The organism is Mycobacterium leprae TN, from assembly GCF_000195855.1.
GTDB lineage: Bacteria > Actinomycetota > Actinomycetes > Mycobacteriales > Mycobacteriaceae > Mycobacterium > Mycobacterium leprae.
This window is the reverse complement of the sequence record NC_002677.1, coordinates 2249191-2306861: the sequence shown is the minus strand read 5'-3', so window position 1 is coordinate 2306861 and position 57671 is coordinate 2249191. Positions and strand designations below refer to the sequence as shown.

The following is a 57671-nucleotide window of genomic DNA, read 5'->3' as shown; positions in this document are numbered from 1 at the left end:
TGTTATCGTGGTGCAAACAGTGCGAACACCTGTTTGGCGAGCTGGAGCATCCAGCTGGTCACGGTCGGTCCATGGTCGCGTGGCCAGTTCAGCTGAAAGCTGACTACCCAAGATTGTTGTGTCTTGTCGACGGCGTACCAGCTAAAGGTTAGGTCACCCGGTAGGCCGCCGGCTTTCGCCCCGATATACGGCCATTTGCTGCGATCTAGCTGGATACCCGCGACGGCGGATAGGATCTGTCTGACAGGTGCGGCTTGGCCGATGGCGTCTGCTTGCAGCGCCGCGTGGATTCGACAGATGTCTTCGGCGCTTCCGTACCATTCAGCACCGTAATTGGAAGCCGGGGTGTGAGCGCGGGTTGGATCCGGTTGGTAAGGAGTGGAATTCGCCTGCTGCAGCAGTTGGGCGCGCAGTTGCTGGGATGCCTGTTTCCATTGGCTGCGTAGATCTGGTTGACCCCAGCCCACTGAGAATAACTCGTACATTGTGGGGAACGGAGTCATGCTCGCTGGATCGTGATGGCCGGCTGTGACGAGCGCTTCCTCGACGGCATGCGTACCCATCTTCCCAATGAGCAGGTCGGTGGCCATGTTGTCGCTAGTTGCGATCATTTTCTCGGCGGCAGTACGAACCGAAACATGTTCTCCAATAGGCAATTCCAAACCGGAAGAGCCCACAGCTCTGCTCTTGTCGGTAACGGTTAGCTGATCATCCCAGGACACCGTACCATTGCGGACCGCATACGCCAGGGCGTGCAGCACATATAACTTGAAAATCGATGCCAAAGGTAGGGATTCGGCGGTATTGGTGCCCTGCACCGGATCGCATCGACCGTTATCGACCTTGGCAACCTGATACGAGTAGCGGGCGCCAGTTTTGCTTAACGCGGCATCGATGTCGTACCACGAGGTAATCGACGGTGGCTGTGTATTGAGGTCGAACCGGTCAACCCAGCTATTGCCGTCGGTGTGAATTCGGATGTCCTGTTGTGCGCCGTAGGAGGAAATGAGGTGCAGCGTTGCGACGCTAGCGCCGATGTCTACACCTTCGAGGGTGAAGGGACGATCCCACCACAGCTCTTCCAAGGTGGTTTTAACTATTTCCACCATGTCATGCGACGCGAAGGTGCGAACTCCGACCAGGCCGATAGGCCAGTCCGAGTTAAGCATGTCGATGATCTGCTGGGCACGCACACCGGGAGGAGTCCTGGTGTCGATCCGCAGCCCTGGATCCGCGGTGTTCGCATACGGGGAAGCGGAATGGGCGCAACCTGGCGCCATAGTAACGACCAGAGCGGCGGTGGCGGCCAACGCCACTGTGCGGTGCCGTGGGGGGCGCTGGTTAGTTCGTCTGGCTGGTTGTGGCAACGTCCAGTACAACCTCGAATTCCAGCAGCGACGAACCAGCCGCCACCGGGTTGGCGCTGTGACCAGCATGGGCTTCGATAGCGGGACCGTTCGCCCACGCCTGGAATGCTTCATCGGACTCCCAGTGTGTCACCACGAAGTAGCGGTTTTCGCCTTTGATTGGGCGGAGCAGCTGAAAGCCGAGAAAGCCGGGAGAGTTCTCGACCGCATGCGCGCGGTGGGCGAACCGCCTTTCCAGTTCGAGGCCAACATCGGTGGATACCTCGATTGCATTGATCTTCACCACTGGCATTCAGCTAGGCTACCGCGGCCTGCGCTGGGTGGACGATGCGGGCTGACTCGGCGGCCCTCGGTAGCAGGCGAGCAATCCGGGACAAGCCTGTTTTGCTCGAGGACTAGTCCCGGCAAGATTGTTGTGTGTCCACCAATCTATTGACCCTCCGCGGCGGACGCGGCAAACCACTGATCTTGGTCCACGGTCTGATGGGCCGGGGCAACACCTGGTCGCGTCAGCTGCCGTGGCTCAGCCAGCTGGGCACCGTTTACACCTACGACGCGCCGTGGCACCGGGGCCGTAACGTTGTCGATCCATACCCGATCAGTACCGAACGTTTCGTGACCGATCTGGCAGATGCTGTGAGCACGTTGGGAGTGCCGGCCAGGCTGGTCGGACATTCGATGGGTGCTATGCACTCATGGTGTCTGGCCGCTGAGCGCCCGGATTTAGTTTCGGCCCTGGTGGTCGAGGATATGGCGCCAGATTTTCGTGGCTGCAGCACCGGTCCTTGGGAGCCTTGGTTGCGTGGGATTCCGGTTGAATTTGACTCTGTTGAAAAGGTATTCGATGAATTCGGGCCGGTAGCCGGTCAGTACTTTCTGGATGCCTTTGACCGTACCTCCACCGGTTGGCAGCTGCACGGTCACACCTCACGATGGATCGAAATCGCCGCTGAATGGGGTACCCGCGACTACTGGGAACACTGGCTTGCCGTGCGGTCGCCAGTGTTGCTGATCGAGGCGGGTACCTCAGTAACGCCGCACGGCCAGATGCTCGCCATGACCAAAACAGCTTGTCGAACAACCTACTTGTATGTCCCCGAAGCCGGTCATCTGATTCACGATGAAGCGACGCAGGTATATCGGCAGGCTGTCGTGTCTTTCTTAGCGGGCTGCGCTGGGCGTGATTGATAAAGTATTCACCCCTCGCCAGTCAAAGCGAACCGGCCATCAGTTGTTCGGGTCACCAGGCCGTCGGCAAGCAACGAATCGAGCGCCCGGTCAAGTTGGATGGAGTTGGTTAACCAGGTCACGTTAAGCTCTGTGCCGGTAACTGGAGAATCCTTGGCGCGCAACACATCCAGCAACAGACCGCGAACCTGGCGGTCAGTTCCTGCGTATTGTTGCGCGCGCCGCGCTGGCCCTTGTGCGGGCGGATAGCCGGCATGCCGCCATGCGCATTCGTTGAGTGGGCACAACCCGCATCGCGGCGACCGGGCCGTGCACACGATCGCGCCTAACTCCATCAGCGCCATAGAAAATTGCGGCGCAGCTTTCTTGCCCGGCAGCAGTGACGAGACGTCGGCATGGTCGCGCGTTGCAGATGGCGGGCCGGCGTCCGCTCGGCCATGCACGGCACGGGCCACCACGCGACGTACATTGGTGTCCACCACTGGAACCGGCTGATGGTAAGCGAAGCACGCGACGGCTCGTGCAGTGTAGCTGCCGATGCCTGGCATGGTCAGCAAGACATCGACGTCATCAGGAACCACATCATCGTGTTCACGTGCGATGATGGTAGCGGACTCGTGTAAGCGCTTTGCCCGCCTCGGGTAGCCCAGCTTGCCCCAGGCACGTAGTACGTCTGCTGCGCTAGCTGCGGCGGTAGTCGACGGTGTGGGCCAGCGCTGCACCCAATCCGGCCAGATCGACAACACCCGGGCCACTGGTGTCTGCTGCAACATGAACTCGCTGACCAGGATCTGCCATGCGGTGACGCCGGGCTGTCGCCAGGGCAAATCACGGCACGATTGTCGGTACCAGTCGAGCAACCCGCCGGTCGAAATTTTTATCTGAGGCACAATGTGTGCCATGTTTAACACCAACCCCATAGCAGCTTGGAAAGCACTCAAAGAGGGTAACGAGCGATTTGTCGCCGGCCAACCGGCACATCCCAGCCAGAGCGTCGAGCATCGGGCCAGCCTGGCCGATACTCAGAAACCCCTCGCGGTGATATTCGGCTGCGCGGACAGTCGAGTTGCCGCCGAGCTCGTCTTTGACCAGGGCCTGGGCGACATGTTCGTGGTGCGCACCGTCGGTCATGTCATCGACTCGGCGGTGCTCGGCTCCATCGAATACGCGGTAACAGTGCTCGACGTGCCACTTGTCGTGGTCCTTGGGCATGACAGCTGCGGCGCCGTAACGGCTGCTTTGGCAGCCATCAACGAGGGCAATTTGCCAAGTGGTTATGTCCGGGATGTGGTGGAACGGGTAGCGCCGTCGGTCCTGCTGGGCCGCCGCGACGGTTTGACTCGTGTCGACGAGTTTGAAGAACGGCACGTTCATGAGACGGTGGCGCAGGCCATGGCCCGTTCCACGGCCATCGCGCAGCGGGTAGCTGCGGGCACCTTGGCGATCGTCGGCGTGACCTATCACCTCGCTGACGGACGGGCGGTGTTGCGCACTCACATCGGCAACCTCGGTGAGGAAGTTCAACTTTCACACTGCTCCTAGGGTTCGTATTAGTGGTGAACCGTTGCACTCGCCTGTGCTGAGTTTGCGGTCGTCACTAAACAGACAGTTGGCGGCTAACCGCGCGACACGCCGAGCCAGGTCGACCACGTCGACGTGACCTGGCCCTACCGTGGGACTGTGCTGGATCTGGAACCGCGTGGCCCACTACCTACCGAGATCTACTGGCGACGCAGGGGACTTGCTGTGGGAATTACAGTGATCGTGATCGTGATCGCAGCGATCGTTGCTGTCGTGGGCAACGGTGCCGCTGCTCAACCTGCCAATGTTGACAAACCGGGATCCTCACAGAACCACCCGGGTTCGGCAACGCCTAAGGTGCTTCCCCCGAATGGTCACGAAGGTAACCTCGCACCCGCACCGCCGCAAGGTCGCAACCCGGAGTCTTCCACGTCCACCGCCGCGGTGCAACCGCCGCCGGTGCTGAGAGAAGGCGATGACTGCCCCGATTCGACACTGGCCGTCAAAGGTCTGACCAACGTGCCCCAATACTTCCTTGGCGACCAGCCGAAATTCACCATGGTCGTCACTAACATCGGGCTGGTGTCCTGTAAACGTGACGTTGGCGCCGCAGTGCTGGCCGCCTACGTTTATTCACTAGACAACAAGCGGCTATGGTCCAACCTGGACTGCGCGCCGTCCAACGAAACCCTGGTTAAAACCTTCACGCCGGGCGAACAGGTAACAACTGCGGTGACCTGGACCGGGATGGGGTCGTCGCCGCACTGTCCGCTACCTCGTCCAGCGATCGGTCCGGGTACTTACAACCTCGTCGTACAGCTGGGTAACCTGCATTCTATGCCGGTCCCGTTCATCCTCAACCAGCCGCCACCGCCGCCGGGATCTAGCGGGCCAGCGCTCGCGCCGTCGCCTGAAGCTCCGCCGGCCAATGTCCCCGTTTCCGGCGGATAACCACGCTCAGTCGAGTGGGTTCGCGATTGTCTACCTCTGCTGCCAGCTGTGTTGTGTAGAGCCCTTCTCGGATGTAACGGGCCCGCATCGCGCCTATGCCGTTCACCGATTGCAGGTCTTAGAGCTGGCTGTCAGTAGGTCCTGCAGCGTTCCAAACGCCAGGGTCAGGAGATCGACGTGGGCGAACTGCAGACTTGAGAGTAAGTGGCCACCACGTGGTAGACACACGGACTCAGCGCTGAGTCCTGTGCCTCTGCTGTCGTCGGATTCCTAAGACTTTCACCAGCGCGGTGAGTTCGAGTAGTTCGGTCTCCGAAAGAGAATAACAGGTCTAGAGTGGCGTCAATTGTTTTGGATTGTGGCTCGAGGCTGGCGTGGTAGTCGCACACAATCAGTTCCCGCGCCGCGTCGTTGCCGCCTATACAGCTTTTCATTCTGCCGTCCCGACGCTGCCGAATATTAACATGTCGTAGTCGATGAACTAGCCGATGTACCAAACCAAAATCACATCCCGAAATGCGACGAAGTCCTCAATCCCGGCCCGGGACAGTTACCTACTGAACTCATCGAACCAGGTTTTATAGTGGTCAAGGGTTGCGGGGTTTTTGTTGGTGGGTGGCTGACTGCCTGCTTTTGATGAGGCTTCGTGTGCTTTGCCGCAGTGGACACGATTAGCGCGGCGCACGTAAGCATGTCGGTGGTGGGTGCTGCTTGGTCTACATGTTGATGATGCCAGGGGCTGGGCACCTGGGCTGTGCTGAAGGCGATATCGATGCAGGCGTGGGTGTGAGGATAGTTGTTAGCGCCGCGGGGTAGGGGCGTTTTAGTGTGCATGTCATGGCCTTGAGGTGTCGGCGTGGTCAATGTGGCCGCACCTGAACAGGCACGTCCCCGTGCACGGTATAACTATTCGCACCTGATGTTATCCCTTGCACCATTTCTGCCGCTGGTATCGGTGTCGGCGGCTTGTTGACCGGCCCTCAGCCAGCAAGCAGGCATGCCGCCGGGTGCAGCAGTATCGTGTTAGTGAACAGTGCATCGATGATCCGGCCGTCGGCGGCACATACGGCAACCTTCTAGCGCAGATCAACCACCCACACCCCACCACAACACCACCACCCAAACCAAACCAGCAAAAAATAACCACCAAATGACCATCACGACGACACCTTGAAGTCTAAACGGACAAGTTACTGGTTACTGGCCGGGCGGGACAACGGAGGTTGCACTGGCCGGTCGCTAAATATGAGGTGATTAACCAACTCGAGCCGCTGACCCGACGGTACTATCAACGAGTTCAGCCGCTGCCAAGTAGGTGATCGGATCTACTGGGCAGGGGTCGTATCAGGCTAAGGTTGGTCCGACTAGTCGAACGACTGCGCGACCAATTGACTGACGTCTCACCGCTCCCGTCGTCTACCGGGCTCGCTGGGGATCGCTTACCCGCTGGTGTCAACCGGATGGACGCCAGTTGCATCCGGTCCACTGCCTCGCTGAATTCTTCGAGTAGTCGGATGTACTGTGCACGGAATTTTAGTCCCATCGTCAGCTGTGCGCTTGATACCGTAGTTCTGGGTGTACCGCAGGTAAAGATCAGAGACCACCGTACGGTCTCGGAGCAGTTGGCCCCGAATAGCGGTTGTCTTTCCAGTATAGACTACCTTAGCGGCAGTGTCGCCACGGAAGTTCTGCTTCCAAAGTATGCCGGTCAACGCATAGAGGCCGTTGCCGATCAGGTGGGTGCTCGCCGGAATTGAGAACTGCTGCGATGTCTTTTGCCCAGTGAAGTTTCATACCATCGACTATTTGCTGGCGGGGCCCACGAGCGGAGTGCTCAGCAGAGCGTCTAAGATCGGGTTGACGACACACAATAACCCCGCCCTCGGCGGGTGTCCGACATCTATGGCATCCGAACTGTTCTGTCATGTCAACACCGTAAGACCAATCGGGGGTGTCGTTGCACGCCGTTAAAATAACCGCGATTCTCGAAGTTAGCCGAGTTTGGAACGTCAGTCCGAGTAGCGTCGTGGTCGCAGTTGGGGGTCGATCGCGATGGCCTAGTGAGAACTTGGCGAAGGAAATGTGCGGGGTTACTGAGTCAAGGGAGCAGAATGTTGGCGCTTTTGGATGTGGGTCAAATAGAGAATATGCAAGGCCGGCGTCTCCTGCTCCGTTGACATCGGTTTGGCGGTAGCCAGTGAAGAATTTCCGGACAAATAACCTGATCACCGGATCTGCTGTCAGGTCTTCGACAAGGTCGTCGGGAGGGGTAGCTTTTATCTCGACGTGAGCTCCGATCGCATCGTTACTGACTGTGACGCAACGATTGTGGGTTCCCTCCTCCATTGAAATCGGCGTTGTATACGTCGGGTCGGCGACGAACTGGTAGCACAGTGGCCAGCACTACCACCAGGATACCTGCTGGGTCCGCATTTCCAGGAAGGAGTCGACGCATCGCCTTCTCTTATTGGTTTTCGAGGCTGATAGGGCTAGCTATTAGGTCGATTATCACGTAGAGCAGATACGTTGTGCCGGAGGTTACTGTTGTCAAGTATTGACAAGACAAGTTGGTGCAAGTGGGTAAGTTCGACGCCCAACGCAGTGCCCAAGTTGGTTCCGAGAGCTTTGACCCAGCCGCGGTATTGTCGAATGGACTTGCACTCGAAGAGGAGCCAAATCATCTGTGGCATTTGGGCGGTGATCTCGTCGACGCAAATCGCATCGTAGGTCAGTGTGCCGTGTAAGTTCTGCTAACAGCCCAACTTGGCTGCAGGCATGAAATTGTTTTCTGCGAACCAGATTGGTCGTTATCTTCGATGTACTAGTCGCGAACGTTCTGTCTATGACAGGATCGTTATGCAGTGGTTTTAGTAACCCCGGCCCGGGTCGATAACTGGGCCAGGCTGGCTGCCAGCAAAGGTTGTGGGAGAGGTTTCCCGGAATCGCTTGCGTGGTCGGGGAGTCCCAATACGTTTCCCGTGGACACAGTGGGTTGAATGATGACGCATCCCGGTCGTAGCTACTGGGGTCCGGCGGATGTCAGGGTGAATTGCCTTCCGGTCAAAAGGATTGCGTTGACGTCGTCCACAACGGCCTTCACGGGACCCGCGCCGTAGAGCGGATGGCAGCGCGGAAATTGTTGGTAGACCCGAGACATGAACTCGAAAACCGAAGCCGCCATGGCTTCGGCGATGCGCGTCAGGGCGTCGTCCTGTTCGTCCGTGTGGCCACTATGCTCGGTGATGATGAAATGACATTCGACTTCGGCCAGTATCCGGGCAACCTGGTCAGTTTGTTGCGGGGTGGCGACGCCGGCCGCGAGCGCTCCGTAACTCGTAAACCAATTTTGGATGGGGTTCAGCACCTGCTTGGAACAGTTTTATCACGGCTTCCGTGTTGTGGGCTGGCCTGACCAAGTTGACCATCAGCGAGAGCCATTCGGGGCCAGAGGCGATGACGGTATTTCGCTGTAGATGGGCGTGTCGGGACGACAGTACGGTCATCAGGGTCTGTTTTTGCAATGTAATGTGGTGGCAGCTTCATAGAGCCGTTTTTAATTCCTGGCGACGACGGCAGAAAGACGATTTGGCTGCGGCCGGTGGCCTTGTAATATTCGGAGCCGGGCTGACCGTTAAAAATTGTGACGGTAACGGAAGTAACGTGGCTTAGTTTTATCAATGCGGCCAGGCTAGCACCTCCCAGATTGGTGCCATGACGGTGAGTGTAGAGGTAAAAACACAGTACACGTCTGTGTGTGTTCAACTGATTCGACAGGACTGGGGCGCTGTTCTGGATTGTATGCGTATGTAGGTTCAGTCTAGTCTGACTCGACGTAGACAGTCCCGATGCCTGAACGACGGTAGGGGGGTTGACGTCTTGCTGCGAGAGTCAGGGGGGTGATGGCCGTTTGTTCGTCGATGTCGACGGGTATCGTCCATCAGCGGTCCTGAATCGATGTCTAGGGCGTTGGTATTGAGTTGCAACACGAACTCCGCACCTTATTTAGCCGGGTATCATCACGGTCTTCTGCGTGACTTCCTGTTTCTTGCCATCTTTCTCATGTATGAACTAGTTATAGCTGCCCCGCTTGAAAAGCGCCGAGCCTGGACGCTTTCTGTCTCCAGAGTCCTGGTATCCAGGCAAGTTCTGCAACTCGTCTGGGGTGTATTGAAGAAACTTCGTTTGGTCGACGTCACTGGTGAGTTTGGAGACGAGCGCCACGATGGTGAGCGGATCCGAGAGATCAGCAGTACGGGCCAAAACGATGCCTCGATGGCTCGTCGGTGCTTTCGTTGAGCAGTTGCCAGCCTTGAGGGTACTGGCAGATCGATTGTGGGGGAACCATGATCGCCTTGGTGGATCGGGGTTTCGGTAATGCGAAGCGATCCAGGTGTACGGCGGCGTTGTCAAAAAACTGATCAATGAGCAGTGCGGCGACGGCGTCATGCGCGTCATCAACTTCAATCTCAACCTGAAAAAGAAGTCACATCCATCGGGCTATCGCATAGTATTGACCTTTGACAGTCAATTCCCTATATACCAATGTGTTTTGGCGTAACGCTAGAAAAAATTTAGCAATAGGTGGTCTCTACTGGCTCATTTTTGAAGGTATCGGTACAAAATGACGTTACGACGCCGACGTATCACACTTACGAGTGGAGGAGAGTGGGAAGCGATTGCCCAGTAAGCCTTGAATAAAGCCGTTGAATTACAATCCGAACTCGGCTTATATCTTGCCGATGCCGGCGTGGATGGCTGTGAGCGCGTCGGTGTGGGTGCGTAACTTGGTTGCAAGGTTGAGCCGGCTGGTTGAGGTCGGCGAATGCCTGTTCCGCTTTTTCGGCGCGGACATCGCGCCATCTCAGGAAGTATGATCGTTGTCGATGAATTCTGCCCGTTAGGTATGGAAGTTTCATCAAATAACGTCTTGGCCGGAACAGCGGCTTGCTGTTCCGGTAACGGTGCTTTAGTCGTAGCTTTGTGAGCGCTAGTGCCGATTAGGTGATGGACATGCCGATAGTGACTTCGTTGGCCTGAATGTTGTATGTGTGGTCTGCCGCCCGGTGGTCGCCCAACGGATAACAGGAAAGGTCTCATGGCGATCGTGTGGCCGATGCAGGCCATCACTACCGGCTTGGGCTAGGACAAGAGTCGGTATGGCTTAGCATCGAAGTCACCGCTGAACATGTCGGTCGCGCGTTGATCCTGTCCGGACGTCAGCCCTTTAAGGTCGAAGTCACCACTGGAAACTCGGTCGTTCCCAGTGATCACTAGTACACAAACGTTGTTTTTGTCGGCTTGGTCGATCGCTTCGTTGAGAGCTTGTTGCATGGTCGGGCCTAGCGCGTTGACTTTGCTGTTATCCATCTTGATGATCGCGCTGGAATCTTTATGGCTATAGATAACAAGGAAATAAAGGGAAATAACAGGGTGGCTCATAGGTGTTCCTTCGATACGAACAGCCCGTCGATTGAATAAGATTTGACGTTACGCTGCTGTAAGGGGCTGGATCTCGATCCCGGCGCGTAATATGTCGGACGCATTTCCCTTGTGGTCCGTAGTTCTGGTAGGTCAGTGCATTGCACAGCAATTCCTCAGCTGTCCATCAACATTCGCCACTGATTGAGATCCGCGGCACGGTACACGTAGTTGGAGCACTTGACCATCGATAGCGTGGCACTGGGAGCGGTTGAATACCAGTGCCCTGGGAACACTGTAGGGTTACCCGGAAGTTGCGCGAGCTGCTGCAGGCTGCGGTACATCTCGTCGGAATTGCCACCCGGAAAGTCGGTACGGCCGCAACCCTCCAGAAACAACGTGTCTCCGGCGACCAGCAGGCCATCGAGCAGAAAACACTGGCTGCCCGGCGTATGACCCGGTGTGTGCAGCAGCTCAATTTCGATATCGCCAACGCTGAGCTTGTCGCGGTGCTCATGAGTGGTCAGATGACCGATGTCAATTCCTGTGACTCGTGAAATCCATAGCGCCTCATGGGTATTAACGTGCACGGGCACAGTTACTCGCTCGAGCAGCTCGGTCAATCCCTTTAGCTGAAAGCCCATCATCACCCCGCCCACATGGTCGGGGTGATGGTGAGTCACCAGCACTCCAGACAACCGCATACCGTCCGCTTCGAGTGCGTCCACCAGATCACCAGCGGCGTACGCCGGGTCGACCACGACGCAGTCCCCAGTCTGGCGGTCGCCGATCAGGTAGGCAAAATTGCGCATCTGCGTTGCGACAACATCGTCAACGGCGAAATCGCGTCCGGAGAGCAGTTGCCGAAAGTACAGCCGGTCCGAATCTGACACCTCACTAGACTAGGTCTCGTCTAAATACTCGTCCAAGACTGTCTAGAGCACCATTGCATAAATTGTCGGCAGGCTACCGATTGGTGGCGTATATTAAGTGTTGCCGATATTAGGCGGGCTGCGGGCTGAGCGCATTGGTTTATTGTTGGCCCATGCTGAAGAAGGTCGAGATAGAGGTTGACGACGACCTAGTCCAAGAGGTCATACGCCGGTACGGGTTATTGGGCAGGCGAGAGGCCGTCCATCTGGCGCTCAAGGCTCTCCTTGGCGAACCCGGTGTCGGGGGCCTCTCAGAACAGGACCCAGAATATGACGAGTTCAGCAACCCTGATGCGTGGCGTACACGCCGAAGCAGCGACACCGGGTGATCCTCGGCATAGTCCACTGCCTGTTCATCCTGTTAACGCCTCACTGACTGTTCTAAGCTACCCGCCGCCGCACCTTTGTGGTTTGGTGCCGTTGTGCACCAGGCTGTATCCTCTGTTAGGCCCACGGCGCGACTGGTCGCTTCGGATGGAACGGCCCCCTTAGCTCAGTCGGTAGAGCGTTTCCATGGTAAGGAAAAGGTCAACGGTTCGATTCCGTTAGGGGGCTCGGCGGACGCCGAATAGTAGGCGGCCCTGAATCCGAGGATGAGGTTGGCCAGAGGCGATGTAGCTCAGTCGGTTAGAGCGAACGACTCATAATCGTTAGGTCGCCGGTTCGAGTCCGGCCATCGCTACAACACAAAACGACATGTTTGACACCAGACTTGAGAGAGAACCGTCATGGCTTCCAGTACCGATGTGCGGCCGAAAATAACAATGGCATGCGAGGTGTGCAAGCACCGTAACTATATCACCAAGAAGAACCGGCGTAACGACCCCGACCGGATGGAGCTGAAGAAGTTCTGCCGAAATTGTGGTAAGCACCAGTCCCATCGTGAGACACGGTAGCCGCTCGTAAGTGGTTACCAAGAGTGACTAGGTAGGTTTTACAGCCGTGGGGTTGACCACAAACATCGTCGGGATGCACTACCGGTACCCTGACCACTACGAAGTAGAGCGCGAAAAGATTCGCGAGTACGCGGTAGCCGTGCAAAATGAGGATACCTCATACTTCGAGGAGGACGCGGCAGCCGAACTCGGCTACAAGGGGCTGCTGGCGCCTTTGACGTTCATCTGTTTATTCGGCTACAAGGCGCAGTCGGCGTTTTTCAAGCACGCAAACATCGCGGTAACCGACCAGCAGATCGTACAAATCGATCAAGTGCTGAAATTCGTCAAGCCGATTGTGGCGGGCGACAAGCTGTATTGCGACGTCTACGTCGATTCGATGCGTGAGGCGCACGGCACCCAGATAATCGTGACCAAGAACGTCGTCACCAATGAGGTCGGTGACATCGTCCAGGAGACCTACACGACCCTGGCGGGTCGTGTAGGTGAGGGTGGAGAAGAGGGATTTTCTGATGGCGCGGCGTGAGTTTAGTTCAGTCAAGGTTGGTGACCTGCTGCCGGAAAAGACCTATCCACTTACTCGCCAGGATTTGGTGAATTACGCAGGGGTTTCGGGTGACTTGAATCCGATACACTGGGACGACGAAATCGCCAAGGTGGTGGGGCTAGACACCGCGATCGCTCATGGAATGCTGACGATGGGTATTGGCGGCGGATACGTCACCTCGTGGGTCGGTGACCCAGGTGCGGTCATCGAATACAACGTGCGGTTTACTGCGGTAGTGCCGGTACCCAACGACGGCCAAGGTGCCGTGCTGGTGTTCAGCGGTAAGGTGAAGTCGGTTGATCCGGACACCAAGTCGGTGACCATCGCTCTCTCGGCCACAACCGGTGGCAAGAAGATCTTCGGCCGGGCTATCGCTTCAGCGAAACTGGCGTAGCTTGTGGCGCTGAAAACCGATATCCGCGGGATGGTCTGGCGGTATTCAGACTACTTCATTGTGGGCCGCGAGCAATGTCGCGAGTTCGCCCGAGCTATCAAGTGCGATCACCCCGCCTACTTCAGCGAGGATGCGGCCGCTGAACTCGGCTACGATGCGATCGTTGCTCCGCTGACGTTTGTGACGATCTTCGCTAAGTACGTTCAGTTGGATTTCTTCCGTAATGTCGATGTAGGAATGGAGACCATGCAGATCGTGCAGGTCGACCAACGCTTTGTCTTCCACAAGCCGGTACTTGTCGGGGACAAGCTGTGGGCTCGAATGGATATCCATTCGGTGAGCGAACGTTTTGGTGCCGATATCGTGGTAACCAAGAACAGCTGTACCAGTGATGATGGCGAGTTGGTGATGGAGGCCTACACCACGTTGATGGGCCAGCAAGGCGACAACTCCAGTCAGCTAAAATGGGACAAGGAATCCGGACAGGTCATCAGAAGCGCGTAATTGGTATCAGGTTTTCTGCGCTTGAGTGGAATCGAGTACACTCATGCCTAGGGGTTTCCCAATATCAGCGCGCTTTCCGTGAGTTGTAACGAGCGGGGGGCGCGCGTTTCATGTAAGCCCCGGTGTATGTGGGTTGGCTGGATAGGTCTGGCTGGCCAGACCAGCCGCGAAGGGGCGTAGCTCAACTGGCAGAGCAGCGGTCTCCAAAACCGCAGGTTGCAGGTTCAAATCCTGTCGCCCCTGCTGAAGGCGAAGACGTGACATGGTGGACACTAGGGGTATCCAATCAGAGCGGGAAAGCTCGCGAGAATAGTTAGCGAACAAAGGAGCACGCGGTGAGCGACGAGAGGTACGCTGCCAGCGACGGCGGGGGAACCGAAGTCGGTAGTGGGACCCGCGGCCGGACGACCGTGGTCACGAAACCGGCAACTCGACCGCAACGCCCTACCGGCAAGCGGTCTCGGCAGCGAGCAGCGAATGCCTCGAATACTGGGGCCAACGTCGAGGTCGAAGAGTCGTCGACTCAGGCTGCGATTGCCAAGGAAGGCAAGGTCAAAAAGCCGAAGAAATCGGCGGATCGCTCGGCTAACCCGATCGTATTCATTTACAATTACCTCAAGCAGGTCGTTGGAGAGATGCGGAAGGTTATCTGGCCTAACCGCAAACAAATGCTCACTTACACCTCAGTCGTGTTGGCGTTTCTTGCCTTTATGGTGGCACTGGTTGGCCTTGCTGATTTTGGCCTGGCCAAGCTGGTGTTGTTGGTGTTCGGCTGAGGCTCGAAAGTGATTAGAGAGGACTGAAAACCGTGACTACCTTCGACGGTGATGCGTCTTCAGGTGAGGCGGTTGACGTGCAAGAGGCCGGTATCGACGAGTTCGCCGCGGGTGGCGGTCACGTGGAGCCGGCTGCAGAGGTCGACCCGGCCGCCGCGCTCAAGGCAGAGCTGCGTAGCAAGCCGGGCGACTGGTATGTCATCCACTCCTACGCGGGGTATGAGAACAAGGTGAAAGCCAACCTCGAAACCCGTGTGCAGAACCTAGACGTCGGCGACTGCATCTTCCAGGTGGAGGTGCCCACCGAGGAGGTCACCGAGATCAAGAATGGCCAGCGCAGGCTGGTTAACCGCAAGGTGCTACCTGGCTACATCCTGGTGCGGATGGATTTGACCGACGATTCGTGGGCGGCGGTGCGCAACACTCCGGGGGTCACCGGATTCGTCGGTGCAACGTCGCGTCCGTCGGCGCTTGCGCTTGACGACGTGGTGAAGTTCTTGTTGCCGTCGGGGTCGGCAAAGAAGGACGCCAAGGGTGCAGTCAGTACCGCCGCTGCCGCCGAGGCGGGTGGGTTGGAACGTTCGATTATCGAGGTCGATTACGAGGTGGGCGAATCGGTAACGGTCATGGACGGACCGTTTGCGACGTTGCCAGCTACGATTAGCGAAGTCAACGCCGAGCAGCAAAAGCTCAAGGTGCTGGTTTCGATCTTCGGTCGCGAAACCCCGGTGGAGCTGACCTTCAGCCAAGTCTCGAAGATTTAACCCCCGAGGAAGGAAGAACGAAACCCAATGGCCACGAAAAAGAAAGTCGCCGGGCTGATCAAGCTTCAGATTCAGGCGGGGCAGGCCAACCCTGCTCCGCCGGTCGGGCCCGCGCTCGGCCAGCACGGCGTCAACATCATGGAGTTCTGCAAGGCGTACAATGCTGCCACTGAGAACCAGCGTGGCCAGGTCATACCGGTGGAGATCACGGTCTACGAGGACCGCAGCTTCACTTTTGCGCTCAAGACGCCGCCTGCCGCCAAGTTGCTCCTCGATGCTGCCGGGGTGGGCAAGGGGGTGGCCGAGCCGCACAAGACTAAGGTCGTTAAGGTCAGCTGGGATCAAGTTCGGGAGATTGCTGAAACCAAGAAGGCTGACCTCAACGCCAACGACATCGACGCAGCCGCCAAGATCATCGCCGGTACCGCCAGGTCGATGGGCATCACCGTCGAGTAATAACTCACCCCTGTCGGGCAACGATGCGTGGCTGTTCGCTGCCTGAGTGAGAGTTCGACGAAACATTAAGTGGGAGGGCCAGCGTCGGCCCGCTTACCAACCACGACCCATCACCAAGATTGGATAGTTCAATGAGCAAAAGCAGCAAGGCTTATCGCGCTGCCGCCGTGAAGGTGGACCGCACCAACCTTTACACTCCACTTCAGGCGGCCAAGCTCGCCAAAGAGACGTCGTCGACCAGGCAGGATGCGACCGTCGAGGTGGCGATACGGCTGGGTGTCGACTCGCGTAAAGCAGACCAAATGGTCCGTGGCACGGTTAACCTGCCACACGGTACCGGTAAGACCGCTCGGGTCGCAGTGTTCGCCGTCGGCGAAAAAGCGGATGTTGCCGTAGCCGCGGGAGCTGATGTGGTTGGTAGCGACGATCTGATCGAGAAGATTCAGGGCGGCTGGCTGGAGTTCGACGCCGCGGTCGCGACACCCGATCAGATGGCCAAGGTTGGTCGTATCGCTCGGGTGTTGGGTCCACGTGGCTTGATGCCGAACCCCAAGACCGGCACCGTCACCCCCGATGTCGCCAAGGCCGTTGCTGACATCAAGGGCGGCAAGATCAACTTCCGGGTGGACAAACAGGCTAATTTGCACTTTGTGATCGGCAAGGCATCGTTCGATGAGAAGCGGCTGGCGGAGAACTACGGCGCCGCGCTTGAGGAGGTGCTTCGGCTCAAGCCGTCGTCGTCGAAGGGCCGTTACCTGAAGAAGGTCACCGTGTCGACGACTATGGGCCCTGGCATTCCGGTCGACCCGTCGATAACCCGGAATTTCACCGAGGAGTAGCCGCGCATCGATGCGATGAGATTCGAGCGGGCAAGACCGCCCGGGGATCATGTGTCACCTGTTTCAGCGTGGCTAGGCCAGTGTCGGTGCCGTAATGTGCAGTGCGGTGATCGCTGCCGGCGGCAGATGTTGGCCCGTCGACCCTTGCTTGAGCCTGTTGCAAGCGGTCCAGGCCACCGGTGATGTGGCCGTGGATACCACTGACGGGTGGTCTTGATTCTCGAGCGAGCCCAGTGTGTCGGCGTCATTCACCCGCGTTAGTCGTCGTGAATCATGCCGCAGCATCAGGGCTGTTAAAGTAAAGCATGCGCCTCCAGCTCGTTGGGTATCAGCGCGCACAGCTCTCCGGCTATCAGGATCTCTTCGTCGTGCAATTTGTCACGAATCGCTGGACGATTCCGCCGTCGATCTCAATAACCTTCTGCGAACACTGAGTAGATGCAACTGAGCGCGTTAGGCATGCGCTGAGGCAGCAGCTCGACGGGCGGCACCTGCAATGGGATGTTGGTGTGCCGAATCTTGTTTCTTGACGCCGGTGATTCGTTGTCCGACCACGGTATCCGTCTGCAGTAGCGCACTGCGATCTCGGCGAAGGCCAACCCCGGACACCAACCGCAGTGTGAGTGCGAGTAGTGACTGACGATCCAGTGCCGGGTGCGCGCAAGCGAACATTATCCACCACTCCTTATCGCGGCCCGTATGCAGGTTGCAGCGACCGGTAAATACCCGGATGTCTTCTACTACATGGCTTTTCACGGCCGCCAATTTCTTCCCGGGACTTGTTGATTCGCGACGTAGAGCCGTCCTGCCGGGGTGATCGGGAACGCCATAGCGGGGCCAGCTGCGGAACTCTTCGTCTCGACGCAAGTTTATTATACGGCGTTCTACGTGATGGTGAGGTCCCTGGACTACCGCGTGAGCACGGCGAAGGCCAGTCTCACACTCCCGACGAAAGACGCTGGCCAGTTTGGTCATTCGGCTGGGTATACAGGACCGAGACACCCGCTAGCTGCTGCAGGGTGGAGGCGGGGATCATGGACGTGACCTTGACTGCCTCGTTGCGGTAATTTGCGCTAAACACATAGAAGCCGTTGGCGACTTCGGTGCCCCCTCCACGTAAGGTTCGTTCGTGATGAGAAGCTCGGCTGTCACATGCCAGCAGGGTGGTCGTGGTGGATAGCTTATTTAGGCTGGTGCTGGGCCTTTATGTGACGTACGCCGATGGTGGCCTCGGACTTCTGGCGTTCATTACCACCATCGCCTCCCAGTGCGGCGAGCTGGGATCCACCGGCCAGTCTGGCGGCTCCAACAGAGTGTGATCCAGTTGATGCCCTCCAGCAGTTGCGTCGGGCTCCTCCAGCCCGCCATTAGCCAGCCGCACCTCCACGGCGCCATACGAGGTGACCCGGATGCAGAGCGCCAACGTCAGTGTCTCGTCGAAGTTTTTGGCTTCGAAAACGTAGTTAGCCGCAGGGGCCCACCTCGGCGAAGGGACTGTTGGTGATCTGCACTCTGACAGCCGTGGGTGGTAAAGACAGCACCGGACTGGATTACTGCGGCAGCTTTGAAATGGAAGCTCTCAAACGCGGCCCGTCATGAGGCCCGTTCGTCGGGCGTGAGATTTTGTTCCTTGCTGATCAAAGAGGGCGAAGTACTGCATGTTCGTCACCGAACGTTAGTGAGTGAAGTCTTGTGCTGCACTCTAAACTAAGTTAGTAACTACTTATTCGACGAACGGCGCAGCCGGTAATCCAACCACTTGCCCGAAGTGTAGGGCGGCACTAGTCTAAGGCGCCCGGCTTGAGGTAGGTCACTAGGCTACAGTCCAGCATCTCGTCGGAGAAGTAGTGCGCGCAGCCGCGCAGGTACTTCATGTACCGGTTGTAGACCGCTTCAGAGGTGACTTCGATGGCCTTTGCCCGGTTGGATTCTAGGGTGTCGCCCCAGATTCGCAGTGTCTTGACATAGTGCGATTGCAGCGACAGCGGTTCGGAGACGGTGAATCCTGCCTTCTCGCCGTGTTCAACCATCATCTTGGTCGATGGCAGCCGCCCACCTGGAAATATCTCGGTGATGATGAACTTGATGAAGCGAGCCGTTTCGAAGCTGAGCTTCTTACCCCTGGCAGCCATGTCGAAGGGGTGGTAGCTGACACTACTTTGGACCGTCATCCGACCGTCGGAGGGCATGATGTTGAAACACCGCTTGAAGAAGTCGTCGTAGTTCTCGTGCCCGAAGTGTTCGAAGGCCTCGATCGACACGATCCGGTCGACCGGCTCGGTGAAATCCTCCCAGCCTTGCAGCCGCACTTGACGTGAACGGTTGCTCTCGAGGGCGGTTAGCACTTGCTCACAACGTGCGTGCTGATTCTTGGACAAAGTCAAGCCGATAACTTTGACATCATACTTCTCAACGGCGCGCCGCATGGTGGTGCCCCAACCGCAGCCGATGTCCAACAGAGTCATTCCCGGCTTGAGGTCCAGCTTGTTCAGGTTGAGGTCGATCTTGGCGTACTGGGCTTCTTCGAGCGTGAGGTCTGGTGGCTCGAAATAGGCGCAGCTGTAGGTGCGGGTGGGGTCCTGGAACAGTGCGAAGAATTCGTTCGAAAGATCGTAGTGCGCTTGGATATCTTCGGAGCGCGTCCGCGTTTTTGTCGGGCCAGTCGGTTGCTCAGTCATTGTCGTCTTGTTCTCCTGCATGATGTTCATTGCCTGACGCACGTACCAAGGTCGGTTTTATATGAAGTGTTTATATGACGTGCAACCATAACTTCTGCTTCTCGGGGGTGAACTAGTTGCCGTCGATGTAGCCCATCCGGAATGCCTTGGCGCAGAAGGTCAGGTACTTCATTATCTCTTCTTCGGACTCGATCGCGATAGCTTTGTTCTTGCTTATCTGGAGAGCCTGCGGCACGCAGGTCAAAGGTTTTGGCGAAGTCCGGCTGCAGCGACTGGATGTGGACTATCCTGAAGCTGACCTGCGTTGAGTGTTCCTTGACGGTCTCGATCATCGGCAGCTGGGCTACCCGGTAAGATGTCGTTGATTATGAACCTGATGAGATGAACTTAGTTATTTGTATCAGCATAGCTATGCTGCGCTCGATGACCTGCTTTGGATGCAGCTTGGTGATCGAGTGCAGTAGTATCACTCCGTTAGCGGGGAGCGCGTTGTAGGCGAACTTGAAGAAAATGTCATAGCACTCAAAACCGAAGTTTTCTAACGCTTTGATGATGACGAGCCGGTCCACCGCACCGGCTCGTCGACGTCAGCCCAGTCGCACAGTGGCGTTCGCTGCGAGCGGTTCACATCAATTTCGTCGAGCACCTGCCGGCGGTAAGTATTCTGGTTCTTGGACAAGGTCAACCTGACGACGTTGACGTCATAGTACCCGATGGTCCGCTTCATCATCGAGTCTCCGTCGTAGCCAATATCGAGCAGGATCTTATTCCTGTCTGCAGTTCCAGCGTGTCGAGCGCCAAACTGAGTTCGGTTACCTGCGCTTCGTGCGGGGTCATGTCTTCGTCCGAAAACATGCGCAACTGTAGGTGCGAGTCGGGGCCTGAAACAGTGCGAAGAATTCGTTCGAAAGGCCGTAGTACGCCTGAACGTCGTCTACATTAAACTGCGTCCGTGCGGCGCCTGCTGGACTGTCAGGCATTGTGTTCTCCCCGGTGGATAGGCACCTTGACGAGGCGACCCCCCGGAAATCTACACGGGTCCAAAGATATCTTATACACTAACTCTAGTTAATTTATCTCGATTGGAGTTCGGTCAGATTGCAGTCCGACTGACGCTATCATTATATTCATCCGGGATGAACTGCTTGAAATTGATTTAGCCGGCGTGGAACAGCTTGGTGCATCCCTTGCGGTACTTCATGGTGTACTGCTCGTAAACTTCTTTGGATTGAATCGCGATGGCCGCACTTTGGTTCTTCTCGAACGTCTCGGCCCACAAGTCGAGAGTTCGGGCGTAGTGTGGCTGCAGCGACTGGCGACAGGCTGGCTTGAAGCTAGCTTTCGGCGTACTCTCCTCCATCATTTCAATAGTTGGCACCCGGTCGCTTGGGAAATTTCGGTGAAAATAAACCAGAAGAAACGGGTTATATATGAGTTATATATGAGCGATAGCAGAAAGCCGTTGCCGATCATCTGCTGTTTGGTCAGCCCGGTGATCGTGTGCCATAGCATCGCACCGTCGTCAGGCAGGGTGCTGTAGGCTAGTTCAAAGAAATCGTCGTAGCTACCGTGGCCGAAGTGCTCAAATGCGACGATTGACATGATGCGGTCGACAGGATCACGGAACTGTTCCCAACCATCGAACACCATACGCTTGCTGTGTGGGCTGTTCATCTGGTCGAACGATTTCTGAGTCTGGGCAGTCTGATTTTTCGACAACGTGAGGACGATGACGTTCATTTCGTACTTCTCGATCGTCCGCCGCATGGTGGCGCTCCAGCCATAGCCCCTGTCGAGCAACGTCATTCCGGGTTTCAAGCCCAGCTTGACCAGCGGCCAAGTCGATCTTGACGAGTAGCGGCTTCTTCCAACATCCATGTTCTTCGATGTTCGCAGTATGCGCAGCTGTGGGTCTGGTTGGGGTCCAAAAACAGGCAGAAGAAGTCGTCAGATAGATCGTTATGCGTCTGACATTGGCTAACTGTGGCGTCACTTCCCTGGTCATGGTCTCGTGTGCTTTTTCACACTCGCATCGGCCCGCCGGTGTTTGGACGAAAGGCGCAGAAAAAAATTCACCTGGTTTGCTCGAGGCATACTATCCGCTTCATGACTGGATCGTTAAACCTCGATCGAGTTTTCTCGGATCAAGAATTCATAGTGGCCGCTATTTTGTCAGCGTGAACTGGGCCACGTTGATGAGCCCCCGGCGGAAGCGGTCCGCACACCCAGTCAAGTAGTGCATGAAGTTGTCATAGATCTCTTCGGGCTGTATAGCGAGGGCGTGATCCCGGGCGGCAGCTAAGTTGGTTGCCCACATATCCAAGGTTCGCGCGTAATGTGGCTGCATTAGCTGGATTTGCTCGACGGAGAACCCCGCAGCTTCGGCATTGTCGACAATGTCGGGTTGGGAAGGGAGTTCGCCGCCCGGGAAAATCGACTCGCGCAGGAATTTCAGGAACCGCAGGTCCCCCATTGTCAGCGGAATGCCTTGCTCGTGCAGCCATCGCCGGTCATACGTGAATAAGCTGTGCAGCAGCATTCGACCGTCATCGGGGAGGATGTTATATGAGCGTTCGAAGAAGGCGGGATACCGCTCCTTCTTAAAGGCATCGAGCGCCTCAAAGCTAACGATCCGGTCGACCTTCTCTTCGAATTCTTCCCAGCCTTGCAGTCGAGCCTCGGCGTGCCGCTTCGTCAGGATTTCGGCGAGTCTGGCTTTGCTGCGCGCGCAATGGTTGCGGCTGAGGGTGAGGCCGATGACGTTGACGTCGTACTTCTCAACCGCCCGGACCAGCGCCCCGCCCCAGCCGCAACCTACGTCGAGCAACGTCATCCCGGGTGCGAGGTTCAGCTTGTCCAGGGCTAGGTCTAATTTTGCTAGTTGGGCCTCTTCGAGGGTCATGTCGTCGCGCTCGAAATATGCGCAGGTGTAAACCCAGGTGGGGTCAAGGAAAAGGGCGAAAAAGTCGTCCGAGATGTCGTATGCCGATTGCGACTCTTCGTAGTATGGCCTCAGTTTGGCCATGTGAAGTGACCTCCTACACTCACCGTACAACTTCGCGAGTTGGTATGACTTTATTGGTTAACTGGCTTTGGCAAAGTTGCTCATTAATACGCCGACCGCCTGATCCCACAGTTGTTGCGGTAGATCATGGCCCATTCCGTCGAATAACACCAGTCGGGCGCCGGTGATGGCGCGGGCGACGGCGCGGCCGCTGGAGGGCCGCACCAGTTTGTCGGCTCGGCCATGAATCACCACAGTCGGTGCGATTATGCGTTGGTTATAGTGCAGCAGGCTGCCGCTGCCCAGGATCGCGCTAAACTGTCGACTGACACCCAACGGGTAGAAACTGCGGTCGTATATCTCGGCAGCGTTGGTGCGGACTTGTTCTTCAGGCATGCGGTAGAGTGGACTGCCGGTGATTTTGGTGACCCGCACGACGTTATCGACGACCACGTCGCGCCGCGATCCGGTCGGCGGGCCGGTGAGAAGCGCCAGCAAGGCGCGCGGGGCGGGTGGCGGCAGGAATGGGCGATTGTTGCTGGAGAAGAAGACGGCTAGACTCCTTGTTCGCGTGGGGAATCGTGCCGCGAAGATTTGGGCAATCATGCCGCCCATCGATGCCCCGACGATGTGGGCCCGTTCAATGCTGAGGTGATCTAGCAGGGCGACGGCGTCATCGGTCATGTCCTCAAGCGTGTACGCACACGCGTTGCGCTGGCCGAGCCAGAAGCGGATCAGCCGTGCGGTCAGTGGCTGACTGGGGCAGGGCTGCTCAGTGCTGTCAGTCCTGCTGGAAAGCCCAACATCGCGGTTGTCGTACCGAACGACTCGTAGCCCCTGAGCGACGAGCTTTTCGCAGAAGGCGGTCCGCCACAGCACCAGTTGGGCACCCAGCCCCATGATCAGCAGTACCGGCGGGTCATCGACGTTGCCCATGTCCTCGTAGTACAGCTTCAAGTCGCCCGAGGTGGCGTAACCGCTACGGACTTCCACTAGATCTCCACATCGGATTGATGCTCACGGCTGACTTCGACCATAAAGTTTGCGAAGTACCCTGTCAGCTCCGGATCCAACATTATCTGCCATTCCGGCGCCAGCAGCTTCATGTACCGCTCGACGTAGAGGAATTGCTTGCCGATCAGCACCAGTTCGCGGGGCAACTTAACGTTGTAGGCGTCGGACAGCGCCGACAGCTGCCGGCCGATATCGGTGTAGGACATGTCGCCGAGGGTTTTCATGGCCAGAGGCGTGGTGAAGTTTTCCAGGTCTTTGGCAGCCCGAGCCTCGGGTTTCACGGTGCCCACGGCGCCCATCAACACGACGATTTTGCCAGCAGCAGCGTGGTCCTTTTTCACCAGCAGGGCAAATACCAGTTCGCGTAGTAACCACCGGGTGCGCGGATCGATGCGGCCCATGATCCCGAAGTCGAAGAACACGATGCGACCTTGGTCGTCAACATGCAGGTTGCCCGCGTGCAGGTCGCCATGGAACAGGCCGTGTCGCAGACCGCCCTCAAACACCGAGAACAATAGCGCCTTGACCAGCTCGACGCCGTCGAAGCCAGACTTGCGGATGGCATCCGCATTGTCTATGCGGATGCCATGTACCTGCTCCATCGTCAACACCCGTTCGCCCGTGAATTCCCAGTGCACCTTCGGTACGCGGATGTTCTTGCCTAGCGGCGAGGTGTGCAGGTATGAGCCCCACGCTTCCATCGACTGTGCCTCGAGACGGAAATTCAGCTCTTCGGCAAGGTTGTCGGAAAAATCCGCTACGACGTCTTGCGCCGAGAGCCGACGGCCCAGCTTGGCTAGTTCGACTGCTTGCGCGAAGCGCTTCAGGATTTGCAGGTCGGCGGCGACTCGGCGTCGGATGCCGGGTCGCTGGATCTTTACGACGACGTGCTCGCCGCTGTGCAGGATCGCGGAATGTACCTGAGCGATGGACGCCGACGCGAACGGCTCTTCGGAGAAGCTGGCGAACAGTTTGGAAGGCGCGTCGCCAAGCTCCTCGACGAACAGCTTGTGCACCTCGTTCGTGTCGGCTGGTGGCACTTGGTCGAGCAGGCCACGGAATTCGCGCGCCAGCGACTCACCAAATGCGCTGGGGCTGGACGCTATGATCTGTCCGAACTTAACGTACGTCGGCCCTAGGTTAGCAAAGGTCTGCGGGATTTCCCTGATCACCTTTTGCTGCCACGGACCCTTGCCCGCCAGCTTGGTTGCGACGCGAGCGGCAGCGCGGGTGATTTGCCAATATGTGGCTGCTATCCGGGCCGCTTCGACAGGTAAGGGCACTCGGTCTAGCTTGACCACCTGGTGGTTATTGGTGGAACTCATTCTGTGTAGTGTGCCAAACTGGTGGTGTTGGGTCCCAATTCAGTGTGACGCCAGGGCGTCACTGACTACCTACTCTAAATTACGATGATTTCCTAGAACACCGGGCCTGTTCATCAGTGAGGCTATAGGACATCGCGAAGAAAGCACTCTGGTGAAAGGCCAAGAACGCGCGCAGGGTGCTGTGTTCGTCGGCTACGGGGGAGGCGAGGACGGGCATGGTCAAATCCTAAAGTGGTCTGTTTGTCCGAGACGGGAACCTACCACCGGCTAGTGTCGTAACGTGCGGGTATCCAGGTTGTTTCGGCGAAGTTATCGGAACTGTTCGTTGGGTCACCGGCGTCAGGGAAGTGGCCGATGCAGCGGGGTGGGCATTTCACCTAGGTACCGCCGCGCTTGCGAGGACGATCGCCTCGGTTGTGGTGGTGTGGGATCTAGACTTCGTCGTGGTCGGCGATGGCGTCCCTAAATTTGGTCGGTTGCTTTTCGGCTAGCTGTACGCGGTGTTGGCCAACTACGCAGGGCTGGATTTTGGGCTGACCTGCATGTGATGTTGGCTGAGCTCGGTGGCAAGGTCGGTCTGGTTGGTGCCGCCAGGCTCGAGGGGCTGTAGTGCGGACCGTGATGGCAGGACTACCGCGTTAATGTTTTGGTTGATGCCGGGGCATCGCACTATTGTGATAGTTGATCCACCTAAGACCGTCAGTGACCGAAAGAGTCGGTTGAAGGCTCGGTAACATCCCGGGCGGCCCACGCAGGAGGACGAGGCACCCCCGCCGGCGTGCGCCGGCGTATTTTAACGCCCCGGCCGCTTCCTGCTCCGGGGCGTTCGTCATTCTCCCCGGTAGGTTGCAGACTCCAGTCGCAACCCGACTTTCACCTCAGGAGGTATGCATGGCTAGGGCTGACAAGGCCACCGCCGTTGCAAACATCGCCGAGCAGTTTAAGGCTGCGACGGCAGCGTTGATTACCGAATATCGCGGCTTGACGGTGGCTAACTTGGCCGAGCTGCGCCGGTCGCTCACGGGTTCGGCCAGCTATGCGGTGGCCAAGAACACGCTCATTAAGCGGGCGGCCTCCGAAGTCGGCATCGAGGGGCTCGACGAGTTATTCGCCGGCCCGACGGCGATCGCGTTCGTCACCGGTGAGCCGGTCGATGCCGCCAAGGCCATCAAGACGTTCGCCAAGGAACACAAGGCGCTGGTGATTAAGGGAGGCTACATGGATGGCCATCCGATGACTGTCGCCGAAGTCGAGCGCATCGCCGACCTGGAGTCCCGTGAGGTGTTGCTAGCCAAACTGGCCGGCGCCATGAAGGGCACCTTCGCCAAGGCGATCGGACTATTCAATGCGCCGACCTCGCAGATGGCAAGGCTCACCGCCGCATTGCAGGAAAAGAAAGCTTTCGAACCGGCCTCAGCCGAATAGCCAAGCACCAGAAATCAAGGAAGGACCCCACCCCCATGTCAAAGCTCTCTAGTGACGAACTGCTGGACGTGTTCAAGGAAATGACCTTGTTGGAACTTTCGGACTTCGTCAAAAAGTTCGAGGAGACCTTCGAGGTCACCGCGGCCGCTCCGGTCTCTGTTGCCGTTGCTGGTGCACCCGCGGCCGGCGAGGCCGGCGAAGCTGCCGAGGAACAGTCCGAGTTCGACGTCATTCTCGAAAGCGCCGGCGACAAGAAGATCGGCGTCATAAAGGTTGTTCGCGAGATCGTCTCTGGCCTTGGCCTCAAGGAGGCCAAGGACCTGGTCGACGGCGTGCCCAAGCTGCTGCTGGAGAAGGTCGCCAAGGAGGCCGCCGACGACGCCAAGGCCAAACTCGAGGCCACCGGCGCCACTGTCAGTGTCAAGTAAGGTCAATTCGCGAACACCCTGGAATCCGCGCAGGGCCTGGGGTTTCGTGTTTTCAGTTCACGCTGGCCGCCGGGCGTTGCGATTGATGCACGCGCGCCTGGGTGAATCGCCTAAAGCGGCAAGCAGATTCGAGCTCATTGAGCCACGTACCGGATCGACGGCAGCGCTGTCGTTGCCGTAGTACCCGGCCAGATCCAGCATCATAAAAACCTGTGTATCAGTGCTCTAGAATTGGGCGGGTTACGGCTACCATTATTTCGTCGTCAGCTGCTGAACATCAGGAGATACTCTGAAAATATCAGTGGACGCTCGGTGAGATAGCGGCGGTAAACAGAGCTGATGGCCGCCAGGTCAGCGATTTGTGATACCGTTAACACGGTGCCGAACTGCTGCAAGCCCCCTCGGCGATCGGCGTACGTATGCCGCCAAAATGGTTGTATACTGCTATCGCCCAGGTGCTGGCTGCGCCGGCTATCTTGCGGATTTGCAGAGCATCGGGCTCGTGGTGGTTGAGCAGCCCGACCACGGTATGTGGCATCTCATCACGAGTACTGCTTTCGGGCTCTGCAGTCATTTCCGAGGCTACACTTTGTTATCTGGTAGAATTTATGATGTCTGTAACATTTCTGTAACATTGAAGTAATGGCGTTACAGAATTTTTTAGTCGTTATTTACGAGCAAATCGCCGAATCCGAGAATTACCGTATCTCGAAGACTTCCTAAGACTTCCTGGAGCAGGTTTCTGCTGAAGTGACTGATACCGATCTGGCGGTGATCGGGTGCATTCCAGAGCATCTGGACAGGCGATACCTAATGCAACGGGCCCAATCGCCTACCGAGGTCGATCCGGCTTCGTATCACTGGTCTATCCCCGCGACGGCATAGTGTATGGAGTAGCTTTGTGCGACAGGAAAGCCTGCTGATACTGCCTACCGCTGGGTCCTGCAGCCCGACTATCTGTGCCTCCCCCGGTGAGCTGCTGCCCGGCCGGCTTGACCCGCGAGCGGACCCTGCAGTACTCGGTCATTGACATCCAGGGTCGCGATCGCCATCCGGTTGACATCAATGTGTCGGGGTAGCCGATGATGTATGACTTTGCGCTGACCAAGCAATTATACTCAATAATTTATATAATTTATGATCTGCCAGCGATGTTCGACCCCTTACTGCTGGTGCTGTGTACGGCTGTGCTGAGCTGGTTGCAATTGCCTGCTTAGGTGCTAAGGCTGCCACAGGGGTGAATAGGAGAAGAGTCCGCCCCCCTCAGTCCGGTTGCGGCTTGAGCCAACCGCGTCGCGCAGTCGGCCGGTCATACATGTGGTACCCCGAACTATCCGTCGCACATCGGTATTATGTCCCGTGGAGGGCGACATAATACCGCCGGTAAAGCCCCCAGTCCAGTGGCTCAATATCGATCACTGCTACCTAATGTTATCTGTTCAACGGTATATTATCTGCTCAACCCCTACTCTAAAATCCGGATAGGAGTGGAGGTGCTGGTGCTTGACATGGTGCACCACTCAACGGATGTTTGACCGCGATCGGAGCGAGCTCGCCCATCCTGGACCGTTGGAGGATCAATCTGACAACCGGTGAGGTCGGCACCGAATACCGCGACGATCGTCGCAGGAGTTTCACCTGATCAACTAGAACTGCACGGGCTATCGGCACCGATGTGGGCTACATCGTCGACGTCGACGGCGGGTTTGTCACGGAAGACAATATGTCGACGTCCTTCTGTAAGCATGACTACGCGAGCGGATCCAGCGACGTCGCGTGCTCGACCCCCAACTTGCTCTTCGGCAAGATGTCCTTTTTGATCAATTCGGGTGCTGTCGCCGAAGACGACAGTGTCCTGATGGGCTTGGGGTATCACCGTGGCCGTAACGAGGGCTAATTGCTGTTGGCTAGATGTATCGACCATCGAGACGGTGGCCACGGTGTATCTGCCCCAGCGAATACCAATGGGCTGTCACGGCAACTGGGCGCCAAGTGTCTGACGCGGCGCTGCTGCGATCTTCCCCGCGTTGTCGGGTAGGTTTGGCTGCACCGGCTTTTCGTGGCGCTGTGCAACAGTGATGTCCTGTCTTAATAGTGCGCTACAGTGACTCACACCACACAATAAGGGCAGGTGGCAGCGATTGGTGGCGACGGAAGGATGCCCATGGGCGTTGCGATCGAAGTTAAGGGACTAACCAAGTCTTTTGGATCTTCGAGGATTTGGGAAGACGTCACGCTTGACATTCCCGCAGGAGAGGTCAGTGTGTTACTCGGGCCGTCGGGTACCGGCAAATCAGTGTTCTTGAAGTCCCTCATCGGTCTGTTGCGGCCGGAACGTGGCTCGATCCTAATTGATGGTACGGACATCATCGAATGTTCAGCCAAGGAACTCTACGAGATCCGCACACTGTTCGGCGTGCTATTCCAGGACGGCGCGCTGTTCGGCTCGATGAACCTCTACGACAACACTGCGTTCCCATTGCGTGAGCACACCAAGAAAAAGGAAAGCGAGATCCGTGACATCGTCATGGAGAAGCTGCAGCTGGTCGGCCTTGGTGGGGACGAGAAGAAGTTCCCCGGCGAGATCTCCGGCGGTATGCGCAAGCGTGCCGGTCTAGCGCGAGCCTTGGTTCTTGACCCGCAGATCATTCTGTGCGACGAGCCCGACTCGGGTCTGGACCCGGTCCGTACCGCTTACCTGAGTCAGCTGATCATGGACATCAATGCCCAGATTGATGCGACCATCCTAATCGTGACGCACAACGTCAACATCGCCCGCACTGTGCCCGACAACATGGGCATGTTGTTCCGCAAGCATCTGGTAATGTTCGGACCCCGTGAGGTGCTGCTAACCAGCGACGAGCCGGTTGTACGGCAATTCCTCAACGGCCGTCGTATCGGCCCGATTGGGATGTCCGAGGAGAAGGACGAGTCCACCATGGCTGAAGAGGCAGCTTTGCTCGAAGCAGGTCACTACGCGGGTGGCGCCGAGGAAGTCGAGGGTGTGCCGCCGCAGATCACCGTGACACCGGGGATGCCGAAGCGCAAAGCGGTCGCACGCCGCCAGGCCCGGGTGCGGGCGATGTTGCCTACACTGCCCAAGGGTGCCCAGGCGGCGATCCTCGATGATCTCGAGGGCGCCCACAATTACCAAGCGCACGAATTCGGCGACTAAGTGCGCTAGTCTGGCCATCCCCCGATGGGCATCCAGGCAAACCGCGTTTACTGGGTCCATAAGATGCGCTCTGGCCATTTATCGCCACTTGGCGTAACTTGCCTGCGCTGCCCCCTTGACGGCAGAGACTAAACGGGTCAGTCTGTTGAATAGTTATCTGTACACGAGGAAAGTCGAGATACTAGCCAGCGCCTATACCTCGTGGGGTCGGTTGTTATTGGGTAGTTGAGAAATGCGCCGTCCTGCGTTATTGTTGGGTCTTGCGCTGGCTACTTCCTGCCCACCTCACCCGCCGTTTTGATACCGTGGTCTTAGCGCGAGCCCTCTAGGTGGCTCAGCTATTCGGTTGCGCGCGTGAGATCTGGGCCGGGTTGTTCGCCGGCCTAACTAACATGACTATCGCGGCGAACCGGCGTACACCAGTTTTCTGGAGTTCACTGTTGAGCCGCACGAGGTGCTGGAAGGATGCATCTTGCCAGATTTCGGCCAGAGCAAGACAGACGTTAGTCCTAGCCAGAGTCGCCCCCAAAGTTCGCCCAACAACTCCGTGCCCGGCGCGCCCAACCGAATTTCATTTGCCAAGCTCCGCGAACCGCTTGAGGTTCCGGGGCTACTTGATGTGCAGACTGATTCATTTGAGTGGTTGATCGGATCGCCGTGCTGGCGTGCAGCGGCCGCAAGCCGCGGCGATCTCAAGCCGGTGGGTGGTCTCGAAGAGGTGCTCTACGAGCTGTCGCCGATCGAGGATTTCTCCGGCTCAATGTCATTGTCTTTCTCCGATCCCCGTTTTGACGAAGTCAAGGCGCCCGTCGAAGAGTGCAAAGACAAGGACATGACGTACGCGGCCCCGCTGTTCGTCACGGCCGAGTTCATCAACAACAACACCGGGGAGATCAAGAGCCAGACGGTGTTTATGGGCGACTTCCCTATGATGACTGAGAAGGGAACCTTCATCATCAACGGGACCGAGCGTGTCGTCGTTAGCCAGCTGGTGCGCTCCCCTGGAGTATACTTCGACGAGACGATCGACAAGTCCACAGAAAAGACGCTGCATAGTGTCAAGGTGATTCCCAGCCGCGGTGCCTGGTTGGAATTCGATGTCGATAAACGCGACACCGTCGGTGTCCGCATTGACCGGAAGCGCCGGCAACCCGTCACGGTGCTTCTCAAAGCGCTAGGTTGGACCAGTGAGCAGATCACCGAGCGTTTCGGTTTCTCCGAGATCATGCGCTCGACGCTGGAGAAGGACAACACAGTTGGCACCGACGAGGCGCTGCTAGACATCTATCGTAAGTTGCGCCCAGGTGAGCCGCCGACTAAGGAGTCCGCGCAGACGCTGTTGGAGAACCTGTTCTTCAAGGAGAAACGCTACGACCTGGCCAGGGTTGGTCGTTACAAGGTCAACAAGAAGCTCGGGTTGCACGCCGGTGAGTTGATCACGTCGTCCACGCTGACCGAAGAGGATGTCGTCGCCACCATAGAGTACCTGGTTCGTCTGCATGAGGGTCAGTCGACAATGACTGTCCCAGGTGGGGTAGAAGTGCCAGTGGAAACTGACGATATCGACCACTTCGGCAACCGCCGGCTGCGCACGGTCGGCGAATTGATCCAGAACCAGATCCGGGTCGGTATGTCGCGGATGGAGCGGGTGGTCCGGGAGCGGATGACCACCCAGGACGTCGAGGCGATCACGCCGCAGACGCTGATCAATATCCGTCCGGTGGTCGCCGCTATCAAGGAATTCTTCGGCACCAGCCAGCTGTCGCAGTTCATGGATCAGAACAACCCTCTGTCGGGCCTGACCCACAAGCGCCGGCTGTCGGCGCTGGGCCCGGGTGGTTTGTCGCGTGAGCGTGCCGGGCTAGAGGTCCGTGACGTGCACCCTTCGCACTACGGCCGGATGTGCCCGATCGAGACTCCGGAGGGCCCGAACATAGGTCTGATCGGTTCATTGTCGGTGTACGCGCGGGTCAACCCCTTCGGGTTCATCGAAACACCGTACCGCAAAGTGGTTGACGGTGTGGTCAGCGACGAGATCGAATACTTGACCGCTGACGAGGAAGACCGCCATGTCGTGGCGCAGGCCAACTCGCCGATCGACGAGGCCGGCCGCTTCCTCGAGCCGCGCGTGTTGGTGCGCCGCAAGGCGGGCGAGGTGGAGTACGTGGCCTCGTCCGAGGTGGATTACATGGATGTCTCGCCACGCCAGATGGTGTCGGTGGCCACAGCGATGATTCCGTTCCTTGAGCACGACGACGCCAACCGTGCCCTGATGGGCGCTAACATGCAGCGCCAAGCGGTTCCGTTGGTGCGCAGCGAAGCACCGTTGGTGGGTACCGGTATGGAGTTGCGCGCGGCCATCGACGCTGGCCACGTCGTCGTTGCGGAGAAGTCCGGGGTGATCGAGGAGGTTTCCGCCGACTACATCACCGTGATGGCCGATGACGGCACCCGGCGGACTTATCGGATGCGTAAGTTCGCGCGCTCCAACCACGGCACCTGCGCCAACCAGTCCCCGATCGTGGATGCGGGGGATCGGGTCGAGGCCGGCCAAGTGATTGCTGACGGTCCGTGCACTGAGAACGGCGAGATGGCGTTGGGCAAGAACTTGCTGGTGGCGATCATGCCGTGGGAGGGTCACAACTACGAGGATGCGATCATCCTGTCTAACCGACTGGTCGAAGAGGACGTGCTTACTTCGATTCACATTGAGGAGCATGAGATCGACGCCCGTGACACCAAGCTGGGTGCTGAGGAGATCACCCGGGACATTCCCAACGTCTCCGATGAGGTGCTAGCCGACTTGGACGAGCGGGGCATCGTGCGGATTGGCGCGGAGGTTCGTGACGGTGATATCCTGGTTGGCAAGGTCACCCCGAAGGGGGAAACTGAGCTGACACCGGAAGAGCGGTTGCTGCGGGCGATCTTCGGCGAAAAGGCCCGCGAGGTCCGTGACACGTCGCTGAAGGTGCCACACGGCGAATCCGGCAAGGTGATCGGCATTCGGGTGTTCTCCCATGAGGATGACGACGAGCTGCCCGCCGGCGTCAACGAGCTGGTCCGTGTCTACGTAGCCCAGAAGCGCAAGATCTCTGACGGTGACAAGCTGGCTGGGCGGCACGGCAACAAGGGCGTGATCGGCAAGATCCTGCCTGCCGAGGATATGCCGTTTCTGCCAGACGGCACCCCGGTGGACATCATCCTCAACACTCACGGGGTGCCGCGGCGGATGAACGTCGGTCAGATCTTGGAAACCCACCTTGGGTGGGTAGCCAAGTCCGGCTGGAAGATCGACGTGGCCGGCGGTATACCGGATTGGGCGGTCAACTTGCCTGAGGAGTTGTTGCACGCTGCGCCCAACCAGATCGTGTCGACCCCGGTGTTCGACGGCGCCAAGGAAGAGGAACTACAGGGCCTGTTGTCCTCCACGTTGCCCAACCGCGACGGCGATGTGATGGTGGGCGGCGACGGCAAGGCGGTGCTCTTCGATGGGCGCAGCGGTGAGCCGTTCCCTTATCCGGTGACGGTTGGCTACATGTACATCATGAAGCTGCACCACTTGGTGGACGACAAGATCCACGCCCGCTCCACCGGCCCGTACTCGATGATTACCCAGCAGCCGTTGGGTGGTAAGGCACAGTTCGGTGGCCAGCGATTCGGTGAGATGGAGTGCTGGGCCATGCAGGCCTACGGTGCGGCCTACACGCTGCAGGAGCTGTTGACCATCAAGTCCGACGACACCGTCGGTCGGGTCAAGGTTTACGAGGCTATCGTTAAGGGTGAGAACATCCCCGAGCCGGGCATCCCCGAGTCGTTCAAGGTGCTGCTCAAGGAGTTACAGTCGCTGTGTCTCAACGTCGAGGTGCTGTCGTCCGACGGTGCGGCGATCGAGTTGCGCGAAGGTGAGGATGAGGACCTCGAGCGGGCTGCGGCCAACCTCGGTATCAACTTGTCCCGCAACGAATCGGCGTCCATAGAAGATCTGGCTTAGCGAACTTGGCATTATCGTCACTAAACCCGCAAGGGGAAAGGGAGTTACGTGCTAGACGTCAACTTCTTCGATGAACTCCGCATTGGCCTGGCTACCGCGGAGGACATTCGTCAATGGTCTTACGGCGAGGTTAAGAAGCCAGAGACCATCAACTATCGTACGCTCAAACCTGAGAAGGATGGCCTGTTCTGTGAGAAGATCTTCGGACCTACTCGCGACTGGGAGTGCTACTGCGGCAAATACAAGCGGGTGCGTTTCAAGGGTATCATCTGTGAGCGTTGTGGCGTCGAGGTGACTCGCGCCAAGGTGCGTCGTGAGCGGATGGGCCATATCGAGCTGGCCGCACCTGTCACGCACATCTGGTACTTCAAAGGTGTACCGTCGCGCCTGGGCTATCTGCTCGACCTGGCCCCGAAGGACCTTGAGAAGATTATCTACTTCGCCGCGTACGTGATCACCACGGTCGATGAGGAGATGCGGCACAACGAGCTGTCGACGCTCGAGGCTGAAATGATGGTGGAGCGCAAGTCTGTTGAGGATCAGCGCGATGCCGACCTGGAAGCTCGTGCTCAGAAATTAGAGGCCGACTTGGCTGCGCTGGAGGCTGAGGGTGCCAAGGCAGACGCCAGGCGTAAGTTCCGGGATGGCGGTGAGCGCGAGATGCGCCAGCTCCGTGAGCGTGCGCAGCGTGAGCTGGATCGTTTAGAAGATATCTGGAGCACCTTTACCAAGCTGGCTCCCAAGCAGCTGATCGTTGACGAAAATCTCTATCGTGAATTGGTCGACCGTTATGGCGAATACTTCACTGGCGCCATGGGTGCGGAGTCTATTCAGAAGTTGATGCAGGACTTTGACATCGAGGCCGAGGCTGAGTCGCTGCGTGAAGTGATTCGAAACGGTAAGGGGCAAAAGAAGCTTCGGGCGCTAAAGCGACTGAAGGTAGTCGCTGCCTTCCAACAGTCAGGCAACTCGCCAATGGGCATGGTGCTCGACGCTGTCCCGGTCATACCGCCGGAACTGCGCCCGATGGTGCAGCTCGACGGTGGCCGGTTTGCCACGTCCGACTTGAACGACCTGTACCGCCGGGTGATCAACCGTAACAACCGGCTGAAAAGGTTAATCGATCTGGGTGCGCCCGATATCATTGTCAACAACGAGAAGCGGATGCTGCAGGAGTCTGTGGACGCGCTGTTCGACAATGGACGCCGGGGAAGACCTGTTACGGGGCCGGGCAACCGTCCACTGAAGTCGCTGTCTGATCTGCTCAAGGGCAAGCAAGGCCGGTTTCGGCAGAACCTGCTTGGTAAGCGTGTTGATTACTCGGGCCGTAGCGTCATCGTGGTCGGCCCGCAGCTCAAGTTGCACCAGTGTGGATTGCCCAAGCTGATGGCGCTGGAGCTGTTCAAGCCGTTCGTGATGAAGCGGTTGGTTGATCTCAATCACGCGCAAAACATCAAGAGCGCCAAGCGAATGGTGGAGCGGCAGCGGCCTCAGGTGTGGGATGTGCTCGAAGAGGTCATCGCGGAGCATCCGGTGCTGCTGAACCGTGCGCCCACCCTGCACCGACTGGGTATCCAAGCTTTCGAGCCGATGCTTGTGGAAGGCAAGGCTATTCAGCTGCATCCGTTGGTGTGTGAGGCGTTCAACGCCGACTTCGACGGTGATCAGATGGCGGTGCATCTGCCTCTGAGTGCCGAAGCGCAGGCCGAGGCCCGCATTCTGATGCTGTCGAGTAACAACATCTTGTCACCCGCCTCCGGCCGCCCACTGGCTATGCCGCGACTGGACATGGTGACTGGACTATATTACCTTACCACCGCGGTCGACGGCGACACTGGCGCCTACCGGCCGGCAGCCGAGGATCGTCCAGAGTCGGGTGTGTACTCTTCTCCGGCCGAAGCGATTATGGCGGCCGACCGCGGGGTGCTTTCGGTGCGGGCTAAGATCAAAGTCCAGTTAACTCAGGTGCGTCCGCCGGCCGACATCGAGGCTAGATGGTTCGGCGCCAATGGTTGGCGTCCAGGAGATCCGTGGATAGCCGATACCACGCTGGGTCGGGTGATGTTCAACGAACTACTGCCGCTGGGCTATCCGTTTGTTAACAAGCAGATGCATAAGAAAGTGCAGGCCGCTATCATCAACGACTTAGCCGAGCGCTACCCGATGATAGTCGTCGCGCAGACTGTCGACAAGCTCAAGGACGCCGGTTTCTACTGGGCGACCCGCAGCGGCGTTACGGTCTCGATGGCTGACGTGTTGGTTCCGCCGCGTAAGAAGGAGATCCTCGACCACTACGAGGAGCGTGCCGACAAAGTCGAAAAGCAGTTCCAACGTGGCGCTTTGAACCACGACGAACGCAATGAGGCGCTGGTGGAGATCTGGAAAGAAGCCACCGACGAGGTCGGTCAGGCGCTGCGGGACCACTACCCGGTCGACAACCCGATCATCACAATCGTTGATTCCGGTGCCACGGGTAACTTCACCCAAACCCGGGCGCTGGCCGGCATGAAGGGTTTGGTGACCAACCCTAAGGGTGAGTTCATTCCGCGCCCGGTCAAGTCATCGTTCCGCGAGGGTCTGACTGTGTTGGAGTACTTCATCAACACCCATGGTGCTCGAAAGGGCTTGGCTGACACCGCGTTGCGTACCGCCGACTCGGGGTACCTGACCCGTCGTCTGGTGGACGTGTCGCAAGACGTCATCGTCCGCGAACACGACTGCCAGACTGAGCGCGGCATTGTCGTTGAGCTGGCCGTGCGTGTGCCCGATGGCAGCCTGATCCGCGAGCTGTACATCGAAACGTCGGCATACGCAAGGACTTTGGGCGCCAACGCGGTCGACGAAGCTGGCAACGTGATCGTCGCGCGTGGTGAGGACCTGGGTGACCCGGAGATCGATGCCTTGCTGGCGGCGGGCATCACGCAGGTCAAGGTGCGCTCAGTGCTGACCTGTACCACCGGCACCGGTGTATGCGCTACATGCTACGGGCGTTCGATGGCTACCGGCAAGCTGGTCGACATCGGTGAGGCCGTCGGTATTGTCGCGGCCCAGTCCATCGGTGAGCCCGGCACGCAGCTGACCATGCGTACCTTCCACCAAGGCGGTGTCGGTGAGGACATCACCGGTGGTTTGCCTCGGGTTCAGGAGCTGTTCGAGGCCCGGGTGCCGCGTGGCAAGGCGCCGATTGCCGACGTTACTGGGCGAGTCCGTCTCGAGGACGGTGAACGCTTCTACAAGATCACTATTGTTCCCGACGACGGTGGAGAAGAAGTCGTCTACGATAAGCTTTCCAAGCGCCAACGGCTGCGGGTGTTCAAGCACGCAGACGGTTCCGAGCGAGTGCTTTCCGACGGTGACTACGTCGAGGTGGGTCAGCAGTTGATGGAAGGTTCCGCTGACCCGCACGAGGTGCTGCGCGTGCAAGGCCCTCGCGAGGTGCAGATCCATCTGGTGCGCGAGGTTCAAGAGGTGTACCGTGCGCAGGGTGTGTCGATCCACGACAAGCACATCGAGGTGATCGTTCGCCAGATGCTGCGCCGGGTCACCATCATCGACTCGGGTTCGACGGAATTCCTGCCCGGCTCGTTGATCGACCGTGCGGAGTTCGAGTCGGAGAATCGTCGGGTGGTGGCCGAGAGTGGCGAGCCCGCTGCCGGCCGTCCGGTGCTGATGGGTATCACCAAGGCGTCGTTGGCCACCGACTCGTGGTTGTCTGCGGCGTCGTTCCAGGAGACGACGCGGGTGTTGACCGATGCGGCGATCAACTGCCGCAGCGATAAGCTCAACGGTCTTAAGGAGAACGTGATCATCGGAAAGTTGATCCCGGCCGGTACCGGTATTAACCGGTACCGCAACATCCAGGTGCAGCCCACCGAGGAGGCCCGCGCCTCGGCGTACACGATTCCATCCTACGAGGATCAGTACTACAGTCCGGACTTCGGCCAGGCCACCGGTGCTGCCGTTCCACTGGACGACTACGGCTACAGCGACTACCGTTAGTCGGCAACGAAAAACTCCGGTTAGTGACCGGAGTCTCTTCCGTGTGCTGCATCAATACGTCCGCGACATTAACACCAGCCAAGGAGCCATCACTTGATTGGCGCATCTGTCTGTGCCGGTTATGTCCGAATTCGAAAGTCGTCTATCGGTTATCTGCCTGATGTAGACGGGTGAACTCGCATGACTTCCAAGGATCAGCGGGTGGCTTGCTTCCCAGCACCGGCGTGGGCGCTGGTGCTTGTTGTGCCCCCAAAGAGTTAGACACCCATGGCCACATTGTGACGGTAGCGCTGGGCGTAGGCATCTTTCGCTAAACTGGGCGGTGTGCTCATCGGTTCGCATGTCAGCTCCACCGATCCGCTCGCCGCAGCGGAGGTTGAAGGCGCTGACGTAGTGCAGATTTTCCTCGGTAACCCGCAGAGCTGGAAGGCGCCCACACTGCGTAGCGATGCCGATGTTCTGAAGGCTACGGCTTTGCCGGTGTACGTTCATGCGCCCTACTTGATCAACGTCGCGTCGGCTAACAGCCGCGTGCGGATCCCATCACGCAAGATCCTGCAGCAAACTTGTGACGCAGCCGCCGACATCGGCGCTGCTGCCGTGGTCGTGCATGGTGGGTACGTCGCCGATGACAATGACCTCGAGGATGGTTTCCAACGCTGGCGTAAAGCACTCGACCAACTGCAAACTGACGTTCCGGTCTACCTCGAAAACACGGCCGGCGGCGATCACGCGATGGCTCGCCGCTTTGATACCATCGCCCGACTCTGGGATGTTATTGGTGAAACCGGTATCGGTTTTTGCCTGGACACCTGTCATGCTTGGGCGGCTGGCGAGGGGCTGATTCATGTTGTGGATCGCATCAAGGCCATCACTGGTCGGATCGACCTGGTGCACTGCAATGATTCCAAGGACGAAGCGGGTTCTGGTCGTGACCGTCACGCCAACTTGGGTAGTGGTCAAATCGATGCCGAGTTGCTGGTAGCAGCAGTCAAGGTAGCGGGTGCGCCGGTGATCTGCGAAACCGCCGAGGAAGGTCGCAAAGACGACATTGCGTTCTTGCGCGAAAAGACCAGCGGCTGACGCAGCAGCGGGATCGCTCCGTCTACTCGAGGGCGTTCATGGTCCCCTTCCCCAATGCCTCCGCGTTAGTGTGACGTGTATTATGCGATTGTCGGAGAAATCTAATGTATTAGGTGGACATGTCAGACACACATGTCGTCCACCAATCAGGTTACGCTGCTGGCCCACTACAACCCGGCGATCTTCCCGGCGCTTGTCGAGGTCCTAATCGCGAGGGCGGTCTGTGTGGCCTGAGAAGATAAACGAAGTTGGGAGCGATTTACGCCCACCATGAGCCCAGCGTTGGGGCGAGCTCACCGACCGCAACCAGCCCTGTCCTGCACACTTACGACCGATGTGGGTGACTGCGTCGATGAGTTGCAATACGACCCAGCCCACTACGAGACGATGCGCACGGCGATCTCCCACAGCATGTAAGCTGCGCCGTGGTCCGACGAGTAGCCAGGGCGTATGTGGTGCTTGTCATCATGGCCTCGGTATGGACCATCGAGCCAGGGCATATGTGCCTGATTGCGATGATCTACGCTACTATCTTGACGCTGCGGTATACCTCCCGAGTTGGTGGCGGTCTATGAGTTGTTGCTGACCAGTAGCGAGTACGACCCAGAACTAAAACTGGCCACCACGAAGCGTGTGTTATTACCGTGGACATGTTTATGACTGATACCCAGGGGGCTCCGATGTCCGCGATGGCATGAACCCAGGCGGGACCCCAAACGCCGACGGTAAATGCAGCTTCACGGGCCACTAGTGGTTCATCTTGGTATCAATGTTCGACATCTTTTTGGCATTCCCCTGCCAACGGCCGGACTGTCGTACTTCATGTTGTCGGCGGGTGCTCCCCGATGGCACCTGCAACCAGGATGTTCTTTTGCAGCGATTCAAGGACCAGCTCAATAACCATGCCACTGCCTCGAGTGAGTTTGAATACGACGGTGTCACTGCCTGGTTAGTAAGTGAAAAGGGACGTGGGGGACTTGACGATATACCATCGAGATGGTCAACCGCATCTGGGTTGGACCCCACCCTGGGCAGTGCCACCACATGCGTACCGGTGTGACTCGAACCATGCGGCATGCTAAAGGCATTCGGTGCCTATCTGATCAACCAGCAGCTGATGTGCAACGTGCTGGAGGCCCTGGTCGTTGAGGTTGGGGACTCCACGATAGTCGTGATGCGGATGGGGTCCAGTGCTTCCCCGACAATGCGGTGCGTGGAAAATAGACAGAGGCGCTACCTGATGGGTATTTGGGAGGGTTCAGGAAACGGTCAGCGCACTAGATACCCTTGCGTACCATAGGTAGCCCCACCTAGACGCGAATGCGTCGAGGTGCTATTCGGTTTGACTTGGCTGGATCCTCGGGTCAGGAGATCCCCGGCTGGACGTCTATGTAGAAGGGTTGTGGCTACAACTTAAACTATCCAGTACCTGCGCTCGCAAGGTTGTAGAGGACATCTGCCTGGCATTGTAGGGGGGTGTTGCTGGTGCGCTACCGGCGTTCTGCCATCTCCGAGGCGTTCCTGGCCACCCGGGCTCGACGGTCAGTGGGATGGTGTTAGATACCCTGCCGACCGGATTGGATTTTGTGTATATCCTAGAACGTGCCTTGGTAAAAATCTGAGTCACACTATGACTCACGCAGTCAGGACAGTACACGTTGACAACTTGATAACTATGATCTACGAGGTCGCCGACTGGGTTGTGCGGATTACCTACAATCGTCCGGCGAAGGACAACGCGATCATCGCTGAGCCGCTGCTGGAGTTGTCCGCCTCGGTTGAGGGTGTCGGTGTGGACCCGAACATACATGTCATTCTGATATCCCGCTGTGGCGGGGGCGTTTGTGTGGGTTTTGAACCTGTTTGCCTACGCCGAGGGACAGTCGTCGACAGGCGGTGGTAGCGCACACAAAAGCACTGCGCTGGACGGCAAGACACAGGCCATCAACCACTTCGCGAACCAGCCGTGGGGCCTGCTGCTCGACTACCAGATGATCAGATGATGCACCTGTGCATGTGCGGGGTTTCCAGCTTGCTGCATGCCGACAAGTCGACTGCGGTCAAGATCCACGGTTACTGCGTAGCTGTGTAGCTCGAAGACATCGCGCTACACGCCGACCAGGGTGAGTACCGCCGCTGATGCCGCAATTGGCTATACGTCTACACGGGTGTGTATGGGGTACCCTCTGCGATTCTGTGGGCGCATCGTCTAAGTGATCAGCGTGTCAAACTTCTTCTATTCACTGGTGATTACATCAACCGGCATGCAAGCTGTCGAATGATACTCTGGATATCGAAGTGCCGGATTCACAAGACTTTGATGAGCGTACCCAATGGCTAATGGCCCGTCATTGCTGCGATGCCTATCAGCCAGCTGATCGTGATCAAGCTCGCACTCAATTTCGCTCTGCTGTAACAAGCGTTTGGCCACCAGCAGGAATGGTCAGTACCATTTTCTATGGAGTTGCGGCCACCACGCCTGAGGGTCATTCTTTCGTCGTTGGCGCGGTTGAGCATGGTTTTCGGGACGCCGTGCGATACCGCGACAAGCCGTTTGGCGACTATGGCCGCCAGCTTCGTAGGTGTACCCATGACGAATAGACTGTCCGCTCGGTGGTGCTCAGTTACCGATCCTGCATCGGCGACTGCTAGAGGATTGATTAAATTGATCAGGTTTACCGCCGGTTCCGATGAGCGGCTCTGCCTGGTGGATGACCACGGCCGGCTGACGGTTATCGGCTCTCCAATCGGTTGCTGGCACGCCAGTGTAGCCCAGACGACGCGATGTGCCCATCGGTACGGTCGTGATCTAGATATTGGGTCCTGTTGATCGTCACCAGCGTTGTCGCCGATGCCGGCAGTCGGGCCGCACTGCGAACTGCCCTGTGCAACTAAAGCGTTTCAGTGAATTGCGTTAAAAAGGTGTGGATGTGGACCGATAACCTCGACCTGGACTTGGATCCCAAGGTTGCGGTCCGAGGGTGGACTATCGAGTGCATCGGGATGATGAGCTGGCCGGCGCGCTGGGGGATTTTATACCACATGTACTGTTACCGGCTGCTATACGAGATGGCAGCAGCTCCTGACGTTCCCGGTCGGTTTGTCGGCCCTGATATGCTGCGGGATGTCGGCCTCCTGGAGGCTGCGACTCCAGGTTACTACGTTCGGTAACGACATATATCCGATGCTGCACGAGAAAGCGGCCGTGTTGCTGCACAGCTTGCTTCAGAACCATCCGTTCATCGACGGGGCGTGCCGCCCCCACTCTTTGGGATCTTACGGTACATCGCCTCTACCGATATCAGCAAACGTGATCATGATCAGCGCTACGATCAGGTAGACGCTCAGCATCATCGACACCCCCACCAGCGTGGACGGACTGGCAGTCACCACGGCAGCCAAGTGCCCAGCTGCGTGCCGCCTACTATGACTTCGCCACTGAACTGGCGGAGCGACATGACACAACTCAACTCGTGGAGACGATATGAACTAATTCGGTGCGTGTCGAGCCGCAGGGTCCTGGTGATCACGGTGACATTCAGCCGGCTGTCGGCGCGCAACGTTATCAATGACCCGACGGCTGCCGCCCTCTACGTTGCGTTTGAGGAATTCGACCGCGACGACACAGCGTCGATGGCCGTATCGTGAGGCTAAGGCGAAACCTTATGTGCAAGAGACGATTTGAAGGTCTTAGCTACCACGAAGGCTAACGTCGTGCATTCGAGCGGTCCCGGGTCGATGGGACCTTAGCGGATGCTGTTGTCCAAACCGGTGATTGCTGTGGTGAGTGGTTACGCCGTTGCTGGGGAGTCTGGAATTAACTGCGTGGTGTGATTTTCGGGTAGCCCAGGAGGAAAGCCGTGTTCGGGGTGTTTTTCCACTGGTGGGAAGTGCCGCTAATTGACGGTAGTACTGTGAGGTTGCCTCGGCTAATCGAATCGGGCAGAGCCGGATTGATGGACATGATTCTCATCGGCCGCGCGGTGGCAGCCGACTAAGCGCTAGTTACCGGCTTGGCCGATCGAGTCGTTCCCGAGGGCGAAGCCAGGAAAGCAGCTGAGGAACTGGCGGCTTAACTGCCTGTGCTGCCGCAGCAATGCATGCGATCGGATCGGTTGTCGGCGCTACATTAATGGGGGGGATGCCGCGGATCTGTGACGTTTGACTTCGCATTTGCCAGTATCTCGTGCGTTGCTTTCCACGAGTTCGACGCGCCGCGGGCGGGGGGCAGCAGCCATGGCGCCCCGGGTGGGTCCTGAGGTGAGCTAGCGGGTCATTCACCCTTGTTGGTTGTGTTGTCCGAGCCGATGTTGTCTACCTTCGGGTCGTCTCTATACATGATGGTGTTGTCGAGGCCCAGTACGCTTAGGTGTTTGGTCGATTTTGTCGAAGGTGGTTTTCTTTCTTCATACCACCGATGGTTACCGTTGCACAGGTGCCGTTGCCGGTCAGTGTGTTGATCGAGTTGGCCGCGTTCAATGATTTGTCATCGCCGCAGCCGAGGGTAGTCGTGGTTCCAAGAGATCCGTAGTGCATTGTTTTCCGCTCTTGACCGAAGCAATAGCGGGTTCGCCAGTCATCCCCTGTCGTTGGTGCGGTTCCGACGCTCGTTGTGGTTTACGCTGCTTGTGGTTTTCGTCGACGAGTCAGCTGGGGGCCGTCTAGTTGCAGCTGGCCAGTTCGAAAGTTGTTAGTACAACCACAAGCGCCAAGGCTAGCGCTGCCAGCCTGGATGAGTCATTGATGTGGGTGCGCATTGTTCCTCGGTTCCTTGGACTAGGCGTTGGTGTTGATAGTGTCGTAAGTTAGCTGGGTACCTGCTGAAGTCTGTTGACCATGCCCAGTTTGCGGTCGCGGTTCTTGATGAACGGTTTGCCGTTGTGGAAGAACACTGTCTGGTCCCCGCCGTAGACGGTGATACCGTTCAGCACGGTGTCTTCCTATCACGGTGTTGGACGAGCCTATTAATTAATGTGGCCGCTCAGCAGGTTTCTTTCGGAAGACATTCGCCTGGCTATCGACCATCAAGGTGGAATCGCTGCAGTCCAGACTCTGTTCGATGCTTCCCTCGGTGACATGGGTATCGCCTTTTTTGGCGTTCGCGTTTGGTACTTGGTGGTGGGGCAGCGGGGGTAGTAGCGATCGGTCATGACGCAGTTAGCCAGCGACTCGGCACCAGTTGTCAAATTCGCGGCGGGCCTCTTTGCTGTAGTGGGCGTCTAGCTGGACTGAGCTTACGTGCGTTTGCTCGTTCGGCCGGCACGACGCCAGCCACTCCACGCCGGTTGCAATTCTTTACCGAGTTCGTTACCTAGAGTCGCTAGTTGAATCCAGAGTGTACCGAAAAGCGGTGGTGACCCAGCCTTGTCATCGCAATCGAAGTGCGCCCCCCATGTCAGCTCAGCCGGAACCCCAGTCAGCTGGTGGACGCCAGCCCGTGGCGAAAGCAGGGAAATCCATGGCTTTCCCGACCAAGCTGAGCCGCGACGGCATCATCGATGTTGCACTGGGTCGGCGTGGGTCGTTCTCGCGATGACGCGGTGCTGGTTATGGCCTGCTCCTACTGCAGCTATGTCCACCACCCCGGTCGGTATTCGGTGTTCACCCGTATGCCGTTGGGCGGTGATAATCCTAAGTATGCTGCTATGATTAGGGGGCGTGGCCACACCGATGATTGTGGTGTTGTTATCCTAAGACTTCAACGGTGAGGAAGCTTTCTACACGGCATTGGCCAACTACGCACGGCTGGATTTTGGGCTGGCCTGCATGTGATGTCGGCTGAGCTCGGTGGCGAGGCCGGTCTGGTTGGTGCCACCAGGCTCGGCGGTGATAAGCTGAGTTGAATGGTGGAAGTGGCCTTGAGTACCTTTCAGTTCTGTCATAATTCCGTTCCGCTATTTCAGGGATCGTGTGCTGCACAGCTCACTTTTTATTGGAAGCTGGTCGATCGGAAGCTCCACAAGTGGGCTTATCCCCTTGTCACCCGCCGACTTGGCGCCGACGATGTATTCCTTAACTTTGGCTACGAGGAAGATACGTCAATGTCTTTGCAGTTGGCTGCCTTCGACGAGACCAATGGGGGTGTGATCCAGCTTTACCATCGCGCACGGCCACTCCAGGCGGATATCAGTGACAAACGGGTCCTGGAAGTCGGTTGCGGCCGCGGCAGTGGAGCCTTATAACTGATGCTTACTTTGCATCCGGTGTTATATATCGGTATGGACTTGAACTCGACCGGTGTCCCTTTGGTCGATAAATAATATCATTTGTTTGGCCTAGATTTCGTGCGAGGTGACGTACAAATCTTGCCCTTTGCCGAGCAATCTTTCCGAGCAATCTTTCGATGCCGTCGTCAACATCGAATCCTCGACTTAATTATCTCCGGTCTTCCATGATTTCTTGCCGAATGGTGGCGGGCGTGCTGCGGTCGGAAGGACGTTTCCTATACGCCGATTTCTAGCCCCAACAATGGTCCCCAACAATGGTGTTGTCGCATAGGAGGTGATGTTGGCTGACGCTCCGATGCGAGTGGTGTTGCACAGGGATGCTATCACCGAGGTTAGGCGTGGGCAAGGGAAAAATTCGTAACAGTGGATGGGCATGACTGAATACTTAATATATCAGCTTGGCTGCAACGCTTAGTCTGTGATTTAGCAGCTAGGTGGGTATCGATCTCCCGTCATGCGCTGGAAAGCGAGATATTTTCCTATCGGATGTACTGCTTCGTCAAAAATGATATGTCGCGGCGTTCTGACTGTTGTTTGCCAGCGTTGATACGCATGTGTTACGCACTGGCCTTCTCGATTCGGTTGAGGCGGTTGTGCAGTCCACGGTAGCTTGGTGTTGCGAATATTAGCCTGGTGGCTTAGCGAAGAGCAATTATTCGTATGCGGCTTTTGTGTTCGTGCACACGACTAATCGATTACCCCATATTTGTTGTGGTAATCGATTACGCTGCTGACCACTTCCCGAATTAGAGTGTTGTTTCGATGATTGAGACGGTGGGTTTACGTATGACGCTGGAACGTTTGTGCCTAGCAGCAGGGGCACGAAGTGGTGAATGATACCTCTTATTGAGAATGAGCAGGCTCGCTGGCAGCATAAGGCGGTCTTGCTAATGGTAGTAAGTGTTTGTGCTGGCGCTTATCGTGGTGGCTTGCCCCAGTGGGTGTGGGCGTTGCGCTGCTGTTGATTTCTCGGAAACGGATCATGCGTAAGCTTGGGTACTAGCGTTTTGTGCCTCTGATCGCGAGTAGTGCTCTAACTGTTGGGCTGTTGACGGGGCTGCGCGGCTTCGCTTTTGTGTTTGCACAAGGTGTGAGTTCTGTTGAGACAAGCTCGATTGTACAGCACGTACAAAGCGTTACTGGTTTGCTACTATGGATATGGACTTTAAGAGTTGCCGAGGATTTTGTTGCGGTGGGCTTACAGGAGCAGTTTTTGAGCGTCGGTACCTGTGCTGGCCGACTGCACTCTCTCGGTTTCTGGGCTGCACCCCGAATTTGTTTGATGGTCCGTCTTTCCAGGTAGCTTTTGTGTTCGGCATGTCAGGCACGCCACCGGCGGTCGGTGGTGGTCTTAGTGGCAGTCGCCGCCATCTTGGCCTCGCCTTCAACTACTCCGTCATCACCGAATTGACTTGCCACGCGCGTCTGTAGCAGTTGCGTAGCTTTGAGTGCGATAGTAATCTCGACGAGCTGTAGCGGTTTCGCTTCCTGTGGTGGGCGCTTTTGCAGTGGCAAGTGGTATGGCCGCCGGCTGAGCTTTAGCGCAACCTGTCGGCATCGGTGGGCATTTCGGATGCGCCGTTGGGTCGCTTTGACCTGCCCGAGCAGGGACGGGTATTGTGTTTCTCGTTCCTGACGGCTTACGGCGCCTGATGTTTAGGGGTGTGATGCCGGGCTAATTCGCATGTCCATGATGCAACGGATTTTAGTATTTAGGGTTACGGGGCGAGTATATGCGACATGCCCGATCACAGGGCACTGCGGCAGGGAATAATTGCACTACGCCAACATGTTAACAACGAACACAATTTACCTGGGAGCCGGTATATGCCCACCATTCAGCAGCTGGTACGCAAGGGTCGTCGAGACAAGATTGGCAAGGTCAAGACTGCGGCTCTGAAGGGCAACCCACAGCGTCGCGGTGTTTGCACCCGTGTGTACACTTCCACCCCGAAGAAGCCGAACTCGGCGCTTCGCAAGGTTGCCCGCGTGAAGCTGACGAGTCAGGTTGAGGTCACAGCGTACATACCAGGCGAGGGTCACAACCTACAGGAACACTCCATGGTGTTGGTGCGTGGTGGCCGGGTGAAAGATCTGCCTGGTGTGCGTTACAAAATCATTCGCGGTTCGCTCGACACCCAGGGTGTCAAGAACCGGAAGCAGGCTCGTAGCCGCTATGGAGCCAAGAAGGAGAAGAGCTGATGCCACGCAAGGGGCCCGCACCCAAGCGTCCGTTGGTCAACGACCCTGTCTATGGGTCGCAGTTGGTCACCCAGCTGGTGAACAAAATTCTGCTGAAAGGGAAGAAATCGCTGGCCGAACGCATTGTTTATGGTGCGCTCGAGCACGCCCGCGACAAGACCGGCACCGATCCCGTCATCACTCTCAAGCGTGCTCTCGACAACGTTAAGCCGGCCCTCGAGGTGCGTAGCCGTCGCGTTGGCGGTGCGACTTATCAAGTGCCTGTCGAGGTTCGGCCAGACCGATCGACCACGCTGGCGTTGCGCTGGCTCGTCGGCTTCTCGCGGCAACGTCGGGAGAAGACCATGATTGAGCGTTTGGCAAACGAGATCCTGGATGCTAGCAATGGTCTCGGAGCCTCCGTGAAGCGGCGCGAAGACACCCATAAGATGGCTGAGGCAAACCGGGCGTTTGCGCACTATCGTTGGTAGAGGATGGCGCCACCGGAGAGAGCAACATCAGCGAGGAGCCAGCAAAGCAGACTGATAGCTAATCAAGCAACCGAATAGAGTGGGAAGACTTTTGTGGCACAAAAGGACGTGCTGACCGATCTCACTAAGGTCCGCAACATCGGCATCATGGCGCATATTGATGCCGGCAAGACGACGACGACAGAGCGCATCCTCTACTACACCGGTATCAGCTACAAGATTGGTGAGGTTCACGACGGTGCCGCAACCATGGACTGGATGGAGCAGGAGCAAGAACGCGGGATCACTATCACCTCCGCTGCCACTACTTGCTTTTGGAATGACAACCAGATCAACATTATTGACACGCCTGGCCACGTTGATTTTACTGTGGAAGTTGAGCGTTCGCTCCGTGTTCTTGATGGCGCCGTTGCGGTTTTCGACGGCAAGGAAGGTGTCGAGCCGCAGTCCGAGCAGGTTTGGCGGCAGGCTGATAAATATGAGGTCCCGCGTATCTGCTTCGTCAACAAGATGGACAAGATCGGCGCCGACTTCTATTTTTCGGTTCGCACCATGCAGGAGCGGTTGGGCGCCAACGTCATTCCCATTCAGCTACCTGTCGGCTCTGAGGGGGACTTTGAAGGTGTCGTCGACTTGGTTGAGATGAAGGCCAAGGTGTGGAGTACTGAGGCCAAGCTCGGTGAGAAGTACGATGTCGTTGGCATACCGACAGATTTGCAGGAGAAAGCCGAGGAGTACCGTACCAACCTGCTCGAGACCGTCGCGGAAACCGACGAGGCGTTGCTGGAAAAATACTTCAGTGGCGAAGAGCTCACGGTCGCCGAGATTAAGGGGGCGATCCGCAAGTTGACTATCAGCTCGGAGGCGTACCCGGTACTGTGCGGTAGCGCGTTCAAGAACAAAGGTGTCCAGCCGATGCTCGACGCCGTCATCGACTACCTGCCCTCGCCGTTGGACGTGCCGGCGGCCATCGGCCACGTACCGGGCAAAGAGGACGAGGAGATCGTCCGTAAGCCGTCGACCGATGAACCGTTATCCGCGCTGGCGTTCAAGGTGGCGACACATCCCTTCTTCGGCAAGCTTACCTACGTCCGGGTGTACTCTGGCAAGGTTGATTCCGGCAGTCAGGTCATTAACGCGACCAAAGGCAAGAAGGAGCGTCTGGGCAAGCTGTTCCAGATGCATTCCAACAAGGAAAACCCGGTGGAGACTGCGTCAGCCGGTCATATCTACGCGGTGATCGGACTCAAGGACACCACCACCGGCGACACTCTAGCCGACCCGAATAACCAGATCGTGCTCGAGTCGATGACCTTCCCCGACCCGGTGATCGAGGTGGCCATCGAGCCGAAAACTAAGAGCGACCAGGAGAAGCTCAGCCTGTCGATCCAGAAGCTCGCTGAAGAGGACCCGACCTTCAAGGTGCACTTGGACTCCGAAACCGGTCAGACTGTGATCGGCGGAATGGGCGAGTTGCATCTGGACATCCTGGTCGATCGGATGCGCCGCGAGTTTAAGGTCGAGGCCAATGTCGGCAAGCCGCAGGTGGCGTACAAAGAGACCATCCGCCGAGTCGTGGAGACCGTCGAGTACACTCACAAGAAGCAGACTGGTGGTTCGGGTCAGTTCGCCAAGGTCATCATCAAACTCGAGCCGTTTAGCGGCGAGAACGGCGCGACCTATGAGTTCGAGAATAAAGTCACTGGTGGCCGCATCCCGCGCGAATACATCCCTTCTGTGGAAGCTGGTGCGCGAGATGCCATGCAGTACGGTGTGCTGGCCGGCTACCCGCTGGTGAACTTAAAGGTTACCCTGCTTGATGGTGCGTACCACGACGTCGACTCGTCGGAAATCGCGTTCAAAATCGCTGGTTCGCAGGTGCTGAAAAAGGCTGCTGCGCAAGCACAGCCGGTGATTCTGGAACCGATCATGGCCGTCGAGGTCACTACGCCCGAGGACTACATGGGTGACGTGATCGGCGACTTGCACTCCCGCCGCGGCCAGATTCAGGCAATGAAGGAGCGCGCTGGCACGCGTGTCGTGAGGGCGCACGTGCCGTTGTCGGAGATGTTCGGCTACGTCGGAGACCTGCGGTCCAAGACGCAAGGCCGGGCGAACTACTCCATGGTGTTCAACTCGTACTCCGAAGTGCCGGCGAACGTGTCGAAGGAGATCATCGCGAAGGCGACGGGCGAGTAGGAGTTGAGTGGTCGGAAAAGCCTACGAGTTATGCTGACGCGGTCACTACCGCGGATAAATTACTAACATTGCTTTTTACAAGCACCAATAGTCCAGGAGGACACAGAAGTGGCGAAGGCGAAGTTCGAGCGGACGAAGCCGCACGTCAACATCGGGACCATCGGTCACGTTGACCACGGCAAGACCACATTGACCGCGGCTATTACCAAGGTCCTGCATGACAAGTTCCCCAACCTGAATGAGTCGCGCGCCTTTGACCAGATTGACAACGCGCCCGAGGAGCGTCAGCGCGGTATCACCATCAACATTTCCCACGTGGAGTATCAGACCGAGAAGCGTCACTATGCTCACGTCGACGCCCCGGGGCACGCCGACTACATTAAGAACATGATCACCGGTGCGGCCCAGATGGATGGTGCGATTCTGGTGGTCGCTGCTACAGACGGCCCGATGCCGCAGACTCGCGAGCACGTGCTGCTCGCTCGTCAGGTGGGTGTACCTTACATCCTGGTCGCACTTAACAAGTCCGACGCCGTGGACGACGAGGAACTACTCGAGCTTGTCGAGATGGAAGTCCGTGAGTTGCTGGCTGCCCAGGAATTCGACGAGGACGCCCCGGTTGTGCGTGTCTCGGCATTGAAGGCGCTCGAGGGTGACGCCAAGTGGGTCGAGTCTGTCACACAGTTGATGGACGCTGTCGACGAGTCGATCCCGGCTCCAGTCCGCGAGACTGACAAGCCGTTCCTGATGCCCGTTGAGGACGTCTTCACTATCACCGGTCGTGGCACCGTGGTCACCGGTCGGGTGGAGCGCGGCGTGGTCAACGTGAACGAGGAAGTTGAGATCGTCGGCATTCGTCAGACGACCACCAAGACCACCGTCACGGGTGTGGAAATGTTTCGTAAGCTGCTCGACCAAGGTCAGGCCGGTGATAACGTTGGTCTGTTGTTGCGTGGCATCAAGCGCGAGGACGTCGAGCGTGGTCAGGTGGTCATCAAACCCGGCACCACCACCCCGCATACCGAGTTCGAAGGCCAAGTATACATCCTGTCCAAGGACGAAGGTGGTCGGCACACACCGTTCTTCAACAACTACCGTCCGCAGTTCTACTTCCGTACCACTGATGTGACCGGTGTGGTGACTTTGCCGGAGGGCACCGAGATGGTGATGCCAGGTGACAACACCAACATCTCGGTGACGTTGATTCAGCCCGTTGCCATGGACGAGGGTTTGCGCTTCGCGATCCGCGAAGGTGGTCGCACTGTTGGTGCCGGCCGGGTCGTCAAGATCATCAAGTAAGTCGCATCAACGGGCCAGGTGGTTACAACGGTCCACATTTGCGAAACGGCGCTCATCCGAAAGGATAGGCGCCGTTTCTTTTGAGTTTATGCGGCTCGTGGCAGTCTCGCTGGCGCTTAATGTAGCATGTACTTACCTGCGCGGCGAGGGGATGCAGGTACTAGCACGCTGTCTTAAGACACAGTTGTTGGCCTTGCTGTGAGGTGGCCTAGTCGGGCAGATCTTTCTGGTTGTCTAATTCGTCCTGGGATTGGGCATCCTGCTGTAATATATGTTCCTATGTTGGTCTGCTCATCACCGTCGTTGACGTGTTGATAGCGCTGGTGTTCACCTAACTACGGGGCTAAATCCGCTGACAAAACCGCGGAGCTTGAGCAGCACGGGGTGTTGGCGCTCGCCCAAATTACCGGGCTCACCGAGACGGGTGCTCGTATAAATGAACAACCCGTGGTGGAAGGTAAGCTTGCAGTCTTCGGATCTGGTTTTTGCCATTTATGTAGTCAAAGACTTGGTCATTGCCAGCGCTATACGGCTGGGCAACTTCAATGCACATAAGCTCGTCATCTGGTTAACCCGACCACCTAGGAATACTGAAATAGACGGCGAGCGAGGAACTTTGGTCAACGTGCTGGTGCCCGCGCAATTTTTCACTGTGGCCGAAGCCAACCAAACCTACGGACTTCAATGGGCAAACTGGCCCGTTGATGGATATCCTACAGATCTTCTAGATCAACAATGTTCTGCTCAACTGAATGGTTGACATCCGGTCGTATCTGAGACTAGATTAGTAGATCTAAGCGTTTGTGCACTGGGGGTGACCGAACAGTAAGCATCGGCTGTCCAACTTGGTACTGGTCGTCTCGCCGTCGCAACCGTCGATCGAGCAATGGCTCCAGGAGCTCGAGACGCTCCGCGTCAGCGGTGTTTTGGCCAAAACAGAAGTACAATGCCAGGCTGGGTTCAGATTATCTCTGAATTCCGACTACGCAGGATAGCCTATAACAGTTTTATTTTTTGCTGTTGGCCTATCAGTTGGCGCAGCGACGGCGAAAGAATTGGCGAAGTGGCGATGCAGGCTGGATCGCTGCATGGATAGGTTACGTTTGTCACTGGCGCCGCTTGTGCCCAGGTACACTCGCGTGCGGTGCAGCTAATCCGCGAAGGCGCCGATATTATGCGCCCTCGCATATATGCGTTCCGGTATACAGACAGTAGTGTAGTCTGTAATCTACCCGACGGTCATGTCTGGAGGACCTCAACGAGCTCGCCTGGTGCGGCTAGAAGCCTAGGGCCGCAGGGTGTTTTGTTGGCCAGCGAGGTAGACCGCGCCGATGCAGCGCTAAAGCAGCTGGGTGGCCGACGGCGCCGAGCAATTCGGCCGGCTCGACAAATTCTTCTGCTTGCCCAACACTAGCGTACTAAGCTGAGGCGGTTATGGGGCTTCAGCCCAGATGAGCAGTGGACACCGCGTCATCGAGTATCAACCTGACGGCCACTTGGCGCACCCTGTGGGCCGTGGCGCCCGCGATGGTCGAGAGGCTGGCAACGGGGTGGAGGTTCCATCGTGATCGTAAGCTCGTCGGCCGGTTTGAAGACCACTGCGGGACAACGGCCATTATGTGTCGGGCAAACACGGACTGGTGGTGCTGACCAACGCGTTAGCGATCGATCTCGGCGTATTCGGAATCTGGGTCAACTCCACCCACCCCTTACTCGGTCGATACCCCCGATGATCGAGCCACAGGCGAGGACCTGATGTACTTGCCAAGTATCCAATGTAATTCTAGGCAAAGTATTTTGCGGTATAAAGATTTTAGGACAGCACTCGAGGTTGTTTTATAGTTTGCTGGAGCCGGATCAACCGCAGTGTCGATCACGCAGATTCCGGTCGACAAGGGCACCTCAAAATATTGACCGGCGATTGGGTATGGACTGCACATAACTGACAAGGGCAACGTAATCCCCTGCGAGGGGCCGATACCGCTCGAACCGCTAAGTAACTGCGCAGAGCCGACTATACCGATCCCATCTATTATCCTATTATCGGCAACGACGTGATCTGCCGTATGAGATCGGCTGCCGCTCTCCAAGGAGGTCTATAACGTCACTCTACAAACTATGTTGAGTGGTACGACGAGAAAGACATCGCCCTGCGGTTGGGCTCGGCCGCTAACAGCCTCGACATCCATCACCAGACGGTGACTCTGGACGACGGGATGGTGCCCGGCTACGGCTAACTCATCATCGCGACAGGCTTAATGCCGAGGTGCGTGGTCAGCGGTATGTCGACACGGTGCTGCTCACCGCCAGTACGGAAGCGCTGGCTTATCTGGTGGTTGTCGGGATCGGGTCACGTCTGGCGACCGAATGGCTAGACGGAAGCGGAATCGAGGTCGATAACGGTGTCATTTGTGACGAGGACGGACGCACCGGCGCGTCGAATGTACGGGTGCTCGGTGACGTCGCCTTCTGGCGTGGATCCGATGGGACACTAAGCTCGGGTAGAACATTGGAGCAACTACGCTGCTCAGGACTGGGTTGTTGCGCTTGCGCTGCCGGGTCGCGACGTATCTTCGACCGTGGTTGTTCCATATTTCTGGAGCGACCAATATGACGTCAAGATTCAATGTCCCGGGGTGTCGCGCGCCACCGATAGCGTCCATCCCGTCGAGGAAGATGGCTGCATATTCTTGGTCTCTCCTGACCGCGACGGGGTACTGGTTCAGCGTTGTTGGCGGAGGGACTTTGGGCAAAAGTATGAAAATAAACTCCAGAACAGCCGTGGGCAAGCTATATTCGAAATGCTGCAGCTTGTTCAGATCGCTACTGCCAGTGCACCAGACCGGCGACCGCCTCGTCTGCCGTTTAGCATATCAGCCACGTCGGGATCTTCCTAGCCTACAGCGATGACGCCTTACAGCCGTTGCAGCCGTGCGCTCTGGTCGGACTAGGCGTAGCTCAACACCGTCATTTTCCGTCGGAGCTGGTGACCTCGAGGGTCGTGACGTTTTACCCGTTCAGTTAGACGATCCGAACCGAACCTGCCAGTAGGGTCTGCCTGCAGATTAAGCTCAGCGTTCGATCAGAAATCGAAAGATCTTTCCGGGAAAGAGAATTGGTGACCCTCTTGATGAATCAGGTGCAGCAGCCCACTGATCAGCACCCCGGATTGACCGACCTCGTTGGTATGTGGTGGTTGACCTAATGTTGCAAGTAGTGATTCGATCCGGTCGGTGGCGGTGTGGAATGCTATAGGGCAAGCTGGATTCGGCGTACCAGCAGCAGCCGACGCTGGGATACCAGTGACATAATTCTTCTGTTGCCCAACTATCCGTCTGCAATCGATACAGTCCGCCGAGCAGCCGAAACGGCACCCCTTGGCGTGCTGGGGCGTTTTCGTGTCCGGCCAAGATGGTCGCGAAGACCCTGCCCGGTTTCGACGTCGTTGGCCGCGAGTTCCAGCACCGCGGAGTGCATCGGAGAGTAGGTTGTACAGACCTCTTCTGCGATCGCAGCGTGTGCAACAGGTGCTTGGCAAGCATATGCGCCGTTCTCCTCGCGTAAGCAGGAAGTATTCTCATTGCTTCGCTCTGTATCGTAGCCGGTGTGGTTCAGGGTTGAGCTTTGCGAGTTGGGCCTCGACCACGTCTAACACGTTAGCGAGTGCGCCTTGGGCAACTGCACCGATTCATCAGTCAGTCAGTGCTTGTAGCGGCCGTAGTGCGGACTCCACAGCCTTGCCAGGAGATCTTTTGGGATAGTAGGTTGGTCATCTTGACGCCCAACTGGCCTGCGACAAACTCGGCGGTCATCTAACGCCAGCCGGCGTACATCGTTATCGAGTAAGTCTGCAGTTCCGTTGTTTGCAGGAGATGATTCGGATGCGCTAGGGGTGCAGTACTGTCTCAGACTCGTCGAAGATATTGAAAGGAAGGCCAACGATGCCGAGCACAGTGCTTCTTCCAGCGGAATACGCGGATCAAACGTTGTTGAGTAGGCCCTTTAGCTGAGCGAGTCGGGTGCTGAAGCCGTCTCTGGGGGATAGCTTTTGGCCGCATATTGGCAGAAGAGGAGACAGCGGGCGATGCCCGCTGTCTCCGTGATTTCGTTGAAGCTCACTTCGGCAAAATCCCGAGCGGCAAACACCACTTGAAGGCCGTGTCGGAGATGTTGATGTGGCGTTGTCGAACGTCGTTTGCCCACCCCGTGACTACGGCAGCACTGAACCGCACTCTTTTCGGCATTCTATGCCATATTACAGCGGCGATTGTGACCAGATCGACCTGTTGTTCAGTCTCTTTGGTAAAAAGTAATTCGCATGGACTACGAGACCGATGCTGGCGCAGATCTCGTCACAGAAATCCTGTTGAAGAGATGTCTACCGATGGTATGTGCGATATCTGCTGAGGGTGCCCGCACCCACGTAGACTCGTAGTACTAGTGGCTGTGAGACCCCAATCTCGGGTGGAAGTTACAACCACAGTTAGCGATTCGTCGAGAACTTTTTGGTGCTCTGCTGTAACCACTTTGGCGCCGGCAAACTATCGTTCCTGAAAAATCTTACCATCCTTGCAGTGGTGCAATCGCTCGCCTACCATTTTGATGTCCTATCCAATTGCCTCGTTGCCGGGGTTGACGAATCCAGGCAGGTCCCCCTACTGGTATGCGTTCCAAGAGTTGGCCAAGTGCCAACATGCTTGTGGCTCAACAGGAATTCAAGGAGAGCAAATGACAGCGCCAATGAAGGCCGGAGTTCCCTTTCTGATAGAGTAGCTCGAGGAGCGGCTGGATGCTCCCATCTGCCTAACCTGGTATATGATGTATGCATCAATCTCGCGTACGTGCACTGCTTGTCGTCTTCAGGTGAGCTCGATCTCCGAGAGTTGTCTACCTTTGCCATACAAGGACATCATTGACGAGCGAGAACGCATGCGGCTGTTTTATGTCAACATCAGTGGCTGTGAACCTACCTTACTCATGGACTTTTTGGGAGTTGGTTCATGACGTGACCGCGTACCATGTAGAAAATGAAGTTCTCTACCAAAGGGGTCCGGATCACAGCCGGATTCTTCGTGCGGTTGGCAGCCCGTTGCTATGTGGATGTTCAAATTTAGCTCGACTGTGCCGTCGCCGAGGCCAACGACGCCAGCCGCGGTGCCGGGTCATTCGCCATGGCGACGTGTGCATTGGAAAAACTTGCCGTAGAAGGCTTCTCCGATGCGAAGACCGCCGTGGTGGTTACTCGGCACAATGTTGACGAACTCGACGAATTCGCCACGTTGGCAGGCTGGTATGGCGCCACTTTGCGGATCACCCGGCTGCGACCCTCCGGCCGTGACGCCGATGTCTGGAAAGACGTGCACCTCAACAACACTGTTTAGCAAATACAGCTTTACGATTGGTTGGTTGCTAACAGTGAGTGGGTGCTTTCCGGTGGTTCCTTCTTTCATCTGTCGCCACTCTGCCAGTCGGGTGCTTTGGCTGGTTTGAATATGTGCGTAGCGGTCCTGCTGGTGTGTTTCATTGACCCAGTGGGTGATGTTTACGCCTCAATGGTCGTCATCCATGACCGTTTTTCTTACGGCAAAAGCTTTGTCTTACTATGGTTTTGGTACTGGCTTTGTTAACGTGTGGAAGAATGCCAAGCTGTTTCGTGAGTTGCGTGAGCAGCACTCCGCGGGTTCCTGCGGTAGTTATTGGCATTCCGATAATTGTCGGTCAGGGTGCATGGCGGCCAAGTTTTTCAACGGCTTTCCGATTAATGAACCAGATCCTGAATAGGTCCAAAGGTGAAGCGCTTAGGCACTGGTTCGCGACCGGTGACATGCTGCTACCTCGGTACGAACTTTCTCATGGGAGATGGGTCCGCGAACTAGTGCCTTGTTTCTCTGTAGCGAAAGCCCTCTGTAACATATAGTGGACGAATGGCTGGACACCTTTGCTATTGCCCAGTACCGCGCTATGCTGTACTTGCATAAATTTTTCTATTACCTGATTTCAGTCAGGGAGAAGGAATTAATTGTCACTGACAATCCCCCAGCTTTCGATGAATTCGGTTTTTCTATGTCATTGGCATGGTGGAAAAGTGTGATTTATTGACTATCAATATAGAACAACATGTTTTCGCTGTAGGTTATCATTTCGCCGATCAGTGTCCAGGCAGTTGATCCAGACGGCGAGGTTGCTGTCGTACGGGCGGTAACGGCGCAGGTAACCGCGATGGGATCGTACTCGTTCACCAGTAATCCGGTCGAGGAGGTTATTGCCGTTAATCCCAAGGCCTGTCTTAGCTCGGTGGTTGCGACACGATCGCAGAGCGTGTTGAACGGGTGTGTCAGGCAGGCGTGGTCGGCTTTATCGTCACCATCGACCGGGACGTTCTCGCATGGTCGATATTGGGGCGGCCCGAAGATCTCTACCGAGCATATGAATCTGCGTACCATCGGTACGTTATCGCCAGAGGCGATTGTTGGCTCACGTTGGCTATGGCGGTTCGGCAAGACGCTGCGATCACCGGACTTGCGGGTACCGAACTAGGACCGACGTGGCGATCCCGGCCCCGCGTTCTTTGCCGCCTATGGAGAGTGGATTAGCGCACC

Annotated in this window: 45 protein-coding genes, 3 tRNA genes and 11 pseudogenes (1 of these 59 running past the window's edge); 40 read left to right on the top strand and 19 right to left on the bottom strand. The window is 57.3% G+C overall.

The annotated features are described in order from the left end of the window. Positions 1–2: 2 nt before the first annotated feature. Together ML_RS09830 and mhuD are read right to left on the bottom strand one after the other, a co-directional pair. The gene (locus ML_RS09830; RefSeq protein WP_231846598.1) at positions 3–1379 is read right to left on the bottom strand and encodes a Cpe/LpqF family protein; all 1377 of its coding nucleotides are present in this window, start codon (positions 1377–1379) and stop codon (positions 3–5) included. After that, a complete protein-coding gene (mhuD, locus tag ML_RS09825) occupies positions 1342–1659 on the bottom strand; it encodes a mycobilin-forming heme oxygenase MhuD (RefSeq protein WP_010908617.1) in 318 nt (105 codons plus the stop codon). Before mhuD ends, ML_RS09830 begins: the two co-directional genes overlap by 38 nt. A 125-nt stretch (positions 1660–1784) precedes the next feature. On the opposite strand from mhuD, the gene ML_RS09820 reads away from it, so the two are divergent. Beyond that, a complete protein-coding gene (locus tag ML_RS09820; protein WP_010908616.1) occupies positions 1785–2555 on the top strand; it encodes an alpha/beta fold hydrolase in 771 nt (256 codons plus the stop codon). An 8-nt stretch (positions 2556–2563) separates the two neighbouring features. Here the strand turns inward: ML_RS09820 and ML_RS09815 are convergent, their stop codons facing one another. Further along, positions 2564–3457: an HhH-GPD family protein gene (locus tag ML_RS09815; protein ID WP_010908615.1), complete on the bottom strand. Its 894-nt coding sequence runs from the start codon at positions 3455–3457 to the stop codon at positions 2564–2566. Between ML_RS09815 and ML_RS09810 the strand changes: the two genes are divergently transcribed. Both ML_RS09810 and ML_RS09805 read left to right on the top strand, forming a co-directional pair. Next, positions 3456–4097 carry a carbonic anhydrase gene (locus ML_RS09810; RefSeq protein ID WP_010908614.1) on the top strand — a complete coding sequence of 214 codons (642 nt, stop codon included), beginning with the start codon at positions 3456–3458 and terminating at the stop codon, positions 4095–4097. The genes ML_RS09815 and ML_RS09810 overlap by 2 nt on opposite strands. Before the next feature lie 138 nt (positions 4098–4235). Next, positions 4236–5027, top strand: a complete 792-nt coding sequence (locus ML_RS09805; protein WP_010908613.1) for a hypothetical protein — start codon at positions 4236–4238, stop codon at positions 5025–5027. A 1444-nt stretch (positions 5028–6471) separates the two neighbouring features. On the opposite strand, the pseudogene ML_RS16395 reads toward ML_RS09805, so the two are convergent. From ML_RS16395 to ML_RS19350, 3 genes and pseudogenes are all read right to left on the bottom strand, one after another. Further along, positions 6472–6931: pseudogene (locus ML_RS16395) on the bottom strand (hypothetical protein); the annotation flags it as partial. Between the two features lie 1115 nt (positions 6932–8046). Continuing rightward, positions 8047–8391 (bottom strand): hypothetical protein, encoded by a 345-nt coding sequence (locus ML_RS09795; RefSeq protein WP_010908612.1) that lies wholly within the window; start codon positions 8389–8391, stop codon positions 8047–8049. 704 nt (positions 8392–9095) lie between these two features. Beyond that, positions 9096–9473 carry an LpqN/LpqT family lipoprotein gene (locus ML_RS19350; RefSeq protein ID WP_269148299.1) on the bottom strand — a complete coding sequence of 126 codons (378 nt, stop codon included), beginning with the start codon at positions 9471–9473 and terminating at the stop codon, positions 9096–9098. On the opposite strand from ML_RS19350, the gene ML_RS19345 reads away from it, so the two are divergent. Continuing rightward, positions 9418–9585, top strand: coding sequence for a cyanase (locus ML_RS19345; RefSeq protein WP_162618272.1), 168 nt, complete (start codon positions 9418–9420; stop codon positions 9583–9585). The genes ML_RS19350 and ML_RS19345 overlap by 56 nt on opposite strands. Before the next feature lie 168 nt (positions 9586–9753). Here the strand turns inward: ML_RS19345 and ML_RS09780 are convergent. Together ML_RS09780 and ML_RS09775 are read right to left on the bottom strand one after the other, a co-directional pair. Further along, positions 9754–10466, bottom strand: a pseudogene (locus ML_RS09780) (crotonase/enoyl-CoA hydratase family protein). 155 nt (positions 10467–10621) lie between these two features. Then, positions 10622–11338: an MBL fold metallo-hydrolase gene (locus ML_RS09775; RefSeq protein ID WP_010908611.1), complete on the bottom strand. Its 717-nt coding sequence runs from the start codon at positions 11336–11338 to the stop codon at positions 10622–10624. A gap of 152 nt (positions 11339–11490) precedes the next feature. On the opposite strand from ML_RS09775, the gene ML_RS09770 reads away from it, so the two are divergent. From ML_RS09770 to rplA, 12 genes are all read left to right on the top strand, one after another. Next, positions 11491–11706: a type II toxin-antitoxin system VapB family antitoxin gene (locus ML_RS09770; protein ID WP_010908610.1), complete on the top strand. Its 216-nt coding sequence runs from the start codon at positions 11491–11493 to the stop codon at positions 11704–11706. 153 nt (positions 11707–11859) lie between these two features. Next, positions 11860–11932 (top strand) — tRNA-Thr (locus tag ML_RS09765). A 53-nt stretch (positions 11933–11985) separates the two neighbouring features. Further along, positions 11986–12059, top strand: a tRNA-Met gene (locus tag ML_RS09760). Between the two features lie 46 nt (positions 12060–12105). Next, positions 12106–12273, top strand: coding sequence for a 50S ribosomal protein L33 (gene rpmG, locus ML_RS09755; protein WP_010908609.1), 168 nt, complete (start codon positions 12106–12108; stop codon positions 12271–12273). A gap of 73 nt (positions 12274–12346) precedes the next feature. Then, positions 12347–12799: a (3R)-hydroxyacyl-ACP dehydratase subunit HadA gene (gene hadA / locus ML_RS09750; RefSeq protein ID WP_414085563.1), complete on the top strand. Its 453-nt coding sequence runs from the start codon at positions 12347–12349 to the stop codon at positions 12797–12799. Beyond that, positions 12786–13214, top strand: coding sequence for a (3R)-hydroxyacyl-ACP dehydratase subunit HadB (hadB, locus tag ML_RS09745; RefSeq protein ID WP_010908607.1), 429 nt, complete (start codon positions 12786–12788; stop codon positions 13212–13214). The genes hadA and hadB overlap by 14 nt, the downstream gene beginning before the upstream one ends. 3 nt (positions 13215–13217) lie before the next feature. Then, positions 13218–13718 carry a (3R)-hydroxyacyl-ACP dehydratase subunit HadC gene (gene hadC, locus ML_RS09740; protein WP_010908606.1) on the top strand — a complete coding sequence of 167 codons (501 nt, stop codon included), beginning with the start codon at positions 13218–13220 and terminating at the stop codon, positions 13716–13718. Positions 13719–13888: 170 nt separating this feature from the next. Further along, positions 13889–13961, top strand: a tRNA-Trp gene (locus tag ML_RS09735). Positions 13962–14053: 92 nt separating this feature from the next. Next, complete coding sequence (secE, locus tag ML_RS09730) at positions 14054–14494, top strand: preprotein translocase subunit SecE (protein ID WP_010908605.1); 441 nt, start codon at positions 14054–14056, stop codon at positions 14492–14494. A gap of 32 nt (positions 14495–14526) precedes the next feature. Then, on the top strand, positions 14527–15258 hold the full coding sequence (gene nusG / locus ML_RS09725; RefSeq protein WP_041323050.1) for a transcription termination/antitermination protein NusG: 732 nt from the start codon (positions 14527–14529) through the stop codon (positions 15256–15258). Between the two features lie 27 nt (positions 15259–15285). Next, positions 15286–15714, top strand: a complete 429-nt coding sequence (gene rplK, locus ML_RS09720; protein ID WP_010908603.1) for a 50S ribosomal protein L11 — start codon at positions 15286–15288, stop codon at positions 15712–15714. Between the two features lie 131 nt (positions 15715–15845). Further along, the gene (rplA, locus tag ML_RS09715; RefSeq protein WP_010908602.1) at positions 15846–16553 is read left to right on the top strand and encodes a 50S ribosomal protein L1; all 708 of its coding nucleotides are present in this window, start codon (positions 15846–15848) and stop codon (positions 16551–16553) included. Positions 16554–17006: 453 nt separating this feature from the next. Here rplA and ML_RS09710 read toward each other — a convergent pair whose 3' ends face one another. Beyond that, positions 17007–17309, bottom strand: coding sequence for a hypothetical protein (locus tag ML_RS09710; protein ID WP_049769829.1), 303 nt, complete (start codon positions 17307–17309; stop codon positions 17007–17009). A 416-nt stretch (positions 17310–17725) separates the two neighbouring features. Here ML_RS09710 and ML_RS16390 point away from each other — a divergent pair, with 416 nt between their 5' ends. Continuing rightward, the gene (locus ML_RS16390; RefSeq protein ID WP_172591917.1) at positions 17726–17872 is read left to right on the top strand and encodes a hypothetical protein; all 147 of its coding nucleotides are present in this window, start codon (positions 17726–17728) and stop codon (positions 17870–17872) included. Between the two features lie 462 nt (positions 17873–18334). On the opposite strand, the gene mmaA4 is transcribed toward ML_RS16390, so the two are convergent. The 6 genes and pseudogenes from mmaA4 to ML_RS09675 all read right to left on the bottom strand — a co-directional run bounded on the left by mmaA4 (position 18335) and on the right by ML_RS09675 (position 24574). Next, complete coding sequence (gene mmaA4 / locus ML_RS09700; protein WP_414085562.1) at positions 18335–19252, bottom strand: hydroxymycolate synthase MmaA4; 918 nt, start codon at positions 19250–19252, stop codon at positions 18335–18337. Positions 19253–19343: 91 nt separating this feature from the next. Then, positions 19344–20211 (bottom strand): annotated as a pseudogene (locus ML_RS19340) (class I SAM-dependent methyltransferase). A gap of 176 nt (positions 20212–20387) precedes the next feature. Beyond that, a pseudogene (locus ML_RS09690) lies at positions 20388–21207 on the bottom strand (class I SAM-dependent methyltransferase); the annotation flags it as partial. 188 nt (positions 21208–21395) lie between these two features. Further along, the gene (gene mmaA1 / locus ML_RS09685; RefSeq protein WP_010908600.1) at positions 21396–22256 is read right to left on the bottom strand and encodes a mycolic acid methyltransferase MmaA1; all 861 of its coding nucleotides are present in this window, start codon (positions 22254–22256) and stop codon (positions 21396–21398) included. A gap of 57 nt (positions 22257–22313) precedes the next feature. Next, on the bottom strand, positions 22314–23228 hold the full coding sequence (gene lipG / locus ML_RS09680) for a lipase/esterase LipG (RefSeq protein WP_010908599.1): 915 nt from the start codon (positions 23226–23228) through the stop codon (positions 22314–22316). After that, positions 23228–24574, bottom strand: a complete 1347-nt coding sequence (locus tag ML_RS09675) for an ABC1 kinase family protein (RefSeq protein ID WP_010908598.1) — start codon at positions 24572–24574, stop codon at positions 23228–23230. The genes lipG and ML_RS09675 overlap by 1 nt, the downstream gene beginning before the upstream one ends. 347 nt (positions 24575–24921) lie before the next feature. On the opposite strand from ML_RS09675, the gene ML_RS19335 reads away from it, so the two are divergent. The 3 genes from ML_RS19335 to rplL all read left to right on the top strand — a co-directional run bounded on the left by ML_RS19335 (position 24922) and on the right by rplL (position 26427). Next, on the top strand, positions 24922–25065 hold the full coding sequence (locus ML_RS19335; protein ID WP_172591916.1) for a hypothetical protein: 144 nt from the start codon (positions 24922–24924) through the stop codon (positions 25063–25065). A 400-nt stretch (positions 25066–25465) separates the two neighbouring features. After that, positions 25466–25999: a 50S ribosomal protein L10 gene (gene rplJ, locus ML_RS09665; RefSeq protein ID WP_010908597.1), complete on the top strand. Its 534-nt coding sequence runs from the start codon at positions 25466–25468 to the stop codon at positions 25997–25999. Between the two features lie 35 nt (positions 26000–26034). After that, positions 26035–26427, top strand: coding sequence for a 50S ribosomal protein L7/L12 (gene rplL / locus ML_RS09660; RefSeq protein WP_010908596.1), 393 nt, complete (start codon positions 26035–26037; stop codon positions 26425–26427). Positions 26428–26484: 57 nt separating this feature from the next. Here the strand turns inward: rplL and ML_RS19330 are convergent, their stop codons facing one another. Both ML_RS19330 and ML_RS19325 read right to left on the bottom strand, forming a co-directional pair. Further along, positions 26485–26631, bottom strand: a complete 147-nt coding sequence (locus ML_RS19330) for a hypothetical protein (protein ID WP_414085494.1) — start codon at positions 26629–26631, stop codon at positions 26485–26487. 166 nt (positions 26632–26797) lie between these two features. Then, positions 26798–27001, bottom strand: a complete 204-nt coding sequence (locus tag ML_RS19325; protein ID WP_049769828.1) for a hypothetical protein — start codon at positions 26999–27001, stop codon at positions 26798–26800. Positions 27002–28102: 1101 nt separating this feature from the next. Between ML_RS19325 and ML_RS19320 the strand changes: the two genes are divergently transcribed. The 9 genes and pseudogenes from ML_RS19320 (at position 28103) to ML_RS09610 (ending at position 42934) form a co-directional block, all read left to right on the top strand. Then, positions 28103–28324, top strand: coding sequence for a hypothetical protein (locus tag ML_RS19320; protein ID WP_049769827.1), 222 nt, complete (start codon positions 28103–28105; stop codon positions 28322–28324). A gap of 267 nt (positions 28325–28591) precedes the next feature. Further along, the gene (locus ML_RS09645; RefSeq protein WP_041323047.1) at positions 28592–29602 is read left to right on the top strand and encodes an ABC transporter ATP-binding protein; all 1011 of its coding nucleotides are present in this window, start codon (positions 28592–28594) and stop codon (positions 29600–29602) included. 472 nt (positions 29603–30074) lie between these two features. Continuing rightward, on the top strand, positions 30075–33593 hold the full coding sequence (gene rpoB / locus ML_RS09640) for a DNA-directed RNA polymerase subunit beta (protein WP_111481144.1): 3519 nt from the start codon (positions 30075–30077) through the stop codon (positions 33591–33593). Positions 33594–33641: 48 nt separating this feature from the next. Continuing rightward, on the top strand, positions 33642–37592 hold the full coding sequence (locus tag ML_RS09635) for a DNA-directed RNA polymerase subunit beta' (protein ID WP_010908593.1): 3951 nt from the start codon (positions 33642–33644) through the stop codon (positions 37590–37592). 324 nt (positions 37593–37916) lie between these two features. Further along, entirely contained in the window at positions 37917–38675 is a 759-nt protein-coding gene (locus tag ML_RS09630) for a deoxyribonuclease IV (protein WP_010908592.1), read from the top strand. Positions 38676–39750: 1075 nt separating this feature from the next. Then, complete coding sequence (locus tag ML_RS16360; RefSeq protein WP_041323041.1) at positions 39751–39975, top strand: hypothetical protein; 225 nt, start codon at positions 39751–39753, stop codon at positions 39973–39975. A gap of 330 nt (positions 39976–40305) precedes the next feature. Then, a pseudogene (locus ML_RS09620) lies at positions 40306–41276 on the top strand (crotonase/enoyl-CoA hydratase family protein). A 327-nt stretch (positions 41277–41603) separates the two neighbouring features. After that, positions 41604–41846, top strand: a complete 243-nt coding sequence (locus ML_RS09615) for a hypothetical protein (RefSeq protein WP_119607991.1) — start codon at positions 41604–41606, stop codon at positions 41844–41846. A gap of 326 nt (positions 41847–42172) precedes the next feature. Further along, a pseudogene (locus tag ML_RS09610) lies at positions 42173–42934 on the top strand (crotonase/enoyl-CoA hydratase family protein). Positions 42935–42948: 14 nt separating this feature from the next. Here ML_RS09610 and ML_RS19315 read toward each other — a convergent pair. Both ML_RS19315 and ML_RS09600 read right to left on the bottom strand, forming a co-directional pair. Then, on the bottom strand, positions 42949–43017 hold the full coding sequence (locus tag ML_RS19315) for a hypothetical protein (RefSeq protein WP_414085561.1): 69 nt from the start codon (positions 43015–43017) through the stop codon (positions 42949–42951). A gap of 463 nt (positions 43018–43480) precedes the next feature. Further along, positions 43481–43606 (bottom strand): DUF3060 domain-containing protein, encoded by a 126-nt coding sequence (locus ML_RS09600; RefSeq protein WP_111481054.1) that lies wholly within the window; start codon positions 43604–43606, stop codon positions 43481–43483. Positions 43607–44170: 564 nt separating this feature from the next. Here ML_RS09600 and ML_RS18070 point away from each other — a divergent pair. The 11 genes and pseudogenes from ML_RS18070 to ML_RS09555 all read left to right on the top strand — a co-directional run. Then, positions 44171–44366 (top strand): annotated as a pseudogene (locus ML_RS18070) (TetR/AcrR family transcriptional regulator); the annotation flags it as partial. Positions 44367–44518: 152 nt separating this feature from the next. Further along, positions 44519–44857 carry a hypothetical protein gene (locus ML_RS09595; RefSeq protein WP_049769826.1) on the top strand — a complete coding sequence of 113 codons (339 nt, stop codon included), beginning with the start codon at positions 44519–44521 and terminating at the stop codon, positions 44855–44857. Between the two features lie 1872 nt (positions 44858–46729). Next, entirely contained in the window at positions 46730–47104 is a 375-nt protein-coding gene (gene rpsL / locus ML_RS09590) for a 30S ribosomal protein S12 (protein ID WP_010908591.1), read from the top strand. Continuing rightward, positions 47104–47574: a 30S ribosomal protein S7 gene (rpsG, locus tag ML_RS09585; protein WP_010908590.1), complete on the top strand. Its 471-nt coding sequence runs from the start codon at positions 47104–47106 to the stop codon at positions 47572–47574. Before rpsL ends, rpsG begins: the two co-directional genes overlap by 1 nt. A 93-nt stretch (positions 47575–47667) precedes the next feature. After that, positions 47668–49773 (top strand): elongation factor G, encoded by a 2106-nt coding sequence (gene fusA, locus ML_RS09580; protein ID WP_010908589.1) that lies wholly within the window; start codon positions 47668–47670, stop codon positions 49771–49773. Between the two features lie 108 nt (positions 49774–49881). Continuing rightward, positions 49882–51072, top strand: a complete 1191-nt coding sequence (gene tuf / locus ML_RS09575; RefSeq protein WP_010908588.1) for an elongation factor Tu — start codon at positions 49882–49884, stop codon at positions 51070–51072. Between the two features lie 436 nt (positions 51073–51508). Further along, on the top strand, positions 51509–51832 hold the full coding sequence (locus ML_RS16355) for a hypothetical protein (RefSeq protein WP_231846596.1): 324 nt from the start codon (positions 51509–51511) through the stop codon (positions 51830–51832). 303 nt (positions 51833–52135) lie between these two features. After that, positions 52136–52986 (top strand): annotated as a pseudogene (locus ML_RS19310) (SDR family NAD(P)-dependent oxidoreductase). Positions 52987–53142: 156 nt separating this feature from the next. Then, positions 53143–53859, top strand: a pseudogene (locus ML_RS09565) (FAD-dependent oxidoreductase); the annotation flags it as partial. A 1998-nt stretch (positions 53860–55857) separates the two neighbouring features. Next, positions 55858–56850 (top strand): annotated as a pseudogene (gene mftC / locus ML_RS16335) (mycofactocin radical SAM maturase); the annotation flags it as partial. 135 nt (positions 56851–56985) lie between these two features. Further along, positions 56986–57671, top strand: a pseudogene (locus ML_RS09555) (alpha-hydroxy acid oxidase); it runs 464 nt beyond the window's last position.

What these genes read in the sequence shown, in the direction of transcription:
- mhuD (WP_010908617.1), bottom strand. Translation starts at nt 1,659, where the DNA reads ATGCCAGTGGTGAAGATCAATGCAATCGAGGTATCCACCGATGTTGGC.
- ML_RS09810 (WP_010908614.1), top strand. Translation starts at nt 3,456, where the DNA reads ATGTTTAACACCAACCCCATAGCAGCTTGGAAAGCACTCAAAGAGGGT.
- ML_RS09815 (WP_010908615.1), bottom strand. Translation starts at nt 3,457, where the DNA reads ATGGCACACATTGTGCCTCAGATAAAAATTTCGACCGGCGGGTTGCTC.
- ML_RS19350 (WP_269148299.1), bottom strand. Translation starts at nt 9,473, where the DNA reads ATGACGCCGTCGCCGCACTGCTCATTGATCAGTTTTTTGACAACGCCG.
- ML_RS09770 (WP_010908610.1), top strand. Translation starts at nt 11,491, where the DNA reads ATGCTGAAGAAGGTCGAGATAGAGGTTGACGACGACCTAGTCCAAGAG.
- rpmG (WP_010908609.1), top strand. Translation starts at nt 12,106, where the DNA reads ATGGCTTCCAGTACCGATGTGCGGCCGAAAATAACAATGGCATGCGAG.
- hadA (WP_414085563.1), top strand. Translation starts at nt 12,347, where the DNA reads ATGCACTACCGGTACCCTGACCACTACGAAGTAGAGCGCGAAAAGATT.
- hadB (WP_010908607.1), top strand. Translation starts at nt 12,786, where the DNA reads ATGGCGCGGCGTGAGTTTAGTTCAGTCAAGGTTGGTGACCTGCTGCCG.
- rplK (WP_010908603.1), top strand. Translation starts at nt 15,286, where the DNA reads ATGGCCACGAAAAAGAAAGTCGCCGGGCTGATCAAGCTTCAGATTCAG.
- rplA (WP_010908602.1), top strand. Translation starts at nt 15,846, where the DNA reads ATGAGCAAAAGCAGCAAGGCTTATCGCGCTGCCGCCGTGAAGGTGGAC.
- mmaA4 (WP_414085562.1), bottom strand. Translation starts at nt 19,252, where the DNA reads ATGCAGGAGAACAAGACGACAATGACTGAGCAACCGACTGGCCCGACA.
- mmaA1 (WP_010908600.1), bottom strand. Translation starts at nt 22,256, where the DNA reads ATGGCCAAACTGAGGCCATACTACGAAGAGTCGCAATCGGCATACGAC.
- ML_RS09675 (WP_010908598.1), bottom strand. Translation starts at nt 24,574, where the DNA reads ATGAGTTCCACCAATAACCACCAGGTGGTCAAGCTAGACCGAGTGCCC.
- rplJ (WP_010908597.1), top strand. Translation starts at nt 25,466, where the DNA reads ATGGCTAGGGCTGACAAGGCCACCGCCGTTGCAAACATCGCCGAGCAG.
- rplL (WP_010908596.1), top strand. Translation starts at nt 26,035, where the DNA reads ATGTCAAAGCTCTCTAGTGACGAACTGCTGGACGTGTTCAAGGAAATG.
- ML_RS19330 (WP_414085494.1), bottom strand. Translation starts at nt 26,631, where the DNA reads ATGATGCTGGATCTGGCCGGGTACTACGGCAACGACAGCGCTGCCGTC.
- ML_RS19325 (WP_049769828.1), bottom strand. Translation starts at nt 27,001, where the DNA reads ATGACTGCAGAGCCCGAAAGCAGTACTCGTGATGAGATGCCACATACC.
- ML_RS09645 (WP_041323047.1), top strand. Translation starts at nt 28,592, where the DNA reads ATGGGCGTTGCGATCGAAGTTAAGGGACTAACCAAGTCTTTTGGATCT.
- ML_RS16360 (WP_041323041.1), top strand. Translation starts at nt 39,751, where the DNA reads ATGCTAAAGGCATTCGGTGCCTATCTGATCAACCAGCAGCTGATGTGC.
- ML_RS09615 (WP_119607991.1), top strand. Translation starts at nt 41,604, where the DNA reads ATGTGGACCGATAACCTCGACCTGGACTTGGATCCCAAGGTTGCGGTC.
- ML_RS09595 (WP_049769826.1), top strand. Translation starts at nt 44,519, where the DNA reads ATGGTGGAAGTGGCCTTGAGTACCTTTCAGTTCTGTCATAATTCCGTT.
- rpsL (WP_010908591.1), top strand. Translation starts at nt 46,730, where the DNA reads ATGCCCACCATTCAGCAGCTGGTACGCAAGGGTCGTCGAGACAAGATT.
- rpsG (WP_010908590.1), top strand. Translation starts at nt 47,104, where the DNA reads ATGCCACGCAAGGGGCCCGCACCCAAGCGTCCGTTGGTCAACGACCCT.
- ML_RS16355 (WP_231846596.1), top strand. Translation starts at nt 51,509, where the DNA reads ATGAACAACCCGTGGTGGAAGGTAAGCTTGCAGTCTTCGGATCTGGTT.